This is a genomic window from Acinetobacter sp. WCHAc060006 (assembly GCF_004209135.1).
Lineage (GTDB): Bacteria > Pseudomonadota > Gammaproteobacteria > Pseudomonadales > Moraxellaceae > Acinetobacter > Acinetobacter cumulans.
Map to the genome: position 1 here is coordinate 1 of NZ_SGSS01000022.1, position 57,671 is coordinate 57,671.

The 57,671-nt window shown below is 39.6% G+C and carries 51 protein-coding genes and 1 pseudogene (1 of these 52 running past the window's edge); 15 read left to right on the forward strand and 37 right to left on the reverse strand.

What is annotated here, in order from left to right:
- Positions 1-131 precede the first annotated feature (131 nt).
- Both EXE29_RS12555 and EXE29_RS12560 read right to left on the reverse strand, forming a co-directional pair.
- On the reverse strand, positions 132-971 hold the full coding sequence (locus EXE29_RS12555; RefSeq protein ID WP_162368833.1) for a protein kinase domain-containing protein: 840 nt from the start codon (positions 969-971) through the stop codon (positions 132-134).
- Positions 934-2,454 carry a DUF3336 domain-containing protein gene (locus EXE29_RS12560; protein WP_106986026.1) on the reverse strand — a complete coding sequence of 507 codons (1,521 nt, stop codon included), beginning with the start codon at positions 2,452-2,454 and terminating at the stop codon, positions 934-936. The genes EXE29_RS12555 and EXE29_RS12560 overlap by 38 nt, the downstream gene beginning before the upstream one ends.
- A 180-nt stretch (positions 2,455-2,634) precedes the next feature.
- On the opposite strand from EXE29_RS12560, the gene EXE29_RS12565 reads away from it, so the two are divergent.
- On the forward strand, positions 2,635-3,507 hold the full coding sequence (locus tag EXE29_RS12565; RefSeq protein WP_106986027.1) for an ATP-binding protein: 873 nt from the start codon (positions 2,635-2,637) through the stop codon (positions 3,505-3,507).
- 171 nt (positions 3,508-3,678) lie between these two features.
- Here EXE29_RS12565 and EXE29_RS12570 read toward each other — a convergent pair whose 3' ends face one another.
- Together EXE29_RS12570 and tsaD are read right to left on the reverse strand one after the other, a co-directional pair.
- Positions 3,679-5,202 carry an esterase-like activity of phytase family protein gene (locus EXE29_RS12570; RefSeq protein ID WP_106986028.1) on the reverse strand — a complete coding sequence of 508 codons (1,524 nt, stop codon included), beginning with the start codon at positions 5,200-5,202 and terminating at the stop codon, positions 3,679-3,681.
- Positions 5,203-5,700: 498 nt separating this feature from the next.
- Positions 5,701-6,717, reverse strand: a complete 1,017-nt coding sequence (gene tsaD, locus EXE29_RS12575; RefSeq protein WP_117007002.1) for a tRNA (adenosine(37)-N6)-threonylcarbamoyltransferase complex transferase subunit TsaD — start codon at positions 6,715-6,717, stop codon at positions 5,701-5,703.
- Between the two features lie 146 nt (positions 6,718-6,863).
- On the opposite strand from tsaD, the gene rpsU reads away from it, so the two are divergent.
- The gene (gene rpsU / locus EXE29_RS12580; protein WP_001136722.1) at positions 6,864-7,079 is read left to right on the forward strand and encodes a 30S ribosomal protein S21; all 216 of its coding nucleotides are present in this window, start codon (positions 6,864-6,866) and stop codon (positions 7,077-7,079) included.
- Between the two features lie 39 nt (positions 7,080-7,118).
- The gene (locus EXE29_RS12585; protein ID WP_106986031.1) at positions 7,119-7,565 is read left to right on the forward strand and encodes a GatB/YqeY domain-containing protein; all 447 of its coding nucleotides are present in this window, start codon (positions 7,119-7,121) and stop codon (positions 7,563-7,565) included.
- Between the two features lie 185 nt (positions 7,566-7,750).
- On the opposite strand, the gene EXE29_RS12590 is transcribed toward EXE29_RS12585, so the two are convergent.
- The 14 genes and pseudogenes from EXE29_RS12590 to EXE29_RS12655 all read right to left on the reverse strand — a co-directional run bounded on the left by EXE29_RS12590 (position 7,751) and on the right by EXE29_RS12655 (position 21,015).
- Positions 7,751-8,113, reverse strand: a complete 363-nt coding sequence (locus tag EXE29_RS12590) for a hypothetical protein (RefSeq protein WP_120364283.1) — start codon at positions 8,111-8,113, stop codon at positions 7,751-7,753.
- A 65-nt stretch (positions 8,114-8,178) separates the two neighbouring features.
- Positions 8,179-8,550: pseudogene (locus EXE29_RS12595) on the reverse strand (GFA family protein).
- A gap of 38 nt (positions 8,551-8,588) precedes the next feature.
- On the reverse strand, positions 8,589-10,028 hold the full coding sequence (locus EXE29_RS12600; RefSeq protein ID WP_410159312.1) for a M48 family metalloprotease: 1,440 nt from the start codon (positions 10,026-10,028) through the stop codon (positions 8,589-8,591).
- An 82-nt stretch (positions 10,029-10,110) separates the two neighbouring features.
- Positions 10,111-11,079: a 2-hydroxyacid dehydrogenase gene (locus tag EXE29_RS12605; RefSeq protein ID WP_120364284.1), complete on the reverse strand. Its 969-nt coding sequence runs from the start codon at positions 11,077-11,079 to the stop codon at positions 10,111-10,113.
- Positions 11,076-11,741: a hypothetical protein gene (locus EXE29_RS12610; protein ID WP_120364285.1), complete on the reverse strand. Its 666-nt coding sequence runs from the start codon at positions 11,739-11,741 to the stop codon at positions 11,076-11,078. Before EXE29_RS12610 ends, EXE29_RS12605 begins: the two co-directional genes overlap by 4 nt.
- 175 nt (positions 11,742-11,916) lie before the next feature.
- A complete protein-coding gene (locus EXE29_RS12615) occupies positions 11,917-13,806 on the reverse strand; it encodes a M48 family metalloprotease (protein ID WP_213072352.1) in 1,890 nt (629 codons plus the stop codon).
- Positions 13,807-13,898: 92 nt separating this feature from the next.
- Complete coding sequence (purF, locus tag EXE29_RS12620; protein ID WP_120364286.1) at positions 13,899-15,440, reverse strand: amidophosphoribosyltransferase; 1,542 nt, start codon at positions 15,438-15,440, stop codon at positions 13,899-13,901.
- A gap of 24 nt (positions 15,441-15,464) precedes the next feature.
- Positions 15,465-16,055: a CvpA family protein gene (locus EXE29_RS12625; RefSeq protein WP_106986037.1), complete on the reverse strand. Its 591-nt coding sequence runs from the start codon at positions 16,053-16,055 to the stop codon at positions 15,465-15,467.
- A 4-nt stretch (positions 16,056-16,059) separates the two neighbouring features.
- A complete protein-coding gene (locus EXE29_RS12630) occupies positions 16,060-17,061 on the reverse strand; it encodes a quinone-dependent dihydroorotate dehydrogenase (protein ID WP_117007009.1) in 1,002 nt (333 codons plus the stop codon).
- An 89-nt stretch (positions 17,062-17,150) separates the two neighbouring features.
- On the reverse strand, positions 17,151-17,630 hold the full coding sequence (locus EXE29_RS12635) for a type II secretion system protein M (RefSeq protein ID WP_117007010.1): 480 nt from the start codon (positions 17,628-17,630) through the stop codon (positions 17,151-17,153).
- A complete protein-coding gene (gene gspL / locus EXE29_RS12640; protein WP_117007011.1) occupies positions 17,630-18,775 on the reverse strand; it encodes a type II secretion system protein GspL in 1,146 nt (381 codons plus the stop codon). The genes EXE29_RS12635 and gspL overlap by 1 nt, the downstream gene beginning before the upstream one ends.
- Before the next feature lie 30 nt (positions 18,776-18,805).
- Complete coding sequence (locus EXE29_RS12645) at positions 18,806-19,261, reverse strand: phosphoglycerate mutase family protein (protein WP_106986041.1); 456 nt, start codon at positions 19,259-19,261, stop codon at positions 18,806-18,808.
- Positions 19,262-19,333: 72 nt separating this feature from the next.
- Positions 19,334-20,407, reverse strand: a complete 1,074-nt coding sequence (locus EXE29_RS12650; protein ID WP_117007012.1) for an NAD(P)H-dependent glycerol-3-phosphate dehydrogenase — start codon at positions 20,405-20,407, stop codon at positions 19,334-19,336.
- Between the two features lie 32 nt (positions 20,408-20,439).
- The gene (locus tag EXE29_RS12655) at positions 20,440-21,015 is read right to left on the reverse strand and encodes a nitroreductase family protein (RefSeq protein ID WP_106986043.1); all 576 of its coding nucleotides are present in this window, start codon (positions 21,013-21,015) and stop codon (positions 20,440-20,442) included.
- A gap of 208 nt (positions 21,016-21,223) precedes the next feature.
- Here EXE29_RS12655 and EXE29_RS12660 point away from each other — a divergent pair, with 208 nt between their 5' ends.
- Positions 21,224-21,613: a hypothetical protein gene (locus tag EXE29_RS12660; protein WP_120364287.1), complete on the forward strand. Its 390-nt coding sequence runs from the start codon at positions 21,224-21,226 to the stop codon at positions 21,611-21,613.
- A 66-nt stretch (positions 21,614-21,679) separates the two neighbouring features.
- On the opposite strand, the gene rhlB is transcribed toward EXE29_RS12660, so the two are convergent.
- Positions 21,680-22,831 carry an ATP-dependent RNA helicase RhlB gene (rhlB, locus tag EXE29_RS12665; protein ID WP_106986069.1) on the reverse strand — a complete coding sequence of 384 codons (1,152 nt, stop codon included), beginning with the start codon at positions 22,829-22,831 and terminating at the stop codon, positions 21,680-21,682.
- A 96-nt stretch (positions 22,832-22,927) separates the two neighbouring features.
- Positions 22,928-23,140 carry a cold-shock protein gene (locus EXE29_RS12670; RefSeq protein ID WP_005177104.1) on the reverse strand — a complete coding sequence of 71 codons (213 nt, stop codon included), beginning with the start codon at positions 23,138-23,140 and terminating at the stop codon, positions 22,928-22,930.
- 386 nt (positions 23,141-23,526) lie between these two features.
- Here EXE29_RS12670 and EXE29_RS12675 point away from each other — a divergent pair, with 386 nt between their 5' ends.
- The 7 genes from EXE29_RS12675 (at position 23,527) to EXE29_RS12705 (ending at position 27,791) form a co-directional block, all read left to right on the forward strand.
- Entirely contained in the window at positions 23,527-23,763 is a 237-nt protein-coding gene (locus EXE29_RS12675) for a sulfurtransferase TusA family protein (protein WP_106986045.1), read from the forward strand.
- Positions 23,764-23,904: 141 nt separating this feature from the next.
- Entirely contained in the window at positions 23,905-24,774 is an 870-nt protein-coding gene (gene rpoH / locus EXE29_RS12680; RefSeq protein ID WP_106986046.1) for an RNA polymerase sigma factor RpoH, read from the forward strand.
- A gap of 150 nt (positions 24,775-24,924) precedes the next feature.
- On the forward strand, positions 24,925-25,446 hold the full coding sequence (locus EXE29_RS12685) for a hypothetical protein (RefSeq protein ID WP_120364288.1): 522 nt from the start codon (positions 24,925-24,927) through the stop codon (positions 25,444-25,446).
- 186 nt (positions 25,447-25,632) lie between these two features.
- Entirely contained in the window at positions 25,633-25,998 is a 366-nt protein-coding gene (locus EXE29_RS12690; RefSeq protein ID WP_120364289.1) for a DUF423 domain-containing protein, read from the forward strand.
- A 27-nt stretch (positions 25,999-26,025) separates the two neighbouring features.
- On the forward strand, positions 26,026-26,223 hold the full coding sequence (gene thiS / locus EXE29_RS12695) for a sulfur carrier protein ThiS (RefSeq protein ID WP_106986048.1): 198 nt from the start codon (positions 26,026-26,028) through the stop codon (positions 26,221-26,223).
- An 11-nt stretch (positions 26,224-26,234) separates the two neighbouring features.
- The gene (locus EXE29_RS12700) at positions 26,235-27,017 is read left to right on the forward strand and encodes a thiazole synthase (protein ID WP_117007014.1); all 783 of its coding nucleotides are present in this window, start codon (positions 26,235-26,237) and stop codon (positions 27,015-27,017) included.
- A gap of 84 nt (positions 27,018-27,101) precedes the next feature.
- Positions 27,102-27,791: a hypothetical protein gene (locus EXE29_RS12705; protein ID WP_120364290.1), complete on the forward strand. Its 690-nt coding sequence runs from the start codon at positions 27,102-27,104 to the stop codon at positions 27,789-27,791.
- Between the two features lie 90 nt (positions 27,792-27,881).
- Here EXE29_RS12705 and EXE29_RS12710 read toward each other — a convergent pair whose 3' ends face one another.
- A complete protein-coding gene (locus EXE29_RS12710; protein WP_106986051.1) occupies positions 27,882-28,493 on the reverse strand; it encodes a glutathione binding-like protein in 612 nt (203 codons plus the stop codon).
- A 215-nt stretch (positions 28,494-28,708) separates the two neighbouring features.
- On the opposite strand from EXE29_RS12710, the gene EXE29_RS12715 reads away from it, so the two are divergent.
- A complete protein-coding gene (locus EXE29_RS12715; protein ID WP_120364331.1) occupies positions 28,709-30,151 on the forward strand; it encodes a SulP family inorganic anion transporter in 1,443 nt (480 codons plus the stop codon).
- A gap of 154 nt (positions 30,152-30,305) precedes the next feature.
- A complete protein-coding gene (locus EXE29_RS12720; RefSeq protein ID WP_120364291.1) occupies positions 30,306-32,249 on the forward strand; it encodes a sensor histidine kinase in 1,944 nt (647 codons plus the stop codon).
- A gap of 102 nt (positions 32,250-32,351) precedes the next feature.
- Here the strand turns inward: EXE29_RS12720 and EXE29_RS12725 are convergent, their stop codons facing one another.
- A complete protein-coding gene (locus EXE29_RS12725) occupies positions 32,352-34,850 on the reverse strand; it encodes an ExeM/NucH family extracellular endonuclease (RefSeq protein ID WP_120364292.1) in 2,499 nt (832 codons plus the stop codon).
- 197 nt (positions 34,851-35,047) lie between these two features.
- On the opposite strand from EXE29_RS12725, the gene trmB reads away from it, so the two are divergent.
- On the forward strand, positions 35,048-35,764 hold the full coding sequence (gene trmB / locus EXE29_RS12730; RefSeq protein ID WP_106986054.1) for a tRNA (guanosine(46)-N7)-methyltransferase TrmB: 717 nt from the start codon (positions 35,048-35,050) through the stop codon (positions 35,762-35,764).
- Positions 35,765-35,822: 58 nt separating this feature from the next.
- Here the strand turns inward: trmB and EXE29_RS12735 are convergent, their stop codons facing one another.
- From EXE29_RS12735 to EXE29_RS12775, 9 genes are all read right to left on the reverse strand, one after another.
- Positions 35,823-37,283, reverse strand: a complete 1,461-nt coding sequence (locus EXE29_RS12735) for a coniferyl aldehyde dehydrogenase (protein ID WP_120364293.1) — start codon at positions 37,281-37,283, stop codon at positions 35,823-35,825.
- 95 nt (positions 37,284-37,378) lie between these two features.
- Positions 37,379-38,992 (reverse strand): GMC family oxidoreductase, encoded by a 1,614-nt coding sequence (locus EXE29_RS12740; protein ID WP_120364294.1) that lies wholly within the window; start codon positions 38,990-38,992, stop codon positions 37,379-37,381.
- 135 nt (positions 38,993-39,127) lie between these two features.
- Positions 39,128-39,799, reverse strand: coding sequence for a class I SAM-dependent methyltransferase (locus EXE29_RS12745; RefSeq protein WP_120364295.1), 672 nt, complete (start codon positions 39,797-39,799; stop codon positions 39,128-39,130).
- A 35-nt stretch (positions 39,800-39,834) separates the two neighbouring features.
- On the reverse strand, positions 39,835-40,632 hold the full coding sequence (locus EXE29_RS12750) for a Rossmann-like and DUF2520 domain-containing protein (RefSeq protein WP_265936306.1): 798 nt from the start codon (positions 40,630-40,632) through the stop codon (positions 39,835-39,837).
- Positions 40,633-40,977: 345 nt separating this feature from the next.
- A complete protein-coding gene (locus EXE29_RS12755; RefSeq protein WP_117007028.1) occupies positions 40,978-42,021 on the reverse strand; it encodes a DUF1311 domain-containing protein in 1,044 nt (347 codons plus the stop codon).
- Between the two features lie 105 nt (positions 42,022-42,126).
- Positions 42,127-43,584, reverse strand: a complete 1,458-nt coding sequence (locus EXE29_RS12760; protein WP_120364297.1) for an OmpA family protein — start codon at positions 43,582-43,584, stop codon at positions 42,127-42,129.
- 188 nt (positions 43,585-43,772) lie between these two features.
- A complete protein-coding gene (locus EXE29_RS12765) occupies positions 43,773-45,008 on the reverse strand; it encodes a dihydroorotase (RefSeq protein ID WP_106986060.1) in 1,236 nt (411 codons plus the stop codon).
- A 10-nt stretch (positions 45,009-45,018) separates the two neighbouring features.
- On the reverse strand, positions 45,019-46,035 hold the full coding sequence (locus EXE29_RS12770) for an aspartate carbamoyltransferase catalytic subunit (RefSeq protein ID WP_106986061.1): 1,017 nt from the start codon (positions 46,033-46,035) through the stop codon (positions 45,019-45,021).
- A gap of 287 nt (positions 46,036-46,322) precedes the next feature.
- Positions 46,323-46,688 (reverse strand): hypothetical protein, encoded by a 366-nt coding sequence (locus EXE29_RS12775; protein WP_322898940.1) that lies wholly within the window; start codon positions 46,686-46,688, stop codon positions 46,323-46,325.
- Between the two features lie 250 nt (positions 46,689-46,938).
- Between EXE29_RS12775 and rlmKL the strand changes: the two genes are divergently transcribed.
- On the forward strand, positions 46,939-49,143 hold the full coding sequence (gene rlmKL, locus EXE29_RS12780) for a bifunctional 23S rRNA (guanine(2069)-N(7))-methyltransferase RlmK/23S rRNA (guanine(2445)-N(2))-methyltransferase RlmL (protein ID WP_120364298.1): 2,205 nt from the start codon (positions 46,939-46,941) through the stop codon (positions 49,141-49,143).
- Between the two features lie 154 nt (positions 49,144-49,297).
- Here rlmKL and EXE29_RS12785 read toward each other — a convergent pair whose 3' ends face one another.
- From EXE29_RS12785 to clpB, 6 genes are all read right to left on the reverse strand, one after another.
- A complete protein-coding gene (locus EXE29_RS12785) occupies positions 49,298-50,806 on the reverse strand; it encodes a nuclease-related domain-containing protein (RefSeq protein WP_165382500.1) in 1,509 nt (502 codons plus the stop codon).
- Positions 50,807-50,856: 50 nt separating this feature from the next.
- Entirely contained in the window at positions 50,857-51,249 is a 393-nt protein-coding gene (locus tag EXE29_RS12790) for a hypothetical protein (RefSeq protein WP_106986066.1), read from the reverse strand.
- Between the two features lie 143 nt (positions 51,250-51,392).
- Positions 51,393-52,559, reverse strand: a complete 1,167-nt coding sequence (locus EXE29_RS12795; protein ID WP_120364300.1) for a GNAT family protein — start codon at positions 52,557-52,559, stop codon at positions 51,393-51,395.
- 8 nt (positions 52,560-52,567) lie between these two features.
- A complete protein-coding gene (locus tag EXE29_RS12800; protein WP_117007022.1) occupies positions 52,568-54,112 on the reverse strand; it encodes a GH3 family acyl-acid amido synthetase in 1,545 nt (514 codons plus the stop codon).
- Between the two features lie 3 nt (positions 54,113-54,115).
- A complete protein-coding gene (locus EXE29_RS12805; protein ID WP_120364301.1) occupies positions 54,116-54,946 on the reverse strand; it encodes a hypothetical protein in 831 nt (276 codons plus the stop codon).
- 216 nt (positions 54,947-55,162) lie between these two features.
- A protein-coding gene (gene clpB, locus EXE29_RS12810; RefSeq protein WP_106986728.1) for an ATP-dependent chaperone ClpB crosses the window boundary here: on the reverse strand, positions 55,163-57,671 show its 3' portion. The gene runs 71 nt beyond the window's last position; only the last 2,509 of its 2,580 coding nucleotides appear in the window; its start codon lies beyond the right edge, outside the window; its stop codon occupies positions 55,163-55,165.

The window sequence follows — 57,671 nt, forward strand, 5'->3', positions numbered from 1 at the left end:
GTCTACCAATTTCGCCACGTCCCCAATGGGTTTGTATACTATAGCGATCATCTGTGCATGACAAGCGCTTTTTATAAAAAACTCGCTCATTTGCTTAAATAAAAAACAAAAAATAGTAAGATGTGTTTTTATTATGCAATCTCAGTCATTAAGCACCTTTTTAATTGTGAAAAATCATGCATTCTTTGCGACTTATGCTTCGCCAACATAGCTTCAAGCAGTGGTAAATATCTTAAAAAATTCACAGGTAAATCAATTTTTAATCGTTGGCAGTGCAAATAAGCCCAATCTTCATAGTCTGTTGCCACTAACCGTTGGCCTGTTAGCCATTCATAAAAAATAATGCCCAATGCATATAGATCAGTTTGAATACTTTTCGCTTCTGCATGAAATAATTCGGGTGCCATATAGCGTGGCGTGGCATTGAGTGTATGGCTTTGTTGCTGTAAAGGCTGTGCCTGCTCAAGATCAATTAAACACACACGCTGTTGATACTGCATAAAATGCGTAGATTTTAAATCACCATGAATCCAACCACATTGATTCAACTGTTCCATTACACTAATAGCCTGCCACAAATGATGTTTCACTTGCTCTGGATGCAATAAATGAGGCTCTACCTCAAAAAATGCACTGGCTTCTGGCAAAATCAGTGCAGTATCAAAATATAAATCTGTCTTCGGAATGGTAATATTCGATAAAATCTGTACAGGCAAAATAAAATCAGCTTGCTGTTCTTGCAAAGAGCGATAACAGTTTAATTCTTGTTCAAAGCCTTGAAAGGCAAATGTAGCTCCTGTTTTTTGCTGTGCCTTTAACCAAAAGACATCATCATGAGCAATATCTTGTGTATTTAAGCGATACACATGCCGTCCATAAGACTGGCTACGTGGCTTCGCTTTAGATTCAAAATGATATTGCTCCAGCGCAAGGCTATTGAATCTTTTCAAGATCTGTAGATTTGGTCGCATCTGTAACGGCATGTTGATAATTTAAAAGCTCCAAGCAATGCTGAATGGTTTTACCTACCCTTGCATGTGTTTCAATTAAGGAAATTTTAGGCCATGTCGCCCGTTCACCTTCTTGTTGTAAGGTTTTAAATAAATATGGACGTGGGTTTTGTAGCATGTAGCTATAGTGACGCAAGCTGTATTTCCCCACAATATTAACATCGCCATAATAGCGCTGATCGACTACCCCATAACCATGATCAAGCAAACGTCGTACAGGCGGTACTTTATCTACACGTTCACGGGCAAAGTCCATTACCCCTTTTGCAATCACCTTCCCTTGACGGCGTACAATCCGTTCTGGCCAGCTAATAATATCTTTACGAAAGCGTGCAATATCATCCTGCATAAACGGCACAATATGTGGATTAACCTGACTGGCAATACTGTAGTTAATATTATATAGGCGCGCCATTTTCTCTTGTGGAAAATCACTGCGCACACTGCCATCCACCCACCGTGTAGAGGCCATATACGGCGTATATTCACCATCGTAACGCTTACTGGTTAAACGTACAGGTGGAAACAGCACAGGCACAGCACAAGAAGCCAACACTGCACTCCACACCAAAAGATCAGGTGAGGTATAGGCATTCATAATCCGTGCATCTTGCGAAGCATCATAGGGCGCCACAGCAATATTAATGTCTAAGCCTGAACGTTCTTTGGCTTCAGCAAAGGTTAAATTTCCCAAGTTTTCAATTAAGAAATTCTTGAGATATTTCACATCAGCCAAGCCTCCATTGCCCTTCAGCAAGTCTGAAATTTTGCGAAAGTGAAAAGCTTCGCTATAAAAATTTTGCCCTTTCAGAATTTCAGTAAATTCAGCTGGTTTTGACACACCCAACATGGCCGTCATAATTGCACCAGCACTCGAACCAGACAACACTTTTGGCATCAAATCTTGCGCCATGAGTGCCTTACATACGCCTGTGTGAAATAAACCTAATGTTGCCCCACCTGAAAACATCATGGCAGGTTGACCATAAGCAACTTGGCAATGCTTAAAGAAAGCTAATTTTTCCGCATTGCTTAAACAACTACAAGACTCAGAGGCAATAAACGCTAAACCTTGGCTCACTTCTTCAATATAGTCTTCAATAATTTTTTTGGTGCCAACATAAGCCACAGTAAATAATAAAGGATGCGCAATATTGGCTATGTCATAACTTAAGCCTTCACGCAAAATATACATCAAATCTTGCGTACGTTTTTGCTGACGATAACGTCTTAACATCGCCAAACGATGTGTAATAATTTCTGCATCAAAGTACGGTGAGCAATTGTCTAACTTCCATTCTTGGGCGCCCGATTCTTCATCTATTTTGAGCGCTATACTTTTCCATGCTTCATAGCTTTCAGCTGTTTCTAGCTGACGTTTTAACTTCTTAATACGGTATGCCTGATGCGGATTAATCTCACTGGTAAAGTCTTTAAACAGCATATCGCACCCTCATTACTTGAATTATTCTAACTATAGGTTGACCTATAGCTCACTGTTACAAACTTTTCACATGATTTCAATGGTCAAAGCTTTGCTTTGTTTGGCATTTATTGTCGAATTCCTATACATTGTTAAACTATACCGACTTCTATTCATCACTTATTAACTAGTTGAATATTCATGGCAACTCTTGATTTACCTGACAATATCCTCGCTTCCCTCTCTACAGTTCTTTTGCAACTACAACAAAGCTTACCAGAACTTAAACAAGCCCCTGACTTTTCTACGGCAGCCTACAAATGGCAAAACCACCAGCTCAAGCCTATTCAACAAGCGAAAAAAATCTATTTAGACGATTTAAAAGGCATTGAACGTCAAAAAGAAAAAGTCATTCAAAATACCTTACAGTTTTTAAATGGTCTCCCTGCCAATGATGTTTTGCTCACGGGCTCACGTGGTACAGGAAAATCCTCTATTGTTCGTGCACTTTTAACCGCCTATGAAGCGGACGGGTTACGTTTAATTGAAATTGAACGTGATGATTTATCTGAACTACCCGAAATTCAAAAAATTATCGCAGGCCGTCCTGAAAAATTTATTGTGTATTGTGATGATTTGGCGTTTAACGCTGAAGATGAAAATTACCGCAGCTTAAAAAGTGTGTTAGATGGTTCGCTTCAATCTGGCTCAAACAATTTTATTATTTATGCTACCAGTAATCGCCGTCATTTATTGCCTGAATTTATGCATGAAAATACACCTGTTATGAAAGCAGATGTCCCTCAGCATCATGAATTACATCCACAAGAAGCTGTAGAAGAGAAAATCTCGTTGTCTGACCGTTTTGGCATGTGGTTGTCATTTTACCCAATGGATCAAAATCTCTATTTAGAAATTGTGGAACATTACTTAGCAAAAGCCAATATGCCAATGACCGAGCTGGCACGTGCTGAATCTTTACGTTGGTGCCAAAGCCGTGGGCAACGCTCTGGACGTTCAGCTTATCAATTTTCGAAACATTGGATTGGTTCTCAGCAACTCAAAGCACTTTAATTACACCGCCAAAGCAAATCTAAAGCATAAAGCCATCAATCTTTGATGGCTTTATTCTATTCTTCAGTGATAACGACAGTAAAATAGCTGTTAAAACATATTTAAAGGTACATGCACTGGAGCAATATATAAAATACTATTAAAAAAAGCCTGTGACCTTACTCAAACTACTTATGGGACTGGCTTTAGGTCTAAACCGTCAATGATGTACAAGGTATTGCCATCAATCACACTTTTATTTTTATCTAAATATTTTTGCTCCAACACACCATTTGTCACCCACAGCGAAAAATCATCATCATTGATTAACCCCAAACGTTGCTGATCAATCAACCATAAGCCTTCCATTTTATCATGTGGAAATTTCACTTTCTCAATCATATCGAGCACCAGTGTTTTACTGGCTGGCAATATTCCCAAACCTTTTAATCCATCCCAACCTTTGGCCAATACATATTGCTCGAGGGTCAAACCATCAATACTCAACCCAAGTTTTGCATCCTGTTTGAATTGAGCTGTTTCAGTAACACTTTCTAATTCAGTTGCACTGCGTAAATCGATTTTATATACCCGTTTAAAAGCCTGAGTATTATCTTTATAAAAATCACCATCTCGTTCTAAAACCAAGAATGAAGTATTACTTAAGGCTGTAATGGCAGAGTTGGAATACGCCAATGCCCCACCTTCTTGTTTATACAGATACTGTTTCACTTTCTTTGTGGCCAAATCAATGGTCACAATACGTGTCAGATCTGATTTATTGACGGCAGAAGTGGGGTTATCCATCGTTGACTGCATAATTCCAACCAAGGTTTTACCATCTGGGGTGATGGTTAGCCCTTCCATGCCACGGTTTGGTCGACGATTCGCAAACTCTGCAGGCAACAAATACCCTCCCGTACGTCGACTATCTTGCTCAAAGGCGTTAATTCGATCGAGTTCAACCCCTTCCGCACTATAGTGAATAATATGTGGGCCATATTCATCACTGACCCAAAAAGTACCATCTTTGAGTGCGACTAAGCCTTCAGGGTCTAAGCCATATTCATCGCTTTGTTTGGCCAATAATTTGCCATAAATATCGTAAGCAGCTTCTTTAGTTGAACCAAAATTTGCATTGGGTAAACCTGAAATATTGCTCCCGTTACGGTCTTTCAACAAAATTTCCTTAAGCTTAGTGACTTTGCCATTTCCTTGTACTTCAAATAACCCAATACGAGGCACATAAGTAGGGTCTGGAAACATTTTTCCATTGTCTTTATTTAGGTTGTAATCGGCATTTGGGCCACGGTCGGTCAAAGCATAAAACTGATTTTTATTGCTTGGATGTGCCACCATATCTGAACCAAAACCACCACGTCGCACTTCTAAGTTATTGCCTGCTTTGGCACCATCGGCAATTCCTTTTAAATTGTCCATGACTTCATAATCAAGACGAATACCATTGGCAAAGACATTCTTGCTCAAACAAATCGTTTCAGTTTTTTCAACTTCATTGTCATCGAGTACAGCATTATTATTTTTATCTATACCGCTACGTTTTTCAGTTCCACCCAACCAACAAGTAGCATTTCCAAAAGTTAATGTCTGCTCAGACTGCACAACAGTGCTTGGCACATTTTCATCTTTAGAACTACCACATGCCGTTAAAAAAAGTGCCCCGCATATCGTTAAGCTCAAACTTGTCTGTTTCATTTTTTATTCTACATTCAATACATTAGGTGCAAAGAATAAGCATGGTAAATGTAGAATTCATGACAACCTGATGAAACTTTTTTGAATATTTAAGATCGAATATCCAAAAAATAACCTTAAAAATAAATTCGCTTGCACAACGCGTGATCACTATGTGCCAACTCAACTGAAATCATTATCGCTGAAAAAACATCTATTTAAGGCACGAAACTAAAAAATAAATAGGTTGCAAAAATGGCCAAATGCACAAAGCCTGGCAACAGGTATGGCCAATGACCATGCAGGATTATGCTGATTTATCATTTTTTGCTCTCTACTTTTCATTATTTGCAGGCATTGCTTATATAGCACGCATACATTTTTATATTTATTTTGAATATTTTAAGGACTAGCTTTATTCATATTGCCTTAAGTGATATGAATAAATAGATGTATTTTGTTATTTCCAAGCACAAAAAAAGAGGCACTTGGCCTCTTTTTGAACATTTGAACTGTCTATTAAAGTTCAGTAGGATTAGTTAACTCAGTCATCGGCCAGCGTGGTGTCGTCGTAACAGACAAACCATCATGCTGACCAGCTTTTAAACGCTGATAACCTGCAAAAGCAATCATTGCGCCATTATCTGTACACAATGCAGGTTCTGCATAATAAACCGATGCACGAATTTTGGCTAAATCTGCTTCTAAACGTTCACGTAAGCGTTTATTAGCACTCACACCACCCGCTATAACCAAACGTTTTAAACCTGTTTGTTTCAGCGCCTTCACGGATTTTTTTACTAAAGTATCTACAATTGCTTCTTGGAAACTTGCAGCAATATCCGCATCGCGGTTTTCATCGCCTATTTTTTTCATTTGTACCGATACGGCTGTTTTTAAGCCACTAAATGAAAATTCCAAACCTTGATGCAACATTGGACGTGGAAATGCAAACGCATTTGGATCGCCTTGCTCTGCCAATCTAGAAATATTTGGCCCACCTGGGTACGGCAAGCCCATCATTTTCGCGACTTTGTCAAACGCTTCGCCTGCCGCGTCATCAATGGATTCACCAAGTAACTCATATTGACCAATGCCGTATGCAGCCATTAGCTGTGAATGACCACCCGAAACCAATAGCGCTACAAATGGAAACTCTGGAGGTGTTTCTGACAACAATGGCGCCAACATGTGACCTTCCATGTGATGCACACCAATAGCAGGTTTATTTAAAGCGAAGGCTAAAGTACGACCAAATAGTGCACCTGTCATCAATGCACCCATTAAACCCGGACCACGGGTATATGCGATGGCATCAATTTCAGATTTTTTAATATCGCTGTCTGCAAGCAACTGCGTTAAAAGTGGAATTAACTTACGCACATGGTCACGCGAAGCCAGCTCTGGTACCACGCCGCCGTATTCTGCATGCAGTTTAATTTGGCTATATAAGACTTGCCCGCGTAAACCCAACTCGCTGTCATACAATGCGAGTCCTGTTTCATCACAAGATGTTTCTAAGCCTAAAACGATCATTAAACTGCCTATAACCTGTATCAATTCTATTGCGAAACCTATTATAGACTTGTGGTATGAGATGTAAATGAGTAAAATACTGACCTTCACTTGTGATCGAAGGCAATTCTGCCTAGATCTTATCCATAACTTAATGAGGATTCTTCATGCCACAAGTTAAATTGAAAGAAGGCGAACCAGTAGACGTAGCTATCCGTCGTTTCAAACGTTCATGCGAAAAAGCAGGTGTTCTTGCTGACGTTCGTAAACGCGAATTCTACGAAAAACCTACTCAAGAACGTAAACGTAAAAAAGCTGCTGCTGTTAAACGCTACCAAAAGAAATTGGCGCGTGAATCAGTACGTACGACTCGCCTTTACTAAGATTAATTTGTGATTGATTGACTAACCTGGACAAGATAAATGACTACTTTAAAAAACCAAATAACTGAAGTTTTAAAAGCAACTATGCGTGCTAAAGAAATGGATAAGTTAACGGTAATACGTAGTCTACAGGCAGCAATCAAGCAAATTGAAGTCGATGAGCGCAAAGAGCTTGACGATACTCAAGTTCTTGCGGTCATTGAAAAGCAAATAAAACAACGTAAAGAATCGATCAAAGCCTTTAGTGGCGCTGGTCGAGAAGATTTAGCTAGTAAGGAACAAGCCGAACTTGAGGTTTTATCTCAATTTCTACCAGAAGCTATGACTGAGGAAGAACTTGATTCCATTATTGCGCAAACAATAGCTGCGCAAGAAGCTACTAGCATGAAAGATATGGGTAAGGTGATGAACTCTCTGCGTCCGCTCATAGCCGGACGCGCCGATCCTTCTCAAGTTTCTGCAAAAATTAAAGCAAAACTTGCGTAATTTCCCAATCTGATTCTATTTCTTTACTGTTGAACTGTCTTTTAATTAAAAGCCAGTTCATAAGTAATTTATATTAAAATACGTCTATTTTAATATTCTGTAATAAAATAACTCTAAAAGAATTCTTCCCATCTTTTGCATACAACATGCCTAAATAAAACCAGTACAACCCTTCACCACAACATTTAATTTAAAGTACACTGCACATTATATTGCTTCAACATCTGCATTTCTTTAGCGCTTAATACCTGTTGATTTACATCTTGCTTGGTCAAATTTGCATACTTTGGATCTAAAGCTGAACGGTTTTTATCGGCAGCTGCATATAAGTCCTGAGCATATTGTGCAACAATGCCACAAAATTTTTCTTGCTGTGCCGCACTAAAGCCACGTTGCATTGGATCTAAAGTCACAAAAAAATTACGCGTATCCTTTTTATAATTCTCATTAATTTTTTCTACCGCCATGACATATTGCTCAACACTAGCAGCCTGAACTATAGAAAAACTACCAAGCACTACACAGGCCAAAGCTACAATTTTTTTCATGAAGTAGAATCTTTATCAAAATAATATTAAAAAAATATTGTAGCATCAAAGCAAAGGATATTCATTTATTCAGCAGTAACACATAAGAAATGCGGTTGATTTTCCGTATATGCAAATTCTATAGGTGCAGGAATATCGCCCTCTGTCACTGTGCCCAGTCTCAAACGCAAAATGTCAGGTAAATCCAAACGATAAGAATAAATTGGACTCGCACAATTCATACAAAATACCCGTGCTTTTTGGTGCGTATGAAAATATTCTTTGAGAAAATCTGCACCTTGAAGCAACTGGAAATTCTGTTTTGGGATCGGGCTATTCCATGCAAATACCGAACCCTGTGCCTGCCGACAATCCTGACAGAAACACAAAATACTCATCTCAATTTCTCGATGAACTTGATACTACACCGCACCACATAAACATTGCCCACGGATCATATCGACCTCTTTTTTAATTATAATTAGCCTTCTAATTGTTAAATTTTAAGCATTCTGGCTTTTTGCATTTCAGTTAAACGAACTTTGACCGTTGCCGCTAAAGATTTATTGTCTTTGGCTAAACGATGCGCATGAATGAGTGACTTAATTGCATTTTCTTCATAACCAGACCAAAACTCAACTTCTGCACGATAACGTAAAACATTTACCGCTTTATATCGATCCTCATTATTCACATTGGCAGAGTTTTGCATTAAACGCCAACCACTCAGATCACGCGTATTGGCACGTAAAAACCGCATCACAATTGCTTGTGCTTCCGATATCATATTTTGTCTAATCAATACTTCCGCATATTTATAATTTAAAGCTCGATTCTCTGGCATGATCACGGCGGCACTTTGAATCATCCGCTGTGCATCATCTAATTTATCTCGCCCCAAATACACATCCGTTTGTAGCAAGGTCATTAATACATGCGATTTTTTCTGCTTTTTGGCTGCATCTAAGGCCTGCTGTGCAAGCTTATAATCCCCTTGTTGAATTTGATAAGCTGCCATTGCCAACTGACCCGCGAATTTATTTTGGTTAACCGCAGTTTGCAACTGTTGTTCTGTCACTTGATGAGACAATACACGCGTGTACCACTTAATAATGTCGAATTCTTCATCCAGCAAATTCGGTTTAACCGCAGGCAATTGATTTGCACGAAGGCGTGCCTCGCTCATTCGCTCAGAAGTTAAAGGATGGGTAAACCAAAAATCTGGTAAAAAACTGACCCGCGAAGACGCGCGGTTCATCACTTCAAAAAAATCTGCCATGCTTTGCGGATTATAACCAGCAGCATACATATATTGCATGCCAATTCGATCAGCTTCGCGCTCCTGATTACGGCTATAGCTGAGTTGCTTATCCATAATGGCCGCCTGCGAACCCAGCATAACTGCCGTCCCGACATCACTATCTGCTTTAGACGCAACCAATGCACCCACCAGCAAACCCGCCAAAGTTAAGAAGCCCTGCCCCTTAAACGCTTCTTGCGAGCGACTATAATGGCGCTGGCTCACATGAGCAATCTCATGTGCCATTACACCAGCAACTTCATCCATATTTTTAGCTGCATTAATCAGACCCGCATTCATTGCAAATAACCCACCAGGCACTGCAAAAGCATTGATTTGCGGATCATTAATAACCAACAAACCAATAGGCTGGTTGAGTTTAGTCTGACTCAATAAGTGGGTAAAAGTACTTAATAAACGATCTTCCAGCCAAGGATTATGCATAACTGGCATTTGCTTATTCACTTCACGATAAACTTTTTCGCCAATTTCAGTTTCTTTTTGTTGGTCGAGTAAGCCAATACCGCCACCAATATCAGGTACAGACATCGCAGGTGCTGTATTAAATTCAACAGTCTGTGCTTGTACTGCCCATGGAAGGGTCATTAAACCGCACGCCAACAAAAAACGTTTCAAAATTGACCCCTCAAAAGCCCAGAAAGCAAAAGACTATAACATTGAAAATAGACTATTTTTCTGAGTAAGTGTTATAAAATTATTATTGGTATAACGGGTTTACAACATAAGTCGGCTGTCGACCTGCCAATGCTTCAAGCAAATTCTGATAGGCTAAATCAGCCATTCGCTTACGGGTGGCAGCCGTTGCTGACCCCACATGCGGTAAAGTCACCACATTATCCAGCTCAAATAACTCAGAGTGCTGCAAAGGTTCTTTGGCATATACATCCAAACCTGCTGCAAATATTTGACGATTTTTAAGTGCATGAATCAAGGCTTGCTCATCCACCACTGAACCCCGTGCAATATTCACCAGCACAGCATGTGACTGCATTAACTTAAGCTCCGCCTCACCAATTAAAGCCTGCGAGTCAGAATTCAAATCTACCGCCACCACCACAAAATCTGAACGTTTTAATAAGCTGTTTAAATCACAGTATGTAGCATTGAGTGCACTCGCACGTGACGGATTTTCACTGCGATTATGGTACAACACGTTCATATTAAAACCATGAAAGCCACGACGTGCAATTGCCTCACCAATATGCCCTAAACCAATAATACCTAATGTTTTCCCGTAGATATCAACACCAAATTGCGCTTCAGACACCGTCCGTTGCCATAAACCCTGCTTGGTCCATGCATCTAAAGAAGCTACTTTACGCGCAGCACTCATCAATAAAGTAAAAGCCAAATCTGCTGTGGTTTCTGTTAAAACATGTGGGGTATGTGCCAACCAAATTTGCTGTTGATTTAAATATGCCAAGTCATAATTATCATAGCCCACGCTGACACTCGAAATTACTTTTAGCTGTTTCGCTTGGCTTAAATTCGTGGCATTTAATATTCTTCCCGCCCCGATCATGCCATCCGCATCTCGCGTTGCTTCTATAATTTGCTGTTGAACATCGCCTAGCTTGGGTGATATTTGAACCACTTGAAATTGTTGTTGTAGTTGATAAAGAATGCTTTGATCGATTTGACTAAAAACAACAACTTTTTGCTTCATGATGATTCTAAGTCCTTGGGCTTACTTTGCATAAACTGCCATAAGCGTTTTTTTAATTTGGGTTCATCTAACATTTCTTGTAATGATGCCAGCTCAATACACTCAGAAGATTCCAAATAAGGAATTTTACCCAAGCACAGGATGCTTTTATGGCCTTCACGCATGCCATCGATAAAACCTTGCACGTACGAACTCGCACCACGACCATCTTGAAATTTAAGCCATGCAAAAGGCCATTGCAACATTAAAAACTCAGAAGCTAATGCACGTTGAATATTCGACCAGAGCAATTGCTGTTCTGCTGTTAAATTGGCAGCATCTGTGAGTACCACACAATGTGCCATATTTAATGCCTCAACCACAAAAGCATCAATTTTTAAGCTCGGGCGAACATCAATCTCTGGTTCAGGTGCCTGCTTGACAGGCTCAGCAACAACTACAGCTTCCTGCTGAGCAGGAACCAATACTGGACTAGGTGATATAACAACTGAAGAGCGTGCAACTAAATGAGGTACAATGATTTCGGATACCGTGTCCGAGATGATTTCTGCTGGTGCTTGATCACGCCAAAGTGTTGACTGATGTGGCTGACACACTTCAGCCTTGGGAATCCAAATATCTATTCCCAATGCAGCCAGTACGTCACGCTGATGCCCTATCATCTTTTCATCATCACCTATTTCAGGTTGGATATTCTAACGAGAATAAGCTCGCTTTGCTGAACTTTTTAAAATATTCGGCCTAATGATTGCGCAAGCACTTTGATAACAATCAGATTCGGATGCTCAGCCCTCTATTAAGTTATTCAATTCAACATCATGGCTAAATTTTTATTTTTTAAATAATCATTAAACTATTTTTCTTCTGCATCAACTCCACCACATCAGCTGACTCAAAACCTAAACGCCAATAGAGCAGCGCCAAAACATCCAATTCATCTTGGGTAATAATTCGGTCATTCCATAAACAAACTTCAGCAACCCCCAATATGCTGATGCGTTCACGTAATTGCAGACCCGAAATATCATTTAAAATTTCCGCCAAATCAATCGGCTCATCTGAAATTTCACTATATAACTCTAACTCAGTTTGGCTCAATATGCGTTTTAAAATTTTCTCTCGAACTTCAAGCTGGCTATCACTATTAATTTGCTGTACGTGCAATAATGCATCAATTAAACGCACAATGGACGGCTTGACCTCTTCCAAAGCCGTAGGTGTATGTACAGGCATCAAATTTAACTCAAATTTAACCCGCTCAATCAACAATGCATCGAGTAATCCAATTTCACCATCTTCTTGAATAATTCGTGCCAATTTCATTAAAAATTGACGTGATACTGTGGCTGGCATCCCCCCAATATTCTTACAAGCTTCATGGAATATCGCGATATGTACTCGGCCATCCAAGTTTAATAAAGCATCTACAATGGCACGACTCACTTCTGCTTCTGCTGGTATGAATTCACGATATTGACGAATCATCAAAATCGCCACCATCACTTCACGTGAACCTGTCGATGTTTGTAAAGCACGATCAATCAGTTCTGGGCGCTTCCAGTTATCACGAATTTCTGGGTTTAAAGGCTTAATTGCATCTTTTATGGCAAAACTAATGGGTGAAAGTCTTAATAAAGGCAAAGGCTGTGGCGAACTCCAAGGGATTGAAAAATCCACCATAGATTCTTCTAAAGATCGGAACAAATTAAATAAAGGCTGATTTTTCAGTTTTTTCAGGTTTTCCAACTGTAACTCATGAATAATGCCTGGGTTTAATTCAAAAATTCGTTGCCCTACACTAGGATGAATATTCATCCAGTTTTGTGGACTTAAAGCATTAGCAAAACACATGTGAGAAATAGATTCAGCATACTCACTATGAATTTGTGAACCCGAATGATGTACATAAATACGCATTAAGGTTTGAATATTGGCATCATTTTGAATTAAGCGTTTGGTTTTTTGGTCATTTTTATAAGTACGACCACCTAAAGTCATAAACTTAATTAAACGCGTAATGAGTACACCTAAACTACCAATTAACCAAATAATGGCACCCAAAGAAACAAACAGCGTTTCAAATTTATTTTCATGGATATAGCCATTACGATAAAAACCACGTTTGGCTAATTTACTACCCCACTGACTAAAAGTTGTCAGACTACTGTACAAAATTTTTAAGCGGGTATTTTCTGCCGCCTCACCAGACAAAATTTTATTAAATTCATGGCTTAATAAACCATAAAGCTCAACCTCATCTAAATTTTGCAGTGCTCCCCAAGTTAAAATAATGGCGGTATCTTTAGGGTAAAAACCTGCCGTTAAGGCATTTACACCCTCTTCACTTGGCAAGACATATAAAGCTGGAGTATCAATAAGAAAAATATCCGAAAGTTGCTCGGTAATTTTAAGCGCTATACTTTCTTCTGGCACACTCTCGACCAAACTTAAGCGCCTTGCACCCAATTGTTTGGCCAGTGAATAGCCTCCCGTTCTAAATATATAAAACTCATAGATCACTGAAAGCGCCATAATGGTCACTACCAGCGTAATAAGATAAGGACTTAACACATGCCAATAGATGGGCTGTCTATAATCGATATAAAACATTAAAAGACCAACAATGGCATTAATGATCACCACGGTCAGCAATACAGCAACCAAGCAAAACGTTGCTGGCCAAAACATATTTTTATTTTTTATAAATGCATAGCCCACTTTTCTCAATGCAAGTTCCTATCATTACATTGCCTTTTCTGTGCTCATCATAAATGAAAAAAGCGGGAAATTCCCGCTTTTTTCTTAGGCTTTACAAACCATTATTCTTCACGAACACCTGTCAAATCGACAGATGCTGCATCGATATTTACATCGATATATGCATCTTTCTTATCAGCCTTAGCAGAGTCATTACGCTTTTTCTCTAAAGCCTCTAAGTATTGGGCATTAATACCACCCGCAACATACACACCGTCAAATACTGAGCAATCAAAGTCTTGTAATTCTGGCACTTTGGTCGTGCGTACTGCTGCCTTTAAATCTTCCAAATCTTGGAAAATTAAGCGGTCAGCTTCGATAATTTCACGAATTTCTTCGACGCTACGCTCTGAAGCAATAAGTTCAGATTTTGCTGGCATATCAATACCATACACGTTTGGATATTTCACCATTGGTGCAGCTGAAGCAAAAAATACTTTTTTCGCACCCGCATCACGCGCCATCTGAATAATTTCATTACACGTTGTACCGCGTACAATCGAGTCATCCACCAACAGAACATTTTTGTCTTGGAACTCAAGCTCTACTGGGTTTAGCTTTTGACGTACTGATTTTTTACGCAATTGCTGACCAGGCATAATGAAGGTACGACCGATATAGCGGTTCTTCATAAAGCCTTCGCGGAATTTCACGCCAAGCACATTGGCAAGTTCAAGCGCTGAAGTACGTGAAGTATCTGGAATTGGAATCACAACATCAATATCGTGTTCTTCTCCCCATTCACGCAAGATTTTTTGCGCAAGTTTCTCACCCATTTTCAAACGTGCTTTATAGACCGAAATCCCATCAATTGTTGCATCTGGGCGAGCAAAATAAACATATTCAAAAATACAAGGACGATATTCTGGGTCTGCAGCACATTGCTTAATCGACATTACACCATCAGCAGTGATGTAAATCGCTTCACCTGGTGCAATATCACGTTCAACTTTGAAGCCTAAAGCTGTAATTGCCACAGATTCAGAAGCAATAATATATTCCACACCTTGCTCTGTTTCGCGTGAACCATAAATCAATGGACGAATACCATTTGGATCACGGAAGCCTACAAGGCCTTGGCCTGTAATCATTGCTACAACAGCATAACCACCTTTGCAACGCTCATGTACGCGCGATACAACATGGAAAATATCTTCAGCTGAAGGTGAAAGTTTGGCACGCTTTTGCAATTCATGTGCAAATACGTTGAGGAGCACTTCTGAGTCAGAATCAGTATTCATGTGGCGTAGATCTGTGCTAAACAAATCATCATGAATTTCTTCTGCATTGGTCAAGTTACCGTTATGTGCCAATGTAATCCCATAAGGTGAGTTTACATAAAACGGTTGTGCTTCTGCACTGCTCGAAGAACCTGCTGTTGGGTAACGCACATGACCAATACCATAGTTACCTTGTAAAGCACGCATGTGACGTGTGTGAAAAACATCACGCACCATACCTGTGTCTTTACGAAGGAATAAACGGCCCTGATGGCAAGTTACGATCCCAGCTGCATCCTGTCCACGATGCTGTAACATCGTTAATGCATCAAACAACATTTGGTTAACTGGTGATTTACCCGCTATACCAACAACTCCACACATAGCAACCTCGCAGACCCGCTAGGATTAATAAAAAGGATTATTCGTAGATTCACCCGAAGCACGTCCACTCTTTTGAGTTGCTTCTGGGGCGTGCTCTGAAGACACCGGCTTTGCGCCATCTTCAGACTGAATATGATGCATGGCTTGATTTGCAGCATCCTTGGACAATTGTGTTGCCCACGGTGCATACGGCATCAAAACCTGGATAAATTTCGATTGTTTCCAATGCGGCGAGCTTTCAACCCACGGGCCTACACCCTGAATAGTGATTAATACCACCAACAGCCCTTTTAAGCCCCCAAACACACCACCAGCTAAACGATTTAGCGGTCCAAGTTTAAGGCGCTTTAAAACGCTATTCAGTATATAAGTTGCAACCCAAGTCAAAACCACGATGATCAATACAATAAATGCAAAGGCCGCAATTTTCTGAACCACTGGATCTGTACTGAGTGAGATCATCGAAGGTGCTAAGACGGACGCATATTTTGCGGCAACAATCAGTGCAAAAATCCATCCTACCAAGTTCGCAAAGGCTTTAATTAATCCTTGACGCAAACCGTTGAGCCCTCCAATGAGCAAGACAATCAGAATAAAGATATCAATGGTGGTCATAGGCTTAAAGTGCGTCTACACAATCTTTTACGAGTTTAGGTCCTGTATAAATGAGGCCACTATAAACTTGTACAAGGGTTGCGCCTGCATTTTTTTTCGCCAAAGCATCTTCGCCTGACAAAATTCCACCCACACCAATGAGTGGGATTTGACCTTTTAATACCTTTGCAAATGCTGCAAGACATGCTGTGCTCTTTTCAAAAACAGGCGCACCAGACAAGCCACCCGCTTCATCACCATGTTGCAAACCTTCAACACCTTCACGAGACAGCGTGGTATTGGTCACAATTAAACCATCAATTTTAATTTCAATTAATTGTTGAGCAATAAATTGGATATCTTCGTCTGTTAAGTCCGGTGCAACTTTAAGTACTAAAGGTACATAATGTTGATATTGGTCTGCGAGTTCTAATTGGCGTTTCTTGAGGGTTTCAAGTAACTCCGTTAAAGCATCGCCACTTTGCAGGCTTCGAAGGTTTTTTGTGTTAGGAGAGGAAATATTGACTGTAATGTATGAGGCGTAGTTATAAACTTTTTCAAGGCAAATTAAATAATCCTCAACTGCTTTTTCAACAGGAGTGACTGCATTCTTGCCAATATTAATGCCAAGTACACCTTTAAATTTAGAGGCTTTTACATTTTCAATTAGCTGATCTACACCGTCGTTATTAAAGCCCATACGGTTAATAATTGCTTTGGCTTTTGGTAATCTGAACAAACGTGGCTCAGGATTTCCAGCTTGAGGCAAAGGTGTAATGGTGCCAATTTCGATAAAACCAAAACCTTGGCTCGCCAATGCATCAATATACGCACCGTTTTTATCTAAACCCGCTGCTAAACCGACAGGATTTGGAAATTCAATTCCCATGCAGGTCACAGGTTTAGACGCTACAGATTGATGCATCAGGCCCATTTTATGGGAAGATTTCAACATCGATAGTGTCAGCTCATGTGCACGCTCTGGTGCTAGTGAAAACAACAAAGGGCGGGCAAGAGAATACAACATATCTGAAAAAGTCACTGCTTGCTAAGTCGGCATATTATAGGCATAGCATCACAAAAACACCATGCTTAGCAGTTCTTTATTTTTACCGATTATCGTACAGCCGCTGTTAATTTAATCTGCCCACTTTCAGAACTAAGTTCCATTTTTTCAATACTTAAGCCCATTTGAACTAACTGAGTTAAAAAATTAGCTAAAACTGCATAGTTTTCATGGCTCACAGCAATGTTGATTTGCTCACCCATTGCTTGAGAGGCTACAGACAAACCTTGCTGCTGTGCAACACGTTGCACTTTATCTGCAACCGACAAACCATTTTCTGTTGAGGCTTTCATGGTGACTGCATTACTTTGCATCCAAACTATCGTGTCTTTTAAACCATTTAAACGATTTTGTTGAAACTCTGCGGCTTTATGCATGTAAAACAGCGATGCCCCTACAGCAGATACCAGCACAAAAATTGTGGTAAAAATCACCATTACGCGTTCACGTGCAGACAAATGTTCTAAATAGTCAGAAATCCGTTCAATTTGACGGTCTAAACCATTTTGCATATTTTCAAGTGCTTTCATTATTGTATTTTCACCTGTCCAACAGCGCCGTTATCTTTAGGCTGAATATTTCCCAATTCAACTTTAAAGCCTTGCTGATTCAATTGCTCTGTTAATTGTTGCAATACTTGTGCAGAGCTGGCCTTGAGTTCCATATTTAATACAGAGGCTTCATAGCTCACTCGATTTGCCACCACTTGATGCTGCATGAGCACAGGCCCTACACGACTCAACAATTGCAATGCTTGCGTATTTCCCGTTTGATTAAGACGTAATTGCGCTTCAAATTGGCTTTTTAGGGTTTGCTCTGTAACAGGATAGCTCTGACCAAACCAAGACTTAAACTGATCTACAGCTTGTACTGCAGTTAAATCGGCAACTTTTTTATTTTGATACCAACGAATTGCATCATAACCAAATTGCACAAATATAAAGGCACAAAGTACGGCCGCACAAGCTTTCCAATAACCCGAAACACCAGATTGATTTTTTGCTTTAGGTAAAATATTCCAAGGATGCGTTTGTGGCTTTTTAAATGCGGGAATCACATATTGAAATGACTCCACGTGATCCTGTGTTGCCACTGCATTTAAACTTTGCAATTGAGCATTATTTAAATGACTGACTTTGACTTTTGTATCTTCAGCAAGTGTTTGATAGTCCAAATATAAAGACAAATCATCAATGGATTGGCCCGCATATTTATTTTCACGCACCAACAAATGCCCTGCAATATCAGCAATGATCAGTTGATTTGGTTCTGGTTCTGGTAGCACTAAGAAATCTGGCAATAAAGCCTGCACCTTGACTGGAATTAATGCTAAAGCATGTTGCATCGTTTCAGCTGTGCTTTGTGCAACACCCATCACAGAAAGCTGTTCTGGGTTTTCAAAATGATGAAAGACCTTCATATAATCTAATGGCAGAATCACATATTCTTCCAATAGATATTTCACACCCTCTGGGCCTAATTTTTTGTATTGTGCTTTGGAAAATTGCTGCTGGATGAGCTGAATATCACAGCTTGGGAAAAACACGGTCGCGTCCTTGCCATGATAGTCACGAATATCTTGTATTAACTGCTCTAGGCTAGAAGCTTGTTGCCAAAACTCCCCTTTAGACCATTGCCAAACCCCATTGGCTTCAGGCATCCATATATACAACATCGATTATTTACTGCCGTTTTAATTAATTTATTATGCGTTTGGTACAATTGCTTTTTTTTGTGTTGATAAACCTGCCGCAATCACAGCCTGATCATAAATTCGCGCTTCAGCCAATGCAAATGGTTGAAATGATTCTGTAGTTAAAATAGATGCAATATGTGCAACCACATTCATGTGACACACCACAGTAATCGAATCATAAGGCAAATAAGACAGCCATTCCACTGCGACTTTTGCATCATCATCTGGCTTGATTGCATCACACACCACTACAGGTACATTCGGAAAATAACGTTGTAAATGTGCCAAAGTTTGTTGTGCGCGTAGTAATGGGCTTACCACAAATACATCTGGTTGGGTTAATGCGCTGACTGCTTCTGCTGTTTGCTGTGCTTGCAAGTGCCCTCGCTCAGTCAAAGGACGTTGCGTATCATTCCCCATTACAGGTGGCGCTGCTTCACCATGTCGAATTAAAGTCAGTTGCATACGATTTCCCTATTTTTATGCATCATTATATCTATCGCTCATGACAAAATGATGTGCCATGAGCGACTTAATTTAAACGTGTTGGTGCGGTAACACAAACTCTACATCGCTACGATGACCATTTTTCATTAATGACAGTGCAATACTTAAAGGTGGTGCGCCTTCAAAAATAACATCATATAAAGCACTGGTAATCGGCATATAAACGTCTAGTTCTTCAGAACGAGCTTTAACTTGCACAATGGTATTAATACCTTCCGCTGTTTGCCCTAATTCTGTGGTCGCCTGTTCTAAGCTTTTACCTGAGCCCAAAGCAAAACCCACTTGATAATTACGACTGAGCGGGCTGTTACAAGTGGCAAATAAATCACCCACACCTGAAAGCCCCAAGAAAGTAAGCGGGTTTGCGCCTAATTTAACTGCAAAACGACTCATCTCTGCTAAAGCACGCGTAAGGATCATACTTTTCGTATTTTCACCTACTTTATAAGCAGCCGCCATACCCATTGCAACTGCATAAATATTTTTTAATGCGCCGCCAAGCTCTACACCATGCACATCATCACTAGCAAAAACACGAAATAACGCGCTGTGTAAGGCTTGCTGTACTGCATAACGAACTAACTCAGATTCACTTGCAATCACTGTACCTGCAGGCTGACCCGCGACAATTTCTTTGGCTAAATTTGGCCCAGACAAAACCCCATAAGGTACTTCTGGCAAAACTTCACGAATAATGTCGCTCATAAAGCTAAACGTTTTAGCCTCAATTCCTTTCGTTAAGGACACCACAGCTTGCGCACTAATAAATGGCTTAATTTGCTCTAAAACACTTCGAAAAGAATGGCTTGGAATTGCAACAAAAATAATGTCACGATCACGCACGGCTTTTTCTAAATCAGAAGTCGCTTGTAATCCAGCCTCTAACGTAAAATCAGGCAAATAGCGTTTATTAATATGTGTAGCATTAATATCAGCAGCAATTGCTTCGTCACGAATCCAAATCATGGTTTCGCAACCATTACGTACCGCTGTATTGGCCATAGCCGTACCAAAACTACCACCACCCAATACAGTCACACGTAAAGCTGTCTTTTGATTAACGACAACAGGTTCCACCAAGTCTGAAAATTTCAAATCTGACATTTTTATTATTTCCTAATCTTCTTTTGTCTATATTATTTATGCCATTCACTGACAAATTCAGTAGTGTGAATTTCTGCACGTGGTGGAATTGCCTTCACTGCAGTACCAATATAAATAATGCCTGAAATTAAATCTGCTGATGTTAAACCCAATGCTTGCTTAAACAATTTAGATTCAACCACCGCACCACTACGCCACATGGTTGAATAACCATGACTTTGTAAAGAAAGTAAAAAGTTTTGTACTGCAGCACCTGAACTTAAAATTTGTTCAAAATGTGGCACCTTAGGGTGATCTTGTAATTTGGTTAATGCCAGTACCAACAATGGGGCACGAAAAGGATGGTTTTTAACACGCTCTAATTGTGCTTCCTCAGTTTGCCCTGTATCTGCCAGTGCCTGTGACAACAAGTCACCAAATGCTTCGCGCTCAGTTGCAGGAATAACCACAAAACGGGTTGGTTTTAAACGATGATGATCTGGCGCAGTCATTGCAGCTTGAAAGGCTTGCTCAAGTTGTGCTGCATTTGGTGCAGGCTCCACCAAGTGCCCAATTGATTGACGCTGATGAATGTTTTGATGAACTATTTCAACCGCTGATTCTGACATTGACATCGATATCACTTTAAAAACTGTGCTCCAAGATTAGCATATTCTCAATGACTTACTCTAGAAGCTTTACAGAATGAAAACCACGATATTTCCAATCTTTTGAGACACACATTGAGCGCTCACTGTTGCAGAAGTCATACAGCAAGCTCCTTAATTGACCTAAAAGTTGTGTTCAAATATAAAAAACTCATTGAAAGGCATTCAAATGAAATTTAATCAACAACACTTATGGGTTACATCTTCTCTCGCATCTGTTTTACTACTTAGTGCATGTGCATCAACCCCAACACAATCATTGGCCATCCAAAAACCAAATAATCAATACGAAGTAACTGCCGTAGGTAAAACGCAACTTATTGCTAAAAATAATGCCATTTCAGCAGCCAATAGCACCTGTGGTAAAAGTGCATCCCCTGTGGTTGTAGATGAAAAAACCGAATACAACGGTGCACTCAAAGGCGTGCTTGATGAAAAAACAGGGCAAATGGTACAAGCTGCTGCGGGCATTTTAGGGAGTATTTCGGGCACCAACACTGGTTTAAATAAAGATGACGACTACCAAACCGTTTTAACATTTAGCTGTAGAGCAAACTAAATTAAGCCAACCATAAAAAAACCGCTCATAGAGCGGTTTTTTTGCCTTGAAAAACTAAGCAATTAATTAACAATAACCATCCAAACGGGTTAATGGTAATTTTTGACCAATAGCTTTTTCAATTTCCGGCAAATAGAACGCATCATCTTCAGATAAGAAGCTAATACTTACACCACGTGAACCCGCACGACCTGTACGACCAATACGATGCACATAGTCATCTGACTGTTCTGGCAAGGTAAAATTAATCACATGCGATACACCATCCACATGAATACCACGACCAGCAACATCGGTTGCAATCATAATATTGTGCTTGCCATTTTTAAATTGATCTAACATTTTTAAGCGTTTGTCTTGAGCAATTTCACCTGACAACATCACCACTTTATAATCATCTTTTTTCAGATGATCATAAAGTTTACGCACTTGATCACGACGATTGGCGAAAATCATCACTTTCTCAATCGGTTCGTCACGTAAAATCTCTTGCAACAACTTATATTTATCTGATTTAGCAACCATATACACACGTTGCTCAACATCTGCATTGGTTTTCTTTTCTGGTTCGATTTCAACTGTAACAGGCTCAAACAACCACTGTTGTGCTAAGTTTAATACGTCATAGCTAAAGGTTGCTGAGAACATCAAGGTTTGACGTTGTTCTTTACGTGGTGAATAACGCACGATACGTTTTACCGATGGAATAAAGCCCATATCAAGTAAACGATCGGCTTCATCAATCACTAAAAATTCAATTTGATCTAGCCAAATTTCTTTTTGCTCAACAAAATCGATTAAACGACCTGGTGTTGCCACCATGATATCGACAAAGTTTTTATTCAATTCAGCACGTTGCTTATCAAAATCAACACCACCAAGCATTGTGACTAAATGTAGATCTGTAAATTTAGTTAATTCCTTGGCATCACTTTCAATTTGCAAAGCCAATTCACGCGTTGGCGCTAAAATTAATGCGCGAGGCTCACCACGGAAACGTTGCTCTTTAATTGGGTTATTTAATAAATCATTAATAACACTCACCAAAAAGGCTGCAGTTTTACCCGTACCTGTTTGTGCGCGACCAATGGCATCATGTCCCGCCAGCGTAAATTTCAAAACCTTTTGCTGAATAGGCGTCATTTTTGTAAAGCCTAAAGCATCAATCGCTTGTTTCAGTTTAGGGTGTAAATTTAAGGTATCAAAACCAGATGACATAAAGCTGTGCTCTAACTTGGTAATCGCAAAATATGATGCATTATAAACAAAAAACGCCCCAATATACATTGGGGCGTTTTTAGATTAATCTTTCGATTAGTCTAAAGGCTGAACTTCTTCAGCTTGGAAGCCTTTTTGGCCTTTTACAACGCTGAATTCAACGCGTTGACCGTCACGTAGTGAGCGGTGACCTTCGCCTTGAATAGCACGGAAGTGAACGAATACATCGTCACCGCCATTGCGTTGGATAAAGCCGAAGCCTTTAGTATCGTTAAACCATTTAACTACGCCTTGTTCACGAGCTGTCATTAGTTAATCCTCATAGATGTATAAGAAGGACCACCCGGTGTTGCAAACAGCAGACAAACAAGGTTTAAAACTCTTTATTTTTTTAAAACTTGTAATCATTCTGTAAAACTATTAACAAAATCCCGGTTATATCCATTTATATAGCAGGTGTTGAAACAATTTATAGTTGTTATAACTCCTAGTACGCCGTCGAGCTTAACACGGCTAAATTTCAAATAATAGATTTTTTTTCGACTTATTTGCATTTTAACTGCGCATTTTTTAACACATACTTTGCACAAATTTTGAGTTAGATTTTTGGCTAAATTTGGCATTTTTGTTTGGTTTTGGCATTCAATTTGCTAATATCTTTATTGCTATTATATTGATGATTGAACAACTGTTTTATGAGTGATTTTCAGAACACTGAAGCTTATATAGTAGATGCGATGGGAAAACCTTGCCCAATGCCATTGCTCATGTTAAAAAAAGCCCTTAAAAGCCAAACTGGAAAATTGTTGTTGCTCAAGTCTTCTGACCCGCATAGCCAACAAGACGTGAGTCGCTATTGTGAAATACACAATTTAAATTTCCAACTGAATAAAGTTTCAGATTCTGAGTTTCACTACTTAATTGAATCTTAAATATTTTCAGTTAAAATAATTTGCTTCAAATTTGAATAAAACTTTACATTTCTATACCCAATTTTCCATAATTTCCGGAAATATTGGATTAATATTGAAATCAATTACTGGGTAATTCCATCATACCCTTAAGGAGAATACATGAGTGACAGCAGCAATCAATTGATGCCCCTGTCATTATCGGCGCCTGGGGTGAATCTTGGTGCTTATATCAGTACTGTAAACCAGATTCCAATTTTGACAGCCGAACAAGAAAAAGCCTTGGCGGAACGTTATTACTACGACCAAGATTTAGACGCAGCAAAAATGCTGGTCATGTCGCATTTACGTTTTGTTGTGCATATTGCACGTAGCTATGCTGGCTATGGATTACCTCAAGGAGATTTAATCCAAGAAGGTAACCTTGGCTTAATGAAAGCTGTTAAACGCTTCGACCCTAATATGGGTGTTCGTTTAGTTTCTTTTGCTGTGCACTGGATTAAAGCCGAAATTCACGAATATGTTATTCGTAACTGGCGTATTGTAAAAATTGCAACAACCAAAGCACAGCGTAAATTATTTTTTAACTTACGTAGCCTTAAAAAATCGTCTAAAAAATTGACGCTAGAAGAAGCGCAATCTATTGCTAAAGACTTAAACGTTACCGCTGAACAAGTTTTAGAAATGGAAGGTCGTTTAACTGCATACGATGCTGCTTTTGAAGCCACTGGCGATGACGACGATGAAGGTTCAAGCCACGTTGCACCAGCGTTATACCTAGAAGATAACCGCTATGACCCTGCTCGTCTGATTGAAAATGAAGACTATGAAGAACAAAGTACATCTGCGCTTCATGAAGCAATGGAACAGTTAGATGATCGTTCTCGCAACATTTTACAGCGTCGCTGGTTAGATGATGAAAAATCGACTTTGCATGAACTGGCAGCTGAATATAATGTGTCTGCAGAACGTATTCGTCAGCTAGAAAAAAATGCGATGGAAAAAATTAAAGTGGCTATGTCGTCGAATTAATTCATTTCCTTTTGTCAGAAAAAGCGCTTCGGCGCTTTTTTTATTATCTAAAAATATTTAAAATCCAAAAAATACTTAAGAAATAATTAACAAAGTATTAAAAATAATAGAACTATAACCTTATATATTAAATAATTTTTTGGATCTTTTATGACCTTATCTAGAGAAGTACCAATTTCATTACTGCATAAAAGCTATTTCTCACGTCAAATCATACATAAACAACTTATGTATAATTTTTATAGTACTGGAATAGACGCAGCTTGCGGTGCGGGAATATGTCATGATGCAGTTGCATTAATGCATTTTTTAAAAAAACCATGCCTGTCTGCATTCGACTTTCACACAATTCGTCATCGTACTGGCAAACAATGGATAAACTATTTTTATAGTGGCTTCACTCTTTGGGATGGTGTTTCTGACTTACCTGTCAATAAGGCTATTGGCTTTACTCGCCCGCCTTTACCAAATGAATTAGCTAACCACCAAATTATTTGTCATAGTGCATATTCTGTCAGTAATAATGAAGTTCGAGCTATAAATGGAATGGCTTTTGGTCAAAATGGATGGAAAAGAGCCAAGTTAACAGATTTATTTGAAATGCATAATAATGGCTATACAGTATTCACTCAAACTCAACAGCGGGTTGATATATTAATTTCTAATAGATGAATCAATCACAATTTCTGAAATACAAGGCAAAATAGTGGAAGTTTCTTACTATCTTGTCTTATTTTCACAAAATTAATTATTACTTGCAAAAACTTCTAATTCAAAAAATTGAACAATTAGAATTTCTCCTATCCATGTCAAATATGTTAAGGTTGATCGCAAATTTTTCCTCAGGAAAACTTGCCTATGTGGATTGGAATCTCTGCGATTAACCTTGCCCTTGCTGTCATGCTTGGCGCATTTGGCGCACATGGTTTAAAAAAAATAGCCTCTGTCGAGCAACTCGCATGGTGGCAAACCGCAACAGACTATTTCTTCTATCACGCACTAGGGTTGTTAACCCTTGCAATCCTGAGCAAAGTCATTCCTCAACTCCCCATTAAAATTAGTTTCTGGCTCATTCAAGTCGGCATCGTGTTCTTCTGTGGCACACTCTACATCATGGCTTTGGGCTTACCGCGTGTGCTGGGTGCAATTACGCCAATTGGTGGCGCACTGATGATTTTAGGCTGGCTAATTTTAGCTTGGAATGCTTTTAAATACGCAAAATAATATAGCAACTGCTTAGGAAATGAAGCCATGCAGATTTACTTAAATGGTGAAGTACAGCAAACGACTTGCACTACACTTCTAGAATTGATTCAAGAACTCGCTCTAGATGGCAAACGTTTTGCCGTTGAACAAAATGAAATGATTATTCCCAAAAGCAAATTAGCACAAAGCCCTATTTGTGATGCAGATCGTATTGAGATTATTCAAGCCGTCGGTGGCGGTTAATCGGAGCTCCCATGGAAGATACATTTAAAATTGGTTCACGTACCTTTAATTCACGCCTGTTGGTGGGTACGGGTAAATATAAAGACCTACATGAAACTGACTTAGCAATTCAAGCCAGTGGCGCAGAAATTGTGACCGTGGCCATTCGTCGCGTGAACATTGGACAGCACCCAGATCAACCAAATCTGCTTTCGGTTGTTCCACCAGAGAAATATACGATTTTACCCAATACGGCGGGTTGCTTCGATGCCAACAGCGCAGTGCGTACTTGTATGCTGGCACGTGAACTTTTAGATGGTCACAACTTAGTTAAGCTTGAAGTCTTGGGTGATGAAAAGACACTCTATCCAAATGTAACCGAAACTTTAAAAGCGGCGCGCACTCTCATTGACGATGGCTTTGAGATTATGGTCTATACTTCAGATGACCCAATCGTGGCGCAAGAACTTGAAAGCATGGGCTGTGTCGCCATTATGCCTTTGGGGAGCTTGATTGGTTCTGGTTTAGGGATCTTAAACCCGCATACACTTTCAATTATTAAAGAAAATGCCAAAGTGCCTGTATTAGTGGATGCAGGTGTAGGCACAGCCAGCGATGCAGCCATTGCAATGGAATTAGGTTGCGACGGTGTACTCATGAATACTGCAATTGCTGCTGCACAAAACCCAGTTTTAATGGCATCTGCAATGCGTAAAGCAGTTGAAGCTGGCCGTGAAGCTTTCCTTGCGGGTCGTATGCCACGTAAACGTATGGCCAATGCCAGCTCACCTGAAACTGGCTATTTCTTCAAATAGATATTTCCTGAAAAGCGAATTTTGGTTATAAAAGAGGACTGCAACAGTCCTCTTTTATTTTGGATGACGCTTTGAATGCTAATAATGAAAAAAATAACGCCACACATATTTCCACTCTTATTGAGTAGTTTGCCTATTTTTGCTTTTGCACAAGTACCACAGCAATATAGCCAGCTAGCACCAATAGGCTGGTCTGTTTTATCTAGCGCTTCAGGTGATTTAAATAAAGATGGACGTAGCGATATTGCTCTCGTACTTGAAAAAAAGAAAACGGACCTTCCATTAACAAAGGACAATGGCGAAGCACTCCACAACAATGCCCGAAAACTCGTAGTATTTTTTAAAACACCTCAAGGTTATAAATTAGTCGCAGAAAACCAAAGCCTTCCTGTAGCAGAACAGCCTAACTTGTGTTTACTTGACCCGCTTGCAGAATCAGAGGGTATCGCTATCAATAAAGGCATACTTTCAATTGAGTTTAGTTATTTTATGTCTTGTGGTGGCTGGGAATGGCCAAGACACAATTATGCTTTTAGATGGCAAAATAATGGATTTGAATTAATTGGTTTTGATTACTACAGCTTTCATAGAGCCAGTGGTGATGAAACCAATAAGAGCTATAACTTTTCAACCATGAAACGTAAAGAAATTGTGGGTGGCAATATGTTTGACATCCGAAAATCCCAAACAAAATGGAGCAATTTTAAAAGCCATCAAAAATTCACTTTAGCCAATATCAATTTTGCTGACTTTTACAGCCAATTTGAATATTAAATTTTATATACACGTTTCTAGTTTTGAACACTTCTAATCTAAGAAATGAAAAAAGCCGCCACATTTGGCGGCTTTTTTATGCTGTCATGATTAAGGAATGAGGCCTTCATCACGCATAGCGATTTGTACGGATTGGCGTGCTGCCACGTTATTTCGGATAGCAATAATGTTTTTATACGGCGTTAAGTCGTGATGAATAACATTCGACCAGTTTGTTAAAACGAATAAATAAGCATCCGCTGGGCCAAAGTTATCATCAACCAAGTAATCGTTATCTGACTCACCAATTGCTTTATCGATGTATGTTAATAAACGATCAATCTCTTTATAGCCCTTTTCTTTGCCAGCTTCATCAAGTGCGCCACCAAAAAATACAGCATAGGCATCGTGTAATTCAGAGTTTAAGTAACCTAACCACTCAAGCACTTTGGCACGGCCTAAGCCCGATGGTGGGATCAAATCTTGTTTTGGATCATGCTGAGCCAAAAATGGCAAAATAGCGACGTTCTCAGTAAGGATCAAGCCTGGGTTAATTTCAAGTGCTGGCACATAGCCTTTTGGGTTTACGTCGTAGTAATCGGTGCCCTTTTCTGTTTTATGTGTTTTTAGGTCTACGCGTACTAAATCAAAATCGACATTAATTTCATTTAAAATGATATGGGCTGCCAATGAGCATGCACCTGGCGCATAGTAGAGCTTCATATTTGATCCTTGTTATTTAACTATTAACTGTTTTAAATCTCTTCTAACAAACTTTCAAGTGATCGAACCTGTAAATTGCAAAAAGCATAAATGACTAAATTTCACCTATGCTTTGAATATTGTGCATAAATGGATTTTTTTCAAGTTAAACCGTCATGCTTTTTGTATTGAAGATGATTTAACATACGCAGGTTTTCAATTTGATGAAAAAGACTGTGCTAAAGCTTAAAAAAGATGAATGGTTTTCCAACATTCGTACCGATGTATTGGCTGGCTTGGTGGTCGGTTTAGCCTTAATCCCTGAATCAATCGCCTTTTCTGCCATTGCTGGTGTAGATCCACAAGTTGGTCTATATGCATCATTTTGTATTGCGGTGAGTATTGCTTTTTTTGGTGGTAGACCTGCCATGATTTCAGCAGCCACTGGTGCCATGGCCTTACTCATGATCACCCTAGTGAAAACACATGGCTTACAATACTTATTGGCAGCTACGGTTCTCACTGGCATTATTCAAGTGCTTGCAGGCTATTTTCAAGTGGCCAAACTCATGCGCTTTGTCTCACAAGCGGTGGTCTATGGCTTCCTAAATGCTTTAGCGATTTTAATCTTTGTTGCTCAAGTGCCTGAAATGGCAAAAATGGATAGCTTAGGCTATTTATTTATGGCCCTAGGTTTAGCCATCATTTACTTATTTCCCTTTATCCCTAAAATTGGTAAAGCAATCCCCTCTCCGCTAATTTGTATTATTGTGCTGAGCCTGTTGGCATTAGGCTTAGGTGCCGATATGCGTACCGTCAGCGACCTAGGCCACTTCCCAGACACCTTACCAATTTTTTTAATTCCAGACATTCCATTAAATTTTGAAACCTTACAGATTATTTTCCCTTATGCCATCACTTTAGCCACCGTAGGCTTGCTTGAAACTATGATGACCACTACTGTCATTAATGAAGTGACTGGTACTGAAGGTGATCGCCATCAGGAATGCCGTGGACAAGGTTATGCCAATATTATCAGTGGCTTTATGGGCGGTATGGCAGGTTGTGCCATGATTGGCCAATCAATTATCAATGTGAGCTCAGGTGCACGTACTCGCCTCTCCACTTTGGTTGCAGGCGTATTCCTGCTTTGCCTTGTGGTGTTTTTTAAAGATTGGCTAGCTTATGTACCAATGGCAGCACTGGTTGCCATTATGGTGATGGTTTCATTCACCACCTTCCAATGGGGTGCCATTAAGCAATTTAATAAGCATACACCTGCATTTAACATCGTGATGCTTGCAGTCGTACTCGTGGTCTTAGCAACACACAACTTGGCGCTTGGCGTATTTATTGGTGTTTTACTCTCAGCTTTATTTATTATTAATCAATTAGAGAGTTCAGTGAAAGTTAGTGTCGACCATACAAATACTCACAGTAATTACACGATTTCAGGGCAAATCTTTTTTAGCAGTGCCGATAAGTTTTATCAATTTTTTTATTTCAATAGCCCAGTACAGCAGGTGACCATTGACCTTACACATGCACATATTTGGGATATCACCTCAGTCAATATGCTCAACACAGTAGTCGAAAAATTTAAGCAACAAGGAATAAGTGTAAAACTCATTGGTTTAAATGAAGCCAGTGCAACCTTAATTGATCGTGTGAATAATTAAACCGCCTCCTAATAACTCAAATTTGACATTAAAAAAGCAGAATCATTTATTCTGCTTTTTTAATGTTTTAGCTAAATTTCACAGATTTATTTGATGCTTTAATGTACACTTACATACAATAACAATTCATCTTGCTAAGGCTATTTTTTTACTCATGCTGAAACAGCACCCCATTTTTTTACATTTAACAGCATGGGTTTCTTTATTTTGCCTGTTTGTACTCTTTTATTGTCTATTTGGACTCAGTACAAGTGCGCATGCAAATTCTGAACAAATAACTCTAAAACAAGAATGCACGGCCAACATCCAAAATATTTATAGTGCAAAAGGCTCGGCTCACTCTCCTGAAAGCATTCCGCAGCAAGGTTGGCAAAAGCTAAAACAACTTCCCGACCGTTGGCATGATCGTTGGCCTAATTATCATGGCAATGCATGGTACAAAATTGAATGGAATTACCATTGCCCAAACCCGACTGCTGTTACACCCATTAGCCTGAGCATTGAAAGTATTACCCAAACAGGCCAAGTCTTTATTAATGACAATTTGTTATGGCGTGATATTGCCACTACAGAGCCAATCTCGCGTAATCAGGTGAAACCACATTTATGGAATATCCCTGTTGCAAATTTACATCAAGGTCAAAATATTATTTGGATACAGGTACAAGGTAATCAAATCCAAAAATCGGGGATTGGGCATGTCGCTTTAGGTAACTATGCGCAAATGTACAAACTGTATAATTCTTGGTTATTAGAAAAACAAACATTGCCCTATTTTAATGCCATGATTAACACGGTCATTGGCTTATTTTGCTTACTGGTTTGGGCGATCAGCCGTAAAGAATCTGCTTTTTTTTGGTTTGCAATGGTCTCATTTTTATGGGTAGCCTACAGCTCCATGGTGGTTTATTCCGACCCTATTCCATTTTTAAGCAGTACACAGCTAGAGCGCATTCAGAATATTATTTTCTGCTTTTATGTCACGATTGGTTGTTTGGGCGCATGGCGCTTCGCGGGCTTTCACTTTCCTAGAATGGAGAAAGCACTTTTCTGTTTTGCTATTATTGCCTCAACATGTATCGCTCTCAGTCCGGTTGAATATGCAGCTCAGGTCATCCAAGGCTTTTTTAGCATCACTGTGCTGATTTTTATTGCCAAGTGTATTAGTTATCCTTACTTTGCTTATAAATCACGCCTACCCGAAACGTATTTTTTGGCTGTGACTTATTTGGTTTTTATACCCATTGCCATACATGACGCTATTTTCATGTCCACACTACAGGGCAAACCACTTTCCCCCTATACAGCACCATTTTCTTCGGCTGTGATAGGATTTGTCTTGGCATTTCGTTTGGCACGAAACGCCCGTGAAATTGAAAGATTTAATCAAACCCTTACACAAAATATTAAGCAAACTAAGCAAGAACTGACCGAGTCTTTAGGTTTGCAGCAAAAACTTGCAGTACAAAATGCACGTTTGCAAGAACGAATTAACTTATCGCATGACCTGCATGATGGTTTAGGTGGCTCGATTTTCCGTTCGATGGTATTACTCGAACAAAATGAAAAAATCGAAAAAAATCAGGTCTTATCCATTTTAAAACTGTTACGCAGTGATTTAAGACAAGTGATTGATTCGGGTGCGAGCTTAGGTGCAGAGATTCCAGCAACACCCATTGATTGGGCGGCAACAATTCGACATCGTTTTGTACAATTATTTGAAGAAATGGATATCCACTCAAAGTGGGAACTTCCTCAACATTGGGGTACTTCACCTACAGCATTACAATGCTTAACGCTGACCCGTTTAGTTGAAGAAGCCCTAACCAATATTATGAAACACAGTCAGGCGACCCAAGTGACGATTCGTTTACATGAAAATGACGTACAACACCTGGTTTTAAGTATTGTTGATAATGGCTGTGGCTTCACCCCACAAGCAGATCAGTTTGGCTTACATGTCGGTTTACACAGCATGCAAACACGCATTCAGCGTATCGGTGGTGCTTTTAGTATTGAATCTCAGCCAGGTCACACGCAAATCCAAGCAATTTTACCGTTGCATAATAATATGATAACGCCAAAAACAGACCCATAAAAAACATCGCCAATGTGAATAACATTGGTGATGCCTTAGTGGCTTTATTTATTTTAAAATCAATAAAGCCATTCTAAAATTGATCTACACTATATTACCCATTTACGATTTCCGTCGACCCAATTGTGCATATAAGGCTAAGCCAAGCATGCTCAGTAAACCCAACACCCCCATACTACCGCCACTGGTCTTCTGATCTTCAGCTGGGGTTGTAACTTCATTTAAGTCTAAATCTACAATCACAGGGTCATGGTCTGATGAGCGAAATGCATCAGCATTAAAAAACAATTGCTTTTGCTCTTCGGATTTAAATTCGTCGTTATAATCTAATGCAGTAGGTTCATCGGCATTAATATGCCAAGCAAAAGTTCGCTTCACCATTGGATATAAATTTTCATCTGCAATCGCGTGATCTAAATTACCTGCACCACCATAACCCTCACTATTACTCGCCACCCCAAAGACATAACTATAGGCTGACTGGCCTTGGCCAATTTTTTCATCATTGAGCAAAATTTTATAGTTTGATTTTTCAAAGGCTAAAATTGGATCTTCTTTGGCATAGCTATTCATATCACCCAATAGCAACACGTTAGATTTTTGCGTCAAACTCACTTGTGCTTTTGCCACCCATTGCATCAACTTAGCAACGGACTTGGTCCGCAAATCATTCCAACACCCTTGGCCATCACCTTGATCTGCATCTAAAGAGGTCGCATCTGTCGGACAACTTCCCTTCGACTTTAAATGATTCGGAATCACCGTAAACAGTTTGCCCCCTGCTACAGGCTTAAAGCTTTGTAAAAATGTCACACGGTTCAAATTTGTCGCATCATCATATACAACAGGCTCAGCAACAGGCATTACACGCTTGCTGTTATAAATCACCGCCACAGCAATTGCATCGCTTCCGAGTTTATCTTTAACTGGAACGACATATTTCCAATCTGCGCCTAAAGCCTTGGTTAAATATGCAATTGCACTTTTATCGCTATAGCCGTTGTTTGCAATTTCCATTAAAGCAAATACATCAGCATCAATTTGCTTCATCGCACTGACAATTTTTTGATGTTGTTTATCAAACTCAGCCTGCGTTGTTGCGCCACGCTCGGTAGGAAAGCCCTTTTGCAAACCATTGTCATAGTTCAGCACATTAAAAGATGCAACACGTATTTGCTTAGTCTCTTTGGCTATAGGCACTGTACGTGGATTTGAGCTGGTCGTGAGCATAGGTACATCAAAGTCTGGACGTGGCTGAATGCGCCATTGATCATAACGATATTCTAATATGCCCTGTGCATTCTGAATTTCATTGCCTGAACGCAGGGTGTTTTTTGCACTAAAATTCGCGGGTAACCACGGTGTTCGATTTTGGTTATTGTAGCCATCATCAAGCACAATTTTTGATAGTTTATTTTGTTTTGCCAACGCGATTGCCTCTGGCGACTTGGCTGGATATAAATTCGTTGGAATAAATTGACGTGCTGTGCTTAACACAACAGAACCATAGCGACCATATTCATAATTTTCACTGACCGTTAACTTCTGTGGCAGTTTGACCAACATCCCTTGATAGCGTTTCGGCACATTTCCTGTACTCGCATCTAAGCTATCAAAGGGTAAATTGATACTTAGAGGCTGTACCAAAGAAGCGACATTTTCCTGACAAGCCACAATATTGCTACTTAAATCTTGAAGCTGTAATTGATTTTGGTAATTGGTGAGCTTGCCTTTTAAAATCACTTCATCACCCACTTTTGCACCCTGAATCGCACTACTTGCGGGTATATACACAAATATGGCATTGTTTTGACCCGCTTTGGCCTTACTGTCCACGGTTTGTACATAAAAACCGTTAAAGCCATTGCTATATCTAAAATCTGCGGTCATTACACCACGTACGGTATATGACTGATTTAAGGGTGCCGTTTGTAGGTCGGCAATAGGGGTCGTCGTCGCGCTACAGCTCAAAGTTTCTAAGTCAGGTGGTACAGTGGTGTTGGCAAATAAATGGCGACTATATGCGCTACGGTCTGACCATTTTGTCCATTCGCTGTCTAAATCAAATACAGCGTTTGGATTTACCGATGTTATATTATTGCTCTTCTGAATACGCGTTAAACTATTTTGATAGCTGGAGAGCGCAGTTCCCCAACCTGTTCCTGGATCTTCACCAACGCGCCCAAAACGATCCACTGCCGTATTTCCGTTCATCAAAACCAATGCATCATCGCCATTAAATGACAATGCTTTGGTCAAAAACTGAAACGGTGTATTGATAGATGCTAAAGCCGTCTGTAATTCTGAGCGACCCACAATAATTTTCTGCTGTGGCCCTAAGCTTCCAGACAAGGCAAACGTATTTGTCGCTATGCTCGCACCATTGCTATATTGCAAAATATTATAATTGGACAAATCAACTGTTTTTTGGTCTGGGTTATATATTTCGACACCTTTTTGGTTTGATACCCCATCAATATATTGACTAAACATAATCTCTGCATGTGCAGACATGTTATAGCCACTCAGCAATATACACAGCGTTAATAATTTTGGATTTAAATTATGGCTATGGCAATTTTTAGATGTTCGTATTTTCATGAATATTTGAAAAGTTGTTCAAAAGATCTACAGCCTAATTAGGCGAAATGACACGCCCATGAAAACTAAATGACAATTTAGCTTCGGCCTTACAACAAATTCAGGCGCTAATCTGCTCATTTTCGGCTAAAAAATTTGACTTGTTTCGCTCAGGACTTAAAATACCGCATTCTGAATTTTTTAGATTTGCCAAAGTTATGTCGAACGATCAATTAGACCAGCAAGTCGTGGAGCTGGACAACTTAAACGAACAGCGTGAAATTGTTACGTTTATGCGTCGCTCAGCACCGCTGAACACCTCTCAACGTACTGCGCTTGAACAATATGGTCACCTAATTTTGGAATACCCTGTGGGTGACTTACGTCAACACTTCGAACACCCAGAGCGCCCTTTAACTGTCGAAATCGGTTTTGGTATGGGTCGTTCATTGGTGCTTATGGCCAAAGCCAATCCTGAACGTAACTATGTCGGTATTGAAGTTCATGTACCGGGTATTGCACAGTGTGTATTTGAAGCAGGTATGGCAGAACTTAAAAACTTACGTGTCTTGGATGCAGATGCAATTCAAGTCCTTCGTGAAATGCCAGACAATAGCATTAATGCTGTACAGCTTTATTTCCCAGATCCATGGCAGAAGAAACGTCACTTCAAGCGCCGTTTTGTATCGCATGATCGTATGCCACTGGTTGAGCAAAAGCTTGAGCTAGGTGGTACATTCCATGCTGCAACAGATTGGGAACCGTACGCAGAGTGGATGATTGAAGTTCTTGAAGAACGTCCACGCTTAGAGAATCTTGCAGGTAAAGGCAACAGCTACCCACGTCCAGATTGGCGTCCACAAACTAAATTTGAACGTCGTGGTTTAGAAGCTGGTCATAAAATTAATGACTTTATCTTTAAGAAAATTTCTTAATCCAAACGTTTAAAAAAGCGCTCAATAGAGCGCTTTTTTTTATTTTTTACTTGTTCGTTTAACGAATAAACATGCGATAAATAAACTGCTGAATCCAAGTGCCATAAGGCGGGTAAATCAGCTTCATTAAACTAAACTTCGGCCTTACAAAGACAGATTTAGCATGACTAAAAGTTTTAAATCCCTCATGCCCATGATAATGCCCCATCCCCGATGCCCCAATCCCGCCAAAAGGCATATCTTCCATGCCAGCAGTCATCAGCGTTTCATTTAAACACACGCCACCACTATGCGTGGCATATAATACTTTTTGTTGCTCTATTTTGTTATAGCCAAAGTAATACAATGCCAAAGGTCGCTCATGCGCATTAATATAGGCAATCGCTTCATCAATATGCGTATACGTTTTGAGTGGCAAAATCGGTCCAAAAATTTCATTTTGCATCAATAACATATCATCGCTTACATTTGTGACGATCGAATGCGCCATACGGCGTTCATCATTTAAGATGTCATCATTAAATATGCTGGCACCTTTCACTTTCGCATCGCTTAAATAATGTTTTAGCCGTTCAAATTGGCGTTCATTCACGATAGCTGTGTAATCAGCATTTTGCTGAATGCTATTAGGATAAAAACCTCTTAAAGCCTCAAAATAGGCTTGAATAAATGTCTCTTGTTGGCTTTCATGCACAAAAGCATAATCAGGTGCAACACAGGTTTGACCTGCATTCATGGTTTTACCAAATGCCAAACGTCTTGCGCTTTCTTTTAAGTCTGCATCTACAGCAACAATCACCGGTGATTTACCACCAAGTTCCAAAGTGACAGGTGTTAAATTGTCTGCAGCAGCGTGTAGCACATGCGGTGCTATCGCTGTCGCCCCAGTAAATAACAAATGATCAAAGGGTAATTTCGTGAATTGTTGTGCTATTTGTGCATCACCTGTAATGACATTGACATGACTTTGTGGGTACTTTTCAGCAATAAGCTTCTTAAACAAGGCTGAAAATTCAGGTGTGTGCTCACTCATTTTAAGCATGACATGATTACCTGCTGCCAAAGCCTGTGCCAAAGGCCCCAAAGCTAAAAATAGCGGATAATTCCAAGGTACAACAATTCCCACTACCCCAACAGGCTGATACATCACATAACCAGATGCTGGCTGAAACAAGATACCGATATCACGCTTGCTGGGCTTCATCCATTGTTTCAAATGCTTCAAACTATGCTTAATGCCATTTAGACTGGTCATAATTTCAAACAAACGCGTTTCATCTACACTACGGTTGGAAAAATCACGACTAATCGCCTGTGCAATATCATCCTGATGTTCGACCAACATCTGCTGCAGTGTCAGTAAATGTTGCTTACGCTGTTCATAACTGGCATAAGGTTGCTGTGCGAAAGCCTGCTGTTGTAACTCAAAAATACCCTGTAGTTTTTCATCGTTTAACAATGTATGTTCTACTTTATTGATCACTTCAGTATGTTGATCTAAGCTGTGTGCTAGTGTCATGACAAGTATCCTTTTCTTTTTGTTTTAGCTGTGCTTTTTAACATAGTCAGTGTCCGATAAAACCAAATGTGATATCAGTACTACAACATATCTCTTTAAGCCACTTGTTGACGTTTATTTGCTTCGCGAAGTAAATCAACTGCCTTTTCGGCAATCATAATCACAGGTGCATTGGTGTTACCATTGACCACTGAAGGCATAATTGAAGCATCAATCACACGTAAATTTTGTATACCATAAACCCTTAACTCTGGGTCCACTACAGCCATTTCATCAATCCCCATTTTACAACTGCCCACAGGGTGATAAACCGTATCTACGCGATTACGCAATATTTCTCGAATGTCCTCATCCGTTTTAACATTTGAAGTAAATAAATCTTCTTTGTACATTTCTGCTAGGACTGGATCTTGCATCAATTGCCGAGTTAATTTAAAGCCCTTAACCAAATCTTCCACATCTCGATCATCACCTAAAAAATTTGGATTAAGCAATAATGGATCTGAGATTTTATTGCCACTGAGTTTCACACTGCCACGACTGCGTGGATTTAACAAACATACATGGCACGACACACCATGACTAGCATGAAACTTACGAGCATGATCATCAACCAAAGCGACCACAAAGTGTAACTGTAAGTTAGGAATCTCTAACGCTGGATCACTTTTTAAGAAACCACCACATTCAGCAAAGTTCGAGCTAATCATGCCTCGACGTTCTTTACGATAACGCTGAATCTGCTTAAACATCGACATTGAGCCAGGTATCGAAATACCAAAGGTATTTTGCGTATCATGTACACTATAACCAAAAATAAAATCAGGGTGATCATGGAAGTTTTTGCCCACGCCGGGTAAATGCTGCTTCACTTCAATGCCATGCTGTTGTAGCTCTGTTTGATCTCCAATCCCAGAGAGCATTAGAATCTGTGGTGACTGCATAGCACCCGCACTGAGTAAGACTTCTTTGCGTGCTTTAATGGTTTTAACTTGACCTGCATGCTCGACTTCTACCCCCACAGCCGTTTTATGCTCAATGATAATTTTGTGCGTCATGGCCTTGGTCCACACCGTCAAATTAGCGCGTTGCAAATGTGGAAATAAATAAGCACGCGCAGCACTACAACGTTCACCATTGATATGGGTAACTTGATATACCCCCAAGCCTTCCTGCTCTGCACCATTAAAATCATCTAAAATGCGATAACCCTGACTTTTGGCTGCCGCAATATACCGTGCATGAATTGGGTTATCTGTACGTAAATCAATCACAGATAATGGGCCAGAATTGCCATGATATTCATTTTGAATGCGTTCATTATTTTCGGAACAAATGAAATAAGGCAATACCTCTTCATAAGACCAGCCAGTATTGCCTTGCGCTGCCCATGCATCGTAGTCTGCGCGATGCCCGCGGATATAAATCATGGCATTAATAGCAGAAGAACCACCTAAGCATTTTCCTCGGGGTTGGTAGCCTTTGCGCCCATTAAGTCCTTTTTGCGGTACAGTTTCAAAAGCCCAATTATTAATTTTTGTGGGTAAACTCATTACACATGCAGCAGGTACATTAACCGTCCAACTATCTCCTTGGCCACCAGCTTCTAGCAGACATACTGAAATATTGGGATCTTCGCTTAAACGACTGGCCAATACACAACCCGCACTACCACCGCCGATAATGATGTAATCGAATTCCTGCTGCATTTTATTCTTCCTTTGGACTTTTTATTTTTTGTGTCTAATTATTTAATAGCACAGAATGCTCAAACACTACATCTATGTTTTTATATAAATCTCTCTTTTTTTAAAAGTCACCAATAAAAAAATTCAACAAGCTGTTTAATACTCTGCAATAAAGCCTTGATAGGATAAAACCTGAGTAAACGAGTGCACCTGTACAAAGCCAGCTTCACGTAATAGATTAAAAGTTTCATGCGTGCTTAATGCATAAAAATCATCCTGCATTCTGCTCTGCATCGCCTGCACTTGCTTCTCTAAAAGCCCATTCATCAAACACATTTGCTGTAAAGCTTCAGCTTCTTGCTTAAAAGAAAATTGTGTTAAATCAAATGTTAAAAAGATGCCATTCATTTTCACACAGCGTCTTGCAGCCTGCATAAACTCCAGCTTGTGTTCAAAAGGAATAAAGTGCGTGACCAAAATCGATAAAACTGCATCAAACTGAGGGGAATGTTCAAAATCTATATGACTACCCAAGATAAAATTGACCCGATTATCATTATTCCACAACGCCACATAATCTTTGGCTTTGTCCAGCATTGGCTGAGAAAGCTCTGTAACCGTAAATCTGCATCGCGGAAAAGCTTGTAGCAGATAGCCCAGTTCGTAGCCCGTCCCAACACCAACAATCAACACATGCGCATCTTGAGATAAATGCGCCTGCAGTATTGCCAAAATCTGCTGATGAACCAATTGATAACCGGGAATCAATTTACGGATATGCAGGTCATAGCCCTCTACCACCTGCGGGTTGCAAAAATCCTTTGCCACAATGCTTTCCTTTTAGATATTTATTCCATTACAACTTAAATAGAATGATGACGTTTTAAAATTTGCTCACTCATCAATATATACACTACCTTTAAATCATCATGTCCTGCGTGTTGCAACATGTCACTATGCATGGCAATAATGTTTTGATCACCGCGCATCGCAGGGCCGGTTTGCATCATTCGGGGATCTGACTGAGTGGCTTTTTGCGCGGTCTCCAATATTAAGGGATATAGCAAACTAAAATCGACCTGTTTGGCATCCACCACTTGCTTGGCCATGTCATAGCAATAATTGCTAAAATTACAGGCATACACCGCTGCCAAATGCAGACTCAAGCGCTGTGCAGAGTCGTATTGATAAACACGCTGACTCAATTGCTGTGCCAGCATCGTTAAAGTCTCTAAGTCTGCCGGCTCAACAGCTTCTACAAACAAAGGCGTACTCGACCAATCGACTTCACGTTGCATGCTAAATGTTTGTAGCGGATACAACACACCAGAGCGAGCATGCACTGTGGTTAACTGCTGGATGTCGGTACTTCCTGAAGTATGCACAATGAGCGTATGCGGTAAATATGGATGTACTGCTTCAATCACCGTTCGAATTGCACTATCGCTCACCGCAATAATCAATAAATCTACGTTTGGGTTTAATTGAGAGATGTCCTCCACGGCATCGGCGCCAACCGCTTGCGCAAGTTGCTTTGCGCCCTCAGAGCTACGGCTATAAATATTGATAATCTGATGATGTTGCTGCAATACATGCGCAAAATGATGTGCTACCCGCCCAGCCCCAATAAAACTAATTCGCATTTTATGCTTCTCATTCATCTTGAAAGCTAAGCATGCCAAGAAAAAAGGGATGCTTCAATTCATCCCTTTTTATTTATACAGATTTTAAAAGTAACGTGTGGTCACTTTTCTTATATATTCAAGCTTGAATATTCAATAAATCTCTTTCATAAATCATTTTTTGAACTATTAAAATTCATGATATAAATTCCCTCTCTTTGAGGAGATGAGAAGCACTGATTCACAAGGGAGAGGTTTTTTAAACTTAAAACCCCTCATCCTCTTGCGGAATGTATTCCTCATCCCAAAGGGAGAAGGGACTTTCATTGATAATTTAAGTACCAATTAATGTTCATTTTTTAATTTTTGAAAGAGCGCTAATGCTTAATTAAATAGGTTATTCAAATATACTGTACGCTCTTTGGTTTTTTGCACAAAACACTGACTATATTGGATCGCTTGGTTTTGTTTTTCCATTACATCGTTCCAATAGCGATGTTGCTGTTGATAGGTTTCAAGCTCGCTATCTTTTAAGTCATATACACGTTTTTGCGAAATTACTTTACAGTCCACATCACGTTTTTCGAACCAATCAGACTGGTCTTGTTGTTGTGCCGTTTTTTGCTCTGGACTAAAACGATCCCATGTACTGTTCAAACGTTCCACCACAGCTTTTTGTTCTGCATCGACTTCTTTTTGACGGATATCGAGGGCTTTCTGCGCCAAGGCCGTTTGTGCAGCATTCTCTTTATTGTATTCCTCTACACTTTGCTGGTTGGCCTCAATATCGGCCTTATTACGTTTTTGATATGCCTCAAAATTTACCGCTAACTCTGAAATTTTAGCAGACAAACCCACTAAACTCGCACTTTCTACCGACAAACTAATTTCATCATTGTCTGAGCGTTCCAAGCTATATTTAAAGTCTGAACCACTAATCTTATCGTCTTGAAGTTTTAAAGAACTCCACTCATTCTTAATTGAATCTTGTAATGTATAAGAACTTGGAGATTCAGTGTCTTCGCCATCACACTCGTCACATGGTTCTTCTAAATACGCATTTTCTGCACGCTTTTGTAGGCCTTTCGGCAAAATTGCCACCAACAAGCTACTACATTCAAGTTGTTTTGCTTGCTCAGGTTGTTCTGTATGTGTCGCAATATGGCTAATTTCAAATTTAATATTTTTACGGATTTTTTCTAATAAAACCTGATCAGACTCATAGCCAGATTGGCGCAAGCGTTGATCTAATTGAGATAAATAATCTTCTTTTAAATGATTTTGAATTTGTTCTACATTCGCTGGCGCACTACAGCTCCAATCTTGTAATTTTGCTTTTTCATTTGCAGTTGTATCTTTTTTACGAAAATCACATGCAGTCAGTATCAAACTACTACATACCACACCTGCTATAAATACAGATTTCATTTTTTTAAACCAAACATTGTTATTATTCGTGGCCAATTTAAGCAAATTTTCACAAAAAAACAAGATCGCCCTCGTAACATCGAGAGCGATCTTATTTCACACACACTATTTCACTTCAGTGACACCTTGATTAGTGACTTCACGTACTTTACCCGTCTCTGTATTTAACACTTCAAATTCAATCCGACGGTTTTGGAATTGACCTTCTGGTGTTGAATTGTCTGCTTTTGGTTGCTCTTGGCCATAACCTTCGGCTTTCAATTGTGCTGGGTCGACTCCTTTTGCAACTAAATAATTTTTAATTGCTTCGGCACGTTTTAAAGACAAAGCTTTGTTGGCTTCAGCATTACCAACAGAATCTGTAAACCCTTTGATAGTCAGTTGTACTTGCGATGCACGTTGCATGAGTGCAGCTGCCTGATCCAAAATCGATTGATTTGCTTTTGGAATTTCACTTGAACCTGAAGCAAAATTAATAATTTGCATATTTAATGCAGTTGCTACATCCAAAGCACGGATTTTATCTGGATTAATGCTTGCCAAGGCTTTTTGTGCATTGCTAATACTGTTATCTACTGTACTGTTAATATCGACGGGTTGTTGCCCAACCACCTTCATATTTGGCACGAGACCTTGTACTTGTGATATCAACCGATTTGCATCTGCATTATTGGCTGTTTGTATAGAGAGTTGATCGCCCATCCATGTTAAAGAGGCATTTGGCACCACTTTGAACAATTTTAATACCGATGGAATCGATTCCTGATCGATAAATTGCGTATGGTATGCCGCATCAGTTTCGGCACCACAACCTGTTGGATGGGTAAAAATTTGTTTAACCTCATTTTGTAAAATATTCATATATGAGGCATTATTAACATAAATCTGACAAGTCGATAGTTCACCTTGGGCATTGGTACTCAATTGGAATTTGGCAGGTTGATTACTGCTACTTTGTACAGGAGTAACCGTCTCCGCTTGCTTACGTTCAGAGCAAGATTTAAACCAAAAGCCTGCCAGCAAAGCCAAAATAACCAAGGCAATCAATGCGATCCAAGAACCTGATTTTTTTTCTTCCACAGGCTCTGTTACATGTCTTACTTCTGCCTGATGTACTGTTTCACCTATAGCCGTATTAATACCTAAAGCGGCCAACATTCCAGCTGCCCACTGTGGTAAGGCCCTTTTGATTCCATCAAAATGGGTTTCAATCAAATGTACAATCGCATCAGGGGCAGATGAGCCTGCTTCAGATTGTAAAAAACCCATTACTGGCATAATGGATTTATTTAAAGTGTGTTCAATTTCTGGTGCAGGTGCAGCACCTGAAACAGTGTCCAAAAACTTTTCTTTCAATCCAATATTAGACTGAAAGATGTCAATTAAACGTGGATTGAGCTGATCTGCCAAACTGGCAATTAAGCCAGGCTTTGCTTTAAAAACACTGAGTAAAATAGGATAAAACTGGTTTAATGCATTATTTTTTTCAAATAAATGCTCACTTTCACCATCTAATACAATGGCTGAAACCTGTTGTTTTAACAGCTCTAATAAATCAGTCATAAGTATATTCCTTGTTTAGCCTTGTTCTTTTTTCATTTCTTTTCTTTCTAATCTTTTAAAGTGTATGCCTGAATATTTAAATCATTGTGAATAATTGTATTTCTTTGATAAGTGGTATTTACACCATAAAAAAAGCCAGCCGAAGCTGACTTTTTAAATACAAACTGAGCACACCATAAAGCGTTTAATTAAGCCTTAAAAGTCACCAGTGCTTTACCTTTTACTGTTGCGCCAATCAGTGGAGTATTTTTACCGTTCGACACAATACTGTCTTTTGTAATTGTCCATTCAAGCTCTGGATCAACCAATACCCAACCTGCTTCTTGTTCCCAACGCGTTTGCATTTGAGCAACAATTGCAGGCTGTAGTGTAACTTTTTTCACCCATTCTAGTGGCTCAAGCAAACCATCATTAACCAGTTGTACGCCAAATGGAATGAACGTATCAAATGCTGTAAAGCCTGGTTGTGTTTCAGCAAATGGCGCCATTTTGGCAGAACTGCTAAGCGGTTCATGATGCGTACAAATCGCATCAATCACCCCTTCTTTTACACCTTGACGTAATAATGCTTTGTCTTGTTCATCACGAAGTGGCGGACGCACATGCGCCAATGAATTAAAGCCATCAATCAATTGATCCGTTAAATGCAATTGATGCATAGCCACATCACAAGTTACTGGTAAACCTTTTGCTTTTGCATTTTTAATAAGTTCAACTGACGCGCCACAAGACAATAAACCAAAGTGAGCACGTACACCTGTTGCTTCAATCATTAATAGATATTTTGCAATCGCAACTGTTTCAGCTAAAGCTGGAATCATTGGCAACCCTTGACGAGATGCAATAAAGCCTTCATGCACACAGCCATCTTTCGCAATTTGGTGCTCTTCAGCATAGAATACTACCGTCATATTGACGCCAGCTGCATATTCTAAAGTACGAATCACCACATCATCATTGGCAAATGGCGCATTGGCATTTGAAACTGCGGTACAACCACCTTTTTTCAAGCCCGCCATATTGGCAGGTTGTTGTCCTTTCAAACCTTGGGTTTGTGCACCAATCACTTGTAAATAAATACCACCATCCAACATGGCTTTTTCAACTAAACCATGAATAAGGGCGCCATTGTCTTGCACAATTGGCTTTGAATCTGGTGGTGTAAATACATGCAAAATACCATTTGCAACGGCAGCTTTACCTTCTGATTTAAGCGTACCGTGTTGCTGCTGACCTGGTTCACGTAAGCGTGCACATAAGTCAACCATGGTTGGCATTAACCATTTACCTTGGCCGTTTATTGTTTCAGCAACATTGTCTGTCGCGCCAACCAATTGACCATTTTCAACATAAACCGTTTGCACGCTGTCAGTATTTTGAATCGGGTCTAAGACACGTACATTTTCAATTTTTACAATAGTCATGACTTCTACCTTATCCCGCAACCGCTTCTAACAAACCTTTCTCTTCTAATTGACCTTGCATTGCTAAAGCCAAAACTGCCATACGCACTGCAATACCGTTCGTTACCTGATTTAAAATCACAGACTGTGGGCCATCAGCAATACTTGAGTCAATTTCTACACCGCGGTTCATTGGCCCAGGATGCATCACGATACAATCTGGTTTTGCCATCGCAAGACGTTCTTTGTTCAAGCCATACATTTTGTAAAATTCAGCTTGTGAAGACAGCGCTGGTGAATCAATACGTTCATTTTGAATACGTAAAGTAATAATCACGTCACAATCTTTAATGCCATCTTCCATATTATTAAATAGACGAATACCTTCGCCATATTCATCAAATCCATAAGGAAGAAGTGTATTTGGTGCAATCACACGAATATCTTTACAACCTAAGGTTTGCAGTGCAGCAACATCTGAACGCGCAACACGCGAGTGTTTAATATCACCAATAATGGCAATGCTAATATCTTCAAAATTCTTTTTAGTTTCACGGCGAATCGTCAGCATATCCAACATGGCTTGGGTTGGATGTGCATGTCGACCATCACCTGCATTAATAATGGCAATGTTTGGACAAACGTCTTTTGCAATAAAGTGAGCAGCACCTGAAGAGGAATGACGAACTACGAAAATATCCGTCGCCATTGCTTCTAAATTCCACAGCGTATCACGCAGTGTTTCGCCTTTTGATGTACTTGAACGTGCAATATCAATGTTGAGTACATTGGCAGATAAGCGCTTTGCAGCAGCTTCAAATGTGGTACGCGTACGTGTTGAATTTTCAAAAAACAGGTTCATTACCGTACGGCCTTCAAGAAGATTATTGGTAATAAGCTGATTTTGGTCATTAAAAAAGGACTGTGCAGTGTCCAATATTTTTGTGAGAGTTTCTTTAGAAAGACCTTCGATGGTAAGGAAATGTTTTAAGTGACCATCTTGGTTGAGTTGAATCTGGCTCGGTGTATGCAATGCCGCCAAGTGCATGAGAGATTCCTTATCGTTAAGTTAACGCATTATACAGAGAATCTAGCAAATTGGCAGTTGAAGTTTTCAGCAATCGCACCAAAGCTCAGCCGAAATAAAAAATAGAATTCTATATTCCTATGTATAAATTCAATTAGATAATTTAAACAAAATCATTATAATGAGTCCTTTGCTGTATTGTCTGATCGCGACTTAACGATCTAGCCCTCACTCTCTAAAGTAAGAGCTAAACGTATTAAAATTATACGCATCAGCGAGCAAAACAGCCTTTATATCTGCATCATGCTCTAGCGTAAAGCGCCAATATAATGGTGTGAAACTTGCGCCTTATAAATCTCATCCTCTGTTGCTTCGCAGTATGGATCTTCTTGATCCTCTTTCATTTCAGCCACAAGCGTATCAGCGACAGGCAATTCAACTTGTGTTTCATCTTCTACATCCAACTCCATCATCAACTGTAAACGAACACTTAAACGATCAAGTTCTGTATCATGTGCTTGTAAAGCCAACTTAATCACGTGATATGCATATTGTTTATTCTCGACCATATACATCACATCAATGACACGAACACCTAAACGGCGCATTCGTGCATATAAAAGTGTTGCAACTGAAAATATTTCTGAACTACTGGCTTGTTCGACATGTTGCATCATATTCCCCTTTTAATAAATGATCTCAAAAGCGCAAAACTCTGAATATCTGGAGATACTCAGGCGCGAGCAGTAACTAAGCAAAACACATACCAATCACATAAATTCTCACTTGATTAATACCAATATCTAATTTCAGAGATTGTGCTAAAAGTTGAATATTTCTTAATGATCCTATGCAGATGAAGCGCCCAAATAGTCGAAAATACGTTAAAATAGTCGATTGCTTTTTTTGCTTTTGGAAATTTACATGAATTCGAAACCGCGTCTTTCTACATATTGGGTCACCTGTGCAGATGGACTTGAAACCTTACTCCGCGAGGAAATTGAAGGTTTAGGTGTTCAAAATATTGAACAATTCCCGGGTCGTTTGGTTTTCAAAGGCACACTTGAAGATGCTTACCGCATTTGTATGTGGTCACGTCTTGCATCACGTGTATTAACACCAATCCATACACATGAACTTGATTTCACTCACGATGCGCGTGATGTTGCCGAAGAGCTCTATGAGGGTGCAATTAACTTTGACTGGTCGCTTATTTTTGCACCACAAAGTACCTTTGCTGTACGCCTACATATTGAGCGTGATATTAAAGTTAACAGCCAATTTGCAACTTTACGTGTGAAAGATGGTGTTGTTGACTCATTCATGGAAGCGGTTGGCAAACGTCCAAGCATCGATATTAAGCAACCTGAAATCACACTTTATGTATTGGCGGGCAAAAAAGAACACACCTACTGCCTAGACTTATCAGGTGACTCATTACATAAACGCGGTTACCGTCGTTATATGACGGATGCGCCAATCAAAGAAAACTTAGCAGCCGCTATTCTGCAAAAAGCAAAACTAAAAGAACGTAATCCTGAAATTATCCTAGATCCAATGTGTGGTTCTGGTACGTTTATTATTGAATCACTGATGATTTTGACTGATCGTGCGCCTGGTTTAGTGCGTCGTTTTGGTTTTAATGGTTGGAACGGTCATGACCATGAACTTTGGATGAGCATTAAAGCGGAAGCTGCTGAGCGTCATGCTCAAGCTTTAGCACAACCATTACCTCAGTTTTATGCTTATGATGCAGATTGGGAAGCCGTAAAAGCCACCAAACAAAACATTATTGCTGCTGGTTTTGAATCTGTACTCGATCAAATCAAAATTGAAGAACGTACTTTGGCTGACTGGCCAGACTTCCAAGCTGTTGGTAAGCGTTCATTCGTCGTAACGAACCCGCCATACGGCGAACGTTTAGGTGACAAAGCATCTAACCGTGCATTGTATTTGGGCCTTTCTGCACTCTTGCAAAAGAATTTCCCAAATCAATATGCAGCAGTTATTGCAGCTGCCGTTGAACAGGCCGATGTTCTGGCTTTTGATGAGCCACAAATTTTGCGCTTAATGAATGGTAAATTACCTATTTATATCCGCTTTGGTGTAATCAAACCTACTGCAGTTGCACAGCCTTTCTTGGCAACTTGGCAACCGCAACAGTTTGAAGCCATTGAAGGTGCGCAAGATTTTACCAACCGCTTGCAAAAGAACATGCAGAACCTGAAAAAATGGGCTGTGAAAGAAAATGTCTTCTGCTTACGCCTTTATGATGCTGACTTACCAGACTTTAATGTCGCTGTCGATTTATACGGTGATCGCCTGCATGTACAAGAATATGCGCCACCAAAAACAATCGACCCTGAAAAAGCAAAAAAACGCTTTAACTTGGCATTGGCATCTATTCGTGCTGTTACAGGTTTACCACGCGATGCGATCTTTATTAAGACCCGCGCACGCCAAGAAGGTAAAACTCAGTATGCAAAACAAAGTACTGCATCTAAACGTTTTATCGTCCAAGAAGGTAAAGCTAAAATTTTAGTTAACCTCACCGACTATTTAGATACAGGTTTGTTCCTTGACCACCGTCAAATGCGTTTACGTATTGCTGCAGAAGCACGCGGTAAGCATTTCTTAAACTTGTATAGCTACACATCTACAGCGAGTTTACATGCTGCCTTAGGTGGTGCTGCCAGCACAACAAGTGTCGATCTTTCAAATACCTACCTAAACTGGTCTAAAGAAAACTTCGTGCTCAATGGTTTAACTGTTGATCATGCAGATGAACAACATCAATTCTTTGCTAGCGATTGTTTTGAATGGTTAAAAGAAGGTCATGAACAATATGACTTGATCTTTATTGATCCACCAACATTCTCAAACTCAAAGAAATTCTACGGTACCTTTGACGTACAACGTGACCACATTTCATTGATTAAACGTGCCATGAACCGCTTAACCACTGAAGGTACTTTATACTTCTCAAATAACTACCGTGGTTTTGAGATGAACGAAGAAATCGAAGCGATGTTTGATGTGAAAGAAATCAGCAACGAAACTATTGGTTTTGACTTCAAACGTAATACCAAAATTCACCGCGCATGGAAAATCACTCATCCGCCAGTGTAATTTAGATCGTCTTTAGATCTAAAAAAGAGGCCTATAAAGGCCTCTTTTTTTTATGGAATGGAATGCAATTGCTTAAAACGATTTGCAAATACCATTCAAAATATGAGTGAACACATCTTTTAAAAGGCTTTTTACATCATTCTTTAAAACCTAATTAAAACAGCGCAGATGCTTGAAGCTCTTGCCCAACAATATGTTTCTGATATACCGATGGCGTCATAAATGTCACATGCACTTGAAAACCGCCCATGTGATATTGCACCACGTGGACATAATCTTGCTTACGCTTGAACGTTGCATACATGTCCCCCACGTGTGGAACTTCGCCTTTGAGTTTTTCAAACTTGAGCCGCTTCAAGGTCTGAGTTTGCGCATAAAACGTATCTTTATATTGGTCTTCAAATGCACTATTTAGACTAAAGCGTACTGCACTTAATACATGTTGTTGATCAAAAAAGAAATGTACTTGCTTTAAGCGCTCAAATTCTATGGCTGGGCCATTGATCAAAATTTGCTTCGGGTTAATAGCACTGGCAATCACAGTTCCCTCAAAACTATTGGCTTGCACATTTTTTAACTCAGTTAATTGCTGACTGACCTCTGCATAACGACTCTGACCGAGTACAAAGCCAAATATTGTATTTTGCTTAGAGTCTGCGTTTATAAATTGGGATAATTCAGAGATTGGTAAAGCCTTATGCGCTGCTTGATCACTCTTAATAGACTGAACCTTATTCGATGCTGGACTCTCTGAAACTGTTTGTTGATCAAGCTTTGCCTGCTTTAATTTGGACTGCGTAGCTTGAGTCACTAATTGTGTCGTTTCTGGCTCTGCATCCTCTACATCTGTCGTGTGATTTTTTGGCTTAGAAAAAGCTTGCCATACTGCTTGCAACATAAAGTCCTGTACACCATTAAACGCACCTTGACGATATAAACCACTAATCACAAAAGATAAAACAAGTGCCATTACCAAAGGCAAAATCACTTGAGTAACAAACACGGGCTTTGTTGCTTCAATTTCTTGAGTGAGGTCGTGTGTTGCAGTGACATAGGTCAAAGTGTTAAGTGGATCTTCCTGTACAGGGTGTTTAAACGGTTGGTAACGAATCTCTTGCGGTGCTTGATGTTTCCACTCATGTGGTGTCACATTTAAACGCTCAATCAGCGCCAACACTTCAACTTCAGTCAATGCGATTTGCGGAGAATGAATATGAGAGAACAACTCGCTAGCATGCGGAATGTCCGATACATGCAACCACTTCTGTACCGAATTAGAAAGCGCGAGATTAACCTCTATAAGTTCGGTAAAAAAAATCGCGCCAGAAATAAAGCCTAAATTATCTTGGCTAAAAAACTGCTGTGCATTTAACCACTCCATGACCACGTATTTATTTTTTCGGATTTGCACAAAAGGATTGAGTTGATTCCCTCCTTTTACTTCTATCATTTCATCACTGGGTGTAAGCATTGTCCAAGGGCCATTTTCTTTGCCACCCAACTTGCCTGTGTAATTTTTGAAATCGGCAACCACAATCGCATGTTCAGTAAAACAAACCATGTCAATTTCTTGACCATCCCAAATGGCATTATAAATGATATATATCCATTTATTTTCGGTCGCCCAATCGAGTTGTAATTGATTCAAAAATGAATCTAACATTCGCAGCTCTTGCGTATGCGAACTGAAATCTCCAAAGTAGCAATGTATACTCATGATGTGATTCCCTGTTTTGTGTAAAACAAGGTATTGCCACAATTTCGACAATTAAACATCAAGTATGATCCGTCGTTATAAATACTTTCTGTTTGAATCGATCGGCTCTTACAACGATTGCAACAAATATTTCCACCTTTACCATTATGCGAGTCTGGGAATTTTTGGCAGTACCAATCAAAGTTTTGAAGCTTAAGATAATGTTGTTGTACTTTTTGATCATAGTTTTGTTTTAACTGCGAATAGTAAAAATTTAAAATGAAATAAATAACAATAAACCCAAAGATTAGTCCAAAAGTATCCAATGCAGGAGACATCGCATCCAATACCTTTCCTGTACCCCAAGTCAGCAAAAGGCTATACAACACCATAATTAATACAACTTTCATTCTAATTACACTTTTTTAATCCCTGTTTTTAATTCTATTTTCTTATTAATTATATGTAAATAAATCAAAAACATTGATCCAGCATAAATACAAAAACCACCTAACGGTAGTTTTTGCTCAAACTGAATTTTACATAAGTTCGTTTAAATACGGCCTACATCAAAATATGTGATTCGACTACGATCTAATTTGTCATAGGGTTTCGCTTTAAAGCTATGTAAATAATGCTTAGCTTTTAAAATATGTGATGTGGTATTTTTCATCCATGCAATACGCGGGTCATTTTGTGCCAAAGTAATGCAATAAGTTTCTTTACCACGGCGTTTAGTCTGCTCTTTGGCATGAAATACTAAGCTTGCAAACACGTCCGTATGCTCTGGATGGCATAAAGGACTGTGCAACATTAAATAGTCAAAGGTGCCGTTAATTTTAGGCAAAGAAAGCACGCCACGAAATTTTGCATAGGCATTATAAAAAGGCTTCATCATTTTAAGCGGGCGTGAATAATCTAACACACGAGTTTGCTTAAAACTTTTCTGATCCCACAAACCATAAATACCTACCAATTTATTGTTTTGATCACGCATCAAATAAAAATCATCTAATTGCATACCTTTCCAATAAGGATGATGGCCTTCGGCCAAAGCATTAAAATCATAATTTGGAAGAAAATTAAAATACTCTTTCATTTCAATTATAAATGCATTTGCATGATCAATTTGGTCACGGGTTAATACACGAAATTGAAACTGGTGATATTGCTCTGGTTTTTGTGCCTGTGACACCGTAAAGGTCCGAATATCATCATAATAATAGGGTAAAGGAAAACCTTTACGTTCGTTATGCAAAATACCCGATGCCAATTTATTGTCTTCTAAAACCACACTTTGGAAAATCGTATCTAATGGGATTTCATCATAGACATAATCCATCAATAAACGCATGACCTTCGCCCCTCGATACTCTTGGTGCATACGCAGGTCTGCCACATAGCGCATTAAATCAGGTTGGCCATTGATATAACAGTAACGCCAACCTAAGTTCATCATCCCAATCACCAAATCAGGATCATCAACAGGAACCACAAGTTTAATATCAGGTCGATTGTACTGCGCCTGACTTGCATTGATATAGCTTGGTGCCCGTTCATAAGACAATGTAATCCCATTGCTAGGAACTGTTTCAGCAATCAAACGCATCAACTGTTGATCATCTGCTGGTGTTGCAGAGCGAACCATGAAGTTAGGTTCATTGTTCGAGCGGTAAAATAAGCGTTCTTCTACTGGATCTTCTAATACATCTATACTCATCGGTATTCTCAAATTATTTTTGTTTTCATTTTCTTTAACGGCTCAGGCTTAATATTGCCTTCAATCATGCCATTTTTCATGGCTAGGGTTTTGTAATAATCCCAAGCATCTGCTACATGTTTAATTTCAGGCTCATCTAATTGGCCCAAATCACGCGCCAATTCATAATGAAAATTTTGTTTTAACAGCTGGTCTAGCGCCTGCACACTCGGCACTTTAGCCTGATCACCCTCACTGAGCATGACGTAGTGCGGTTTTTTTTGTGTACAGTTTTCAATACCTAAAATACTAATTGGCAAATAGTCATCTTGTTTAAATTCGGCCAGTACTTTGATTGCAGCACTATGATCAAGCTTTTCACCAACCAAATCGACGGTCATTTTGCGCCCTAAAAAACGGAAGCATGGTACATCATGATAAAAGTCGATCACCTCTAATTCATCGTCAATCACATAGCGGGTCAGGCCAGAACCCGTCGTAATCACTGGACTTACAATATCGCCTTTTTTTAAGCGCCATGCAGGAATGGCTTGCACCGTATCTTGTAATAAAAACTCATAAAAATGCGACTGATAACTGAGTGGAAATTTGTCTGCAAATGGAATTGTCACCACGCCTTCAGTTGCCCATAGGCCTTTGCCTTCAAAAGCAACATCTGCAATGCGTTGTTGCAGTTGTAATGCCCATTGCTGTGCACTCGCAGTATCCCAGCTAGAAATCAAACTAAGCTTTGACCATAACTTTTTCCAGCACTTGGGGTTGGAAAAATCCATCAAGTTGAGCTTATAACTTTGCTCACATGATTTTGGTGCCTGTAAAAAATTTAAACCTTTGCGTTGCCATTGTCCACTTCGAAGCACAGCAGATATTTCCTCTTGGTGCTCCTGTACCATATCAAGTAATTGCAAGGCAAAGGTTGGACTCCATACCGAAATCATGCCCAAGTTTTTATCAGCAACCAAATAGGTCACCGTTGCAAACATGGCATCATCTGCTGTTTCCGCCATCGCAATTTCTACAGGCACAGCTTGAGTTACTTTACTTAAAAAACGCTTTGTCACATTTAGCAATGCACTATCATCATTTAAGTTACTGTTTTCGAGTAACTGGCGCTGACTTTCTGGCAACCAAGACACCGACCAATAATGTGTCGAATTTTTGAGTTGTGGATGTTGTCGATATAAACTAGTGAGCCATAGACCTATGGCTTCATCGAGTTCATTTAAAAAATTTTGCGTATAAGGAATGAACTTGAGTGCCTCACTAGAACCACTTGTAGGCTGAAAACGAATCACCTTACTGGCTGCCAAATGGTTTTTTCCACTTTGGCGCGACTGTTCAATTTTATCTTTCCAATCTGCATATCGCGTTAATGGAAACTTTTTCGCAAAATCTTCATAACTTAAGTTTTGCGAATAATTTTCTTTTAGAAACTGTTTGAGCTTTTTGCGCTGTACTTTTTCTAATTGATCAGCCTGTAAGCGGTAACGTAAATACGCTTTACGACAGGCAAGCTCCAAAACCCGATGCGAGGCCGCAAGTATCATTCCCATAACTTATGCCACCTTCGAATCTGAACTCATGGTTTCAACTCGTAGCATTCGCTTAGGTATAAATTTACTGTCATGCTTACTCGCGCTCACTGTTTTGGTCATAAATCGACTAACGTAACGATATAAGTCACTCCAGCGTAACTCCCCAACACATGGTAATTCCGTACCTTGAACCCATGTTGGATTTTTCTCTTCAAAGAAAGCAATTTTTGTGTTGTTTTGACGCATCTCATTGGAAATTGGTGCGACATCGGCTTTTAGGGGTTGGTAATCTTCACCAAAATTCAGTAGCCCTGTTTCACCATTATAGTATTCTGCAAAATATTCTTTGCAATAAGACTCTACAAAATCTTTAAGATGACTATTTTTAGCACCATAGTGTGGATAGTAGCTGTAATAGTTATTGGCCAACAGCAGATAGGTTTTAAAGCCTTTGGAAATGAGAATCCAGTACACAGGTACCAATGGATAACGTAATTTAAAGCTCACAATATAGCGATACATTGCACGTGTCAGCGCACGATTGCCCCAATACTCTTTTTCAATAATGGTATCACCACTAAAAAAGGCATGTCGCGCTTTACCATTCACAACAAAATCACGCTCGGTTACTGTAGAAAAACCGACAATTTGCTTATTAACAGGTTCAATGATTAAAAATACGCCTGTTTTTTCGAGAAAGTCCTTTTCAAAAATTTCGTAGCGTGTATTGGCATAATATTTTTGATAAATACCATACATACATTTGAGTTCTTTTACTGTAATTGAATCTGAATCGCGGTATTCACTATATGGCTCGCGTTTCAGCTGACGCCAGAGTTTAAATTCCATCATTTTTCAACTTCCTTTTTATCTGCTATCCAGCAGGTTTTATTTTTTGTTTTTTATCTTTGGCTCACGTGGTCTCGACGAACGCGAATCATATTAGAGCGTTCAAATATTGAAATGCAATCTGCTTTACGTATTTCAACAATAAATGCGATGAATGTAAAAAAACCAACCCAGTTAAACTAGATTGGTTTCACTTTTATTATTAAAAGTGTGATTTAGTTAACTTAATTTCATTTTTGAAAATTGAAGTTCACCATCTATACCTTGGATCAAAATCGTATCACCAGGAACAAATTCACCCGATAATATTTTTTGCGCCAAGCTATTTTCCACTTGTTGTTGAATCGCACGTTTCAATGGTCGAGCACCATATAATGGATCAAAACCTGCCTCAATCAATTGATCAAATGCGCTGTCATCTACGGATAAACTCATATCTTTATCACTTAATCGAGCACGTAAACGATTCAATTGAATGTCGGCAATACCACGTATTTGTGCTTTTTTCAGTGAGTGGAACACCACCAACTCATCAATACGGTTAATAAACTCCGGACGGAAATGTTCACTCACTGCAGCCATCACCACAGCTCTGACTTCGTCATCGCTTGCATTGTCGCCCAGTTCTCGTACATCACTTGAACCTAGGTTCGAAGTCATGACAATCACCGTATTTTTAAAGTCGATTAAGCGCCCTTGTGAGTCAGTCAAACGACCATCATCCAAGACTTGCAATAAGATGTTAAATACATCTGGATGCGCTTTTTCAACCTCATCAAACAACACAATACTATATGGTTTACGGCGTACAGCTTCAGTCAACACACCGCCTTCTTCATAACCTACATAGCCCGGAGGTGCACCAACGAGACGACTCACCGAATGTTTTTCCATAAACTCTGACATATCAATTCGAATAATCGAATCGTCACTATCAAACAGGAAATTACCCAATGCTTTAGTTAATTCAGTTTTACCTACACCCGTTGGCCCAAGGAATAAAAATGAACCGCTTGGACGGTTTGGATCGGATAAACCTGCACGTGAACGTCGTACTGCATTAGACACAGCAACCACAGCTTCGTCTTGACCTACCACACGGTTATGCAAGAATGTTTCCATTTGGAGTAACTTCTCACGTTCACCCTGAAGCATTTTTGCCACGGGTATACCTGTAGCAGCACTAACGACTTCTGCAATTTCATTTTCAGTCACTTTGGTACGAATGAGTTTAGGTTCCTCATTCACTTCTGCGACTTCCTCTTCATTCAGGCGTTTTTGTAGCTCTGGAATCACACCATATTGCAAACGACTTGCTTCGGCTAAATCACCTTCACGTTGTGCTTTTTCAAATGCTGTACGGGCTTTATCTAACTCAATTTGAGCTTGATTGGTCCCATCAACTAAGCGTTTTTCAGCAATCCAAACCTCTTCTAAATCGCTATATTCTTTTTGAACTTCAGCAATTTGCTTTTCAAGGTGTTCAACTTCTACTTTAGATACAGAGTCTGCATCTTTTTTCACCGCTTCAAGTTGCATTTTTAACTGAATTAAACGACGGTCTAAACGGTCCAATGGCTCAGGTTTTGAGTCAATTTCCATTTTAATCCGCGATGCCGCTTCATCAATCAAATCAATAGCTTTGTCTGGCAATTGACGATCTGTAATATAACGGTGTGACATTTTTGCCGCAGCGATAATTGCTGAGTCTAGAATTTGCACACCATGATGCGTCGCGTATTTATCTTTCAAACCACGTAAAATGGCAATCGTATCTTCTACGCTTGGCTCATCGACCAACACCTTTTGGAAACGACGTTCTAAAGCTGCATCTTTTTCGATAAATTGACGGTATTCATCTAAGGTAGTTGCACCGACACAACGGAGCTCACCGCGCGCAAGAGCAGGTTTAAGCATGTTGCCTGCATCCATTGCGCCATCGCCCTTGCCTGCGCCTACCAGCGTGTGTAATTCGTCGATGAACAAAATGATTTCACCATCGTATTTAGCTAAGTCTTTCAAAACGGCTTTAAGACGTTCTTCAAACTCACCACGGTATTTTGCACCCGCTAACAACGCACCAAGGTCAAGGGATAATACACGCTTACCTTTGAGGCTTTCAGGCACTTCACCATTCACAATACGCTGCGCTAATCCCTCAACAATTGCGGTTTTACCCACACCTGGCTCACCAATCAACACGGGGTTATTTTTGCTACGACGTGATAACACCTGAATGGTACGGCGAATTTCTTCGTCCCGCCCGATTACTGGATCGAGTTTCCCTTCTAATGCGCGTGCATTTAAGTCTAGGGTATATTTATTGAGTGAATCACGTTGATCTTCGTGGTTATTACTCATCACTGCTTCGCCACCTCGAATGTGTTCGATTGATGTACGTAACTTGTCTGCTGTTACGCCCACACTATTTAAAATACTTTTTGTTTTACCTGTTTCTACTAAGGCCAATAGCACCCAATCCGTAGAAAGAAACTCATCACCCGCTTTTTGGGCAAAACTATCCGCGAGGTTGAGTGCCTTTACTGCATCTGGGTTTAGATTAATATCCCCAGTTGGGTTTGCCAGCGTAGCTGCATCTTTCATCGCTTGCTGTAACTTGGCTTTAAGCTCAATTAAATTCGCACCTGCTTGCTGAAGTAGGCTTTGATTTGACGGCTCTTCAAGTAGTACCGATAAAATATGAATGCCTTCAATTGCCGTATGATCT

Excerpts from the sequence above, each read along its gene's own strand:
- EXE29_RS12555 (WP_162368833.1), bottom strand. The coding sequence starts at position 971 with ATGCGACCAAATCTACAGATCTTGAAAAGATTCAATAGCCTTGCGCTG.
- EXE29_RS12560 (WP_106986026.1), bottom strand. The coding sequence starts at position 2,454 with ATGCTGTTTAAAGACTTTACCAGTGAGATTAATCCGCATCAGGCATAC.
- EXE29_RS12565 (WP_106986027.1), top strand. The coding sequence starts at position 2,635 with ATGGCAACTCTTGATTTACCTGACAATATCCTCGCTTCCCTCTCTACA.
- EXE29_RS12570 (WP_106986028.1), bottom strand. The coding sequence starts at position 5,202 with ATGAAACAGACAAGTTTGAGCTTAACGATATGCGGGGCACTTTTTTTA.
- tsaD (WP_117007002.1), bottom strand. The coding sequence starts at position 6,717 with ATGATCGTTTTAGGCTTAGAAACATCTTGTGATGAAACAGGACTCGCA.
- rpsU (WP_001136722.1), top strand. The coding sequence starts at position 6,864 with ATGCCACAAGTTAAATTGAAAGAAGGCGAACCAGTAGACGTAGCTATC.
- EXE29_RS12585 (WP_106986031.1), top strand. The coding sequence starts at position 7,119 with ATGACTACTTTAAAAAACCAAATAACTGAAGTTTTAAAAGCAACTATG.
- EXE29_RS12590 (WP_120364283.1), bottom strand. The coding sequence starts at position 8,113 with ATGAAAAAAATTGTAGCTTTGGCCTGTGTAGTGCTTGGTAGTTTTTCT.
- EXE29_RS12605 (WP_120364284.1), bottom strand. The coding sequence starts at position 11,079 with ATGAAGCAAAAAGTTGTTGTTTTTAGTCAAATCGATCAAAGCATTCTT.
- EXE29_RS12610 (WP_120364285.1), bottom strand. The coding sequence starts at position 11,741 with ATGATAGGGCATCAGCGTGACGTACTGGCTGCATTGGGAATAGATATT.
- purF (WP_120364286.1), bottom strand. The coding sequence starts at position 15,440 with ATGTGTGGAGTTGTTGGTATAGCGGGTAAATCACCAGTTAACCAAATG.
- EXE29_RS12625 (WP_106986037.1), bottom strand. The coding sequence starts at position 16,055 with ATGACCACCATTGATATCTTTATTCTGATTGTCTTGCTCATTGGAGGG.
- EXE29_RS12630 (WP_117007009.1), bottom strand. The coding sequence starts at position 17,061 with ATGTTGTATTCTCTTGCCCGCCCTTTGTTGTTTTCACTAGCACCAGAG.
- EXE29_RS12635 (WP_117007010.1), bottom strand. The coding sequence starts at position 17,630 with ATGAAAGCACTTGAAAATATGCAAAATGGTTTAGACCGTCAAATTGAA.
- gspL (WP_117007011.1), bottom strand. The coding sequence starts at position 18,775 with ATGTTGTATATATGGATGCCTGAAGCCAATGGGGTTTGGCAATGGTCT.
- EXE29_RS12645 (WP_106986041.1), bottom strand. The coding sequence starts at position 19,261 with ATGCAACTGACTTTAATTCGACATGGTGAAGCAGCGCCACCTGTAATG.
- EXE29_RS12650 (WP_117007012.1), bottom strand. The coding sequence starts at position 20,407 with ATGTCAGATTTGAAATTTTCAGACTTGGTGGAACCTGTTGTCGTTAAT.
- EXE29_RS12655 (WP_106986043.1), bottom strand. The coding sequence starts at position 21,015 with ATGTCAGAATCAGCGGTTGAAATAGTTCATCAAAACATTCATCAGCGT.
- EXE29_RS12660 (WP_120364287.1), top strand. The coding sequence starts at position 21,224 with ATGAAATTTAATCAACAACACTTATGGGTTACATCTTCTCTCGCATCT.
- rhlB (WP_106986069.1), bottom strand. The coding sequence starts at position 22,831 with ATGTCATCTGGTTTTGATACCTTAAATTTACACCCTAAACTGAAACAA.
- EXE29_RS12670 (WP_005177104.1), bottom strand. The coding sequence starts at position 23,140 with ATGACAGCTCGTGAACAAGGCGTAGTTAAATGGTTTAACGATACTAAA.
- EXE29_RS12675 (WP_106986045.1), top strand. The coding sequence starts at position 23,527 with ATGAGTGATTTTCAGAACACTGAAGCTTATATAGTAGATGCGATGGGA.
- rpoH (WP_106986046.1), top strand. The coding sequence starts at position 23,905 with ATGAGTGACAGCAGCAATCAATTGATGCCCCTGTCATTATCGGCGCCT.
- EXE29_RS12685 (WP_120364288.1), top strand. The coding sequence starts at position 24,925 with ATGACCTTATCTAGAGAAGTACCAATTTCATTACTGCATAAAAGCTAT.
- EXE29_RS12690 (WP_120364289.1), top strand. The coding sequence starts at position 25,633 with ATGTGGATTGGAATCTCTGCGATTAACCTTGCCCTTGCTGTCATGCTT.
- thiS (WP_106986048.1), top strand. The coding sequence starts at position 26,026 with ATGCAGATTTACTTAAATGGTGAAGTACAGCAAACGACTTGCACTACA.
- EXE29_RS12700 (WP_117007014.1), top strand. The coding sequence starts at position 26,235 with ATGGAAGATACATTTAAAATTGGTTCACGTACCTTTAATTCACGCCTG.
- EXE29_RS12705 (WP_120364290.1), top strand. The coding sequence starts at position 27,102 with ATGAAAAAAATAACGCCACACATATTTCCACTCTTATTGAGTAGTTTG.
- EXE29_RS12710 (WP_106986051.1), bottom strand. The coding sequence starts at position 28,493 with ATGAAGCTCTACTATGCGCCAGGTGCATGCTCATTGGCAGCCCATATC.
- EXE29_RS12720 (WP_120364291.1), top strand. The coding sequence starts at position 30,306 with ATGCTGAAACAGCACCCCATTTTTTTACATTTAACAGCATGGGTTTCT.
- EXE29_RS12725 (WP_120364292.1), bottom strand. The coding sequence starts at position 34,850 with ATGAAAATACGAACATCTAAAAATTGCCATAGCCATAATTTAAATCCA.
- trmB (WP_106986054.1), top strand. The coding sequence starts at position 35,048 with ATGTCGAACGATCAATTAGACCAGCAAGTCGTGGAGCTGGACAACTTA.
- EXE29_RS12735 (WP_120364293.1), bottom strand. The coding sequence starts at position 37,283 with ATGACACTAGCACACAGCTTAGATCAACATACTGAAGTGATCAATAAA.
- EXE29_RS12740 (WP_120364294.1), bottom strand. The coding sequence starts at position 38,992 with ATGCAGCAGGAATTCGATTACATCATTATCGGCGGTGGTAGTGCGGGT.
- EXE29_RS12750 (WP_265936306.1), bottom strand. The coding sequence starts at position 40,632 with ATGAATGAGAAGCATAAAATGCGAATTAGTTTTATTGGGGCTGGGCGG.
- EXE29_RS12755 (WP_117007028.1), bottom strand. The coding sequence starts at position 42,021 with ATGAAATCTGTATTTATAGCAGGTGTGGTATGTAGTAGTTTGATACTG.
- EXE29_RS12760 (WP_120364297.1), bottom strand. The coding sequence starts at position 43,584 with ATGACTGATTTATTAGAGCTGTTAAAACAACAGGTTTCAGCCATTGTA.
- EXE29_RS12765 (WP_106986060.1), bottom strand. The coding sequence starts at position 45,008 with ATGACTATTGTAAAAATTGAAAATGTACGTGTCTTAGACCCGATTCAA.
- EXE29_RS12770 (WP_106986061.1), bottom strand. The coding sequence starts at position 46,035 with ATGCACTTGGCGGCATTGCATACACCGAGCCAGATTCAACTCAACCAA.
- EXE29_RS12775 (WP_322898940.1), bottom strand. The coding sequence starts at position 46,688 with ATGCAACATGTCGAACAAGCCAGTAGTTCAGAAATATTTTCAGTTGCA.
- rlmKL (WP_120364298.1), top strand. The coding sequence starts at position 46,939 with ATGAATTCGAAACCGCGTCTTTCTACATATTGGGTCACCTGTGCAGAT.
- EXE29_RS12785 (WP_165382500.1), bottom strand. The coding sequence starts at position 50,806 with ATGTTAGATTCATTTTTGAATCAATTACAACTCGATTGGGCGACCGAA.
- EXE29_RS12790 (WP_106986066.1), bottom strand. The coding sequence starts at position 51,249 with ATGAAAGTTGTATTAATTATGGTGTTGTATAGCCTTTTGCTGACTTGG.
- EXE29_RS12795 (WP_120364300.1), bottom strand. The coding sequence starts at position 52,559 with ATGAGTATAGATGTATTAGAAGATCCAGTAGAAGAACGCTTATTTTAC.
- EXE29_RS12800 (WP_117007022.1), bottom strand. The coding sequence starts at position 54,112 with ATGGGAATGATACTTGCGGCCTCGCATCGGGTTTTGGAGCTTGCCTGT.
- EXE29_RS12805 (WP_120364301.1), bottom strand. The coding sequence starts at position 54,946 with ATGATGGAATTTAAACTCTGGCGTCAGCTGAAACGCGAGCCATATAGT.